Source organism: Peribacillus sp. GL_122 (assembly GCF_057835005.1).
The window spans coordinates 868872-926542 of the sequence record NZ_CM174415.1 but is presented as its reverse complement, the minus strand read 5'-3'; the positions used below and the strand labels follow the sequence as shown (position 1 = coordinate 926542).

The 57671-nt window shown below is 38.4% G+C and carries 44 protein-coding genes, 1 tRNA gene, 1 pseudogene and 1 riboswitch (1 of these 47 only partly in view); of the genes and pseudogenes, 11 read left to right on the top strand and 35 right to left on the bottom strand.

What is annotated here, in order from left to right:
* Window positions 1-10: 10 nt before the first annotated feature.
* The 13 genes and pseudogenes from AC3ISB_RS04445 to AC3ISB_RS04385 form a co-directional block, all read right to left on the bottom strand.
* Window positions 11-193, bottom strand: a pseudogene (locus tag AC3ISB_RS04445) (hypothetical protein); the annotation flags it as partial.
* 117 nt (window positions 194-310) lie between these two features.
* The gene (locus tag AC3ISB_RS04440; RefSeq protein ID WP_489275644.1) at window positions 311-1471 is read right to left on the bottom strand and encodes a DegT/DnrJ/EryC1/StrS family aminotransferase; all 1161 of its coding nucleotides are present in this window, start codon (window positions 1469-1471) and stop codon (window positions 311-313) included.
* Between the two features lie 12 nt (window positions 1472-1483).
* Window positions 1484-2107, bottom strand: a complete 624-nt coding sequence (locus tag AC3ISB_RS04435; protein WP_141993022.1) for an acetyltransferase — start codon at window positions 2105-2107, stop codon at window positions 1484-1486.
* Between the two features lie 140 nt (window positions 2108-2247).
* Entirely contained in the window at window positions 2248-2832 is a 585-nt protein-coding gene (locus AC3ISB_RS04430) for a sugar transferase (protein WP_098373388.1), read from the bottom strand.
* A gap of 135 nt (window positions 2833-2967) precedes the next feature.
* Window positions 2968-4779, bottom strand: a complete 1812-nt coding sequence (locus AC3ISB_RS04425) for a polysaccharide biosynthesis protein (RefSeq protein ID WP_489275642.1) — start codon at window positions 4777-4779, stop codon at window positions 2968-2970.
* Window positions 4780-4805: 26 nt separating this feature from the next.
* Entirely contained in the window at window positions 4806-5537 is a 732-nt protein-coding gene (locus AC3ISB_RS04420) for a tyrosine-protein phosphatase (RefSeq protein WP_489275640.1), read from the bottom strand.
* A gap of 62 nt (window positions 5538-5599) precedes the next feature.
* Window positions 5600-6307, bottom strand: a complete 708-nt coding sequence (locus AC3ISB_RS04415; RefSeq protein ID WP_098373391.1) for a CpsD/CapB family tyrosine-protein kinase — start codon at window positions 6305-6307, stop codon at window positions 5600-5602.
* Between the two features lie 23 nt (window positions 6308-6330).
* Window positions 6331-7026 carry a YveK family protein gene (locus tag AC3ISB_RS04410; RefSeq protein ID WP_489275637.1) on the bottom strand — a complete coding sequence of 232 codons (696 nt, stop codon included), beginning with the start codon at window positions 7024-7026 and terminating at the stop codon, window positions 6331-6333.
* Between the two features lie 59 nt (window positions 7027-7085).
* Entirely contained in the window at window positions 7086-8423 is a 1338-nt protein-coding gene (locus tag AC3ISB_RS04405) for a nucleotide sugar dehydrogenase (RefSeq protein WP_377413063.1), read from the bottom strand.
* 602 nt (window positions 8424-9025) lie between these two features.
* Entirely contained in the window at window positions 9026-9562 is a 537-nt protein-coding gene (locus tag AC3ISB_RS04400; protein WP_098373394.1) for a hypothetical protein, read from the bottom strand.
* A 181-nt stretch (window positions 9563-9743) separates the two neighbouring features.
* Window positions 9744-12953 carry a toxin Cry1Ac domain D-VI-related protein gene (locus AC3ISB_RS04395; protein ID WP_489275634.1) on the bottom strand — a complete coding sequence of 1070 codons (3210 nt, stop codon included), beginning with the start codon at window positions 12951-12953 and terminating at the stop codon, window positions 9744-9746.
* A 1652-nt stretch (window positions 12954-14605) separates the two neighbouring features.
* Window positions 14606-15775: a sporulation protein YhbH gene (yhbH, locus tag AC3ISB_RS04390; protein ID WP_430097516.1), complete on the bottom strand. Its 1170-nt coding sequence runs from the start codon at window positions 15773-15775 to the stop codon at window positions 14606-14608.
* 513 nt (window positions 15776-16288) lie between these two features.
* Window positions 16289-16468, bottom strand: a complete 180-nt coding sequence (locus AC3ISB_RS04385) for a hypothetical protein (RefSeq protein ID WP_480340033.1) — start codon at window positions 16466-16468, stop codon at window positions 16289-16291.
* Between the two features lie 118 nt (window positions 16469-16586).
* On the opposite strand from AC3ISB_RS04385, the gene AC3ISB_RS04380 reads away from it, so the two are divergent.
* Window positions 16587-16796: a hypothetical protein gene (locus tag AC3ISB_RS04380; RefSeq protein WP_063235974.1), complete on the top strand. Its 210-nt coding sequence runs from the start codon at window positions 16587-16589 to the stop codon at window positions 16794-16796.
* 238 nt (window positions 16797-17034) lie between these two features.
* On the opposite strand, the gene AC3ISB_RS04375 is transcribed toward AC3ISB_RS04380, so the two are convergent.
* From AC3ISB_RS04375 to AC3ISB_RS04365, 3 genes are all read right to left on the bottom strand, one after another.
* Window positions 17035-18930: a PrkA family serine protein kinase gene (locus AC3ISB_RS04375; protein WP_141993806.1), complete on the bottom strand. Its 1896-nt coding sequence runs from the start codon at window positions 18928-18930 to the stop codon at window positions 17035-17037.
* Window positions 18931-19441: 511 nt separating this feature from the next.
* Entirely contained in the window at window positions 19442-21076 is a 1635-nt protein-coding gene (gene aimA / locus AC3ISB_RS04370) for a glutamate/serine transporter AimA (protein WP_144528565.1), read from the bottom strand.
* Between the two features lie 166 nt (window positions 21077-21242).
* A complete protein-coding gene (locus AC3ISB_RS04365) occupies window positions 21243-22232 on the bottom strand; it encodes a glutaminase (RefSeq protein ID WP_489276857.1) in 990 nt (329 codons plus the stop codon).
* A 432-nt stretch (window positions 22233-22664) separates the two neighbouring features.
* Between AC3ISB_RS04365 and AC3ISB_RS04360 the strand changes: the two genes are divergently transcribed.
* Together AC3ISB_RS04360 and AC3ISB_RS04355 are read left to right on the top strand one after the other, a co-directional pair.
* Complete coding sequence (locus AC3ISB_RS04360) at window positions 22665-23927, top strand: ATP-binding protein (protein ID WP_489276856.1); 1263 nt, start codon at window positions 22665-22667, stop codon at window positions 23925-23927.
* Between the two features lie 4 nt (window positions 23928-23931).
* Window positions 23932-24879, top strand: coding sequence for a response regulator (locus tag AC3ISB_RS04355; RefSeq protein ID WP_144551819.1), 948 nt, complete (start codon window positions 23932-23934; stop codon window positions 24877-24879).
* 78 nt (window positions 24880-24957) lie between these two features.
* On the opposite strand, the gene AC3ISB_RS04350 is transcribed toward AC3ISB_RS04355, so the two are convergent.
* From AC3ISB_RS04350 to AC3ISB_RS04320, 7 genes are all read right to left on the bottom strand, one after another.
* Window positions 24958-25965, bottom strand: coding sequence for a FecCD family ABC transporter permease (locus AC3ISB_RS04350; protein ID WP_489275632.1), 1008 nt, complete (start codon window positions 25963-25965; stop codon window positions 24958-24960).
* Window positions 25962-26972, bottom strand: a complete 1011-nt coding sequence (locus AC3ISB_RS04345; RefSeq protein ID WP_480340035.1) for a FecCD family ABC transporter permease — start codon at window positions 26970-26972, stop codon at window positions 25962-25964. The genes AC3ISB_RS04350 and AC3ISB_RS04345 overlap by 4 nt, the downstream gene beginning before the upstream one ends.
* Before the next feature lie 66 nt (window positions 26973-27038).
* Entirely contained in the window at window positions 27039-27959 is a 921-nt protein-coding gene (locus AC3ISB_RS04340; RefSeq protein WP_141993802.1) for an iron-hydroxamate ABC transporter substrate-binding protein, read from the bottom strand.
* A complete protein-coding gene (locus AC3ISB_RS04335; RefSeq protein ID WP_141993801.1) occupies window positions 27910-28758 on the bottom strand; it encodes an ABC transporter ATP-binding protein in 849 nt (282 codons plus the stop codon). The genes AC3ISB_RS04340 and AC3ISB_RS04335 overlap by 50 nt, the downstream gene beginning before the upstream one ends.
* Window positions 28759-29049: 291 nt before the next feature.
* Window positions 29050-29799 (bottom strand): oxygen-insensitive NADPH nitroreductase, encoded by a 750-nt coding sequence (gene nfsA, locus AC3ISB_RS04330; RefSeq protein ID WP_141993800.1) that lies wholly within the window; start codon window positions 29797-29799, stop codon window positions 29050-29052.
* Between the two features lie 86 nt (window positions 29800-29885).
* A complete protein-coding gene (gene trmL / locus AC3ISB_RS04325; RefSeq protein ID WP_489275629.1) occupies window positions 29886-30374 on the bottom strand; it encodes a tRNA (uridine(34)/cytosine(34)/5-carboxymethylaminomethyluridine(34)-2'-O)-methyltransferase TrmL in 489 nt (162 codons plus the stop codon).
* A 67-nt stretch (window positions 30375-30441) separates the two neighbouring features.
* On the bottom strand, window positions 30442-31299 hold the full coding sequence (locus tag AC3ISB_RS04320; protein WP_098370922.1) for an amidase domain-containing protein: 858 nt from the start codon (window positions 31297-31299) through the stop codon (window positions 30442-30444).
* Between the two features lie 273 nt (window positions 31300-31572).
* Between AC3ISB_RS04320 and AC3ISB_RS04315 the strand changes: the two genes are divergently transcribed.
* Complete coding sequence (locus tag AC3ISB_RS04315) at window positions 31573-32265, top strand: DUF421 domain-containing protein (RefSeq protein WP_260398107.1); 693 nt, start codon at window positions 31573-31575, stop codon at window positions 32263-32265.
* 476 nt (window positions 32266-32741) lie between these two features.
* Here the strand turns inward: AC3ISB_RS04315 and queG are convergent, their stop codons facing one another.
* Window positions 32742-33881 (bottom strand): tRNA epoxyqueuosine(34) reductase QueG, encoded by a 1140-nt coding sequence (queG, locus tag AC3ISB_RS04310; protein ID WP_141993798.1) that lies wholly within the window; start codon window positions 33879-33881, stop codon window positions 32742-32744.
* 104 nt (window positions 33882-33985) lie between these two features.
* On the opposite strand from queG, the gene AC3ISB_RS04305 reads away from it, so the two are divergent.
* On the top strand, window positions 33986-34654 hold the full coding sequence (locus AC3ISB_RS04305) for a B3/B4 domain-containing protein (protein ID WP_144528561.1): 669 nt from the start codon (window positions 33986-33988) through the stop codon (window positions 34652-34654).
* A gap of 438 nt (window positions 34655-35092) precedes the next feature.
* Here the strand turns inward: AC3ISB_RS04305 and AC3ISB_RS04300 are convergent.
* From AC3ISB_RS04300 to mgtE, 5 genes are all read right to left on the bottom strand, one after another.
* A tRNA-Gly gene (locus AC3ISB_RS04300) sits at window positions 35093-35166 on the bottom strand.
* Window positions 35167-35352: 186 nt separating this feature from the next.
* Window positions 35353-35766 carry a YbjN domain-containing protein gene (locus tag AC3ISB_RS04295; protein WP_063235961.1) on the bottom strand — a complete coding sequence of 138 codons (414 nt, stop codon included), beginning with the start codon at window positions 35764-35766 and terminating at the stop codon, window positions 35353-35355.
* A gap of 139 nt (window positions 35767-35905) precedes the next feature.
* On the bottom strand, window positions 35906-37867 hold the full coding sequence (locus AC3ISB_RS04290; RefSeq protein WP_489275627.1) for an FUSC family protein: 1962 nt from the start codon (window positions 37865-37867) through the stop codon (window positions 35906-35908).
* A gap of 634 nt (window positions 37868-38501) precedes the next feature.
* A complete protein-coding gene (locus AC3ISB_RS04285) occupies window positions 38502-39530 on the bottom strand; it encodes an NADP-dependent oxidoreductase (protein ID WP_489276854.1) in 1029 nt (342 codons plus the stop codon).
* Between the two features lie 498 nt (window positions 39531-40028).
* A complete protein-coding gene (mgtE, locus tag AC3ISB_RS04280; protein ID WP_489275625.1) occupies window positions 40029-41387 on the bottom strand; it encodes a magnesium transporter in 1359 nt (452 codons plus the stop codon).
* A gap of 282 nt (window positions 41388-41669) precedes the next feature.
* Window positions 41670-41835, bottom strand: a riboswitch (M-box (ykoK) riboswitch).
* Window positions 41836-42203: 368 nt separating this feature from the next.
* Here mgtE and AC3ISB_RS04275 point away from each other — a divergent pair.
* Both AC3ISB_RS04275 and AC3ISB_RS04270 read left to right on the top strand, forming a co-directional pair.
* A complete protein-coding gene (locus tag AC3ISB_RS04275; protein ID WP_480340041.1) occupies window positions 42204-43547 on the top strand; it encodes an alpha/beta hydrolase family protein in 1344 nt (447 codons plus the stop codon).
* A 1488-nt stretch (window positions 43548-45035) separates the two neighbouring features.
* A complete protein-coding gene (locus AC3ISB_RS04270; RefSeq protein ID WP_255256698.1) occupies window positions 45036-45164 on the top strand; it encodes a hypothetical protein in 129 nt (42 codons plus the stop codon).
* Between the two features lie 161 nt (window positions 45165-45325).
* Here the strand turns inward: AC3ISB_RS04270 and AC3ISB_RS04265 are convergent, their stop codons facing one another.
* The 4 genes from AC3ISB_RS04265 to AC3ISB_RS04250 all read right to left on the bottom strand — a co-directional run bounded on the left by AC3ISB_RS04265 (window position 45326) and on the right by AC3ISB_RS04250 (window position 50019).
* Complete coding sequence (locus AC3ISB_RS04265) at window positions 45326-46849, bottom strand: sodium:solute symporter family protein (RefSeq protein WP_489275623.1); 1524 nt, start codon at window positions 46847-46849, stop codon at window positions 45326-45328.
* Entirely contained in the window at window positions 46846-47046 is a 201-nt protein-coding gene (locus tag AC3ISB_RS04260; RefSeq protein ID WP_098370916.1) for a DUF3311 domain-containing protein, read from the bottom strand. The genes AC3ISB_RS04265 and AC3ISB_RS04260 overlap by 4 nt, the downstream gene beginning before the upstream one ends.
* A gap of 12 nt (window positions 47047-47058) precedes the next feature.
* On the bottom strand, window positions 47059-48231 hold the full coding sequence (locus AC3ISB_RS04255) for a M20 family metallopeptidase (RefSeq protein WP_480340085.1): 1173 nt from the start codon (window positions 48229-48231) through the stop codon (window positions 47059-47061).
* Between the two features lie 489 nt (window positions 48232-48720).
* Window positions 48721-50019, bottom strand: a complete 1299-nt coding sequence (locus tag AC3ISB_RS04250) for a helix-turn-helix domain-containing protein (protein ID WP_480340043.1) — start codon at window positions 50017-50019, stop codon at window positions 48721-48723.
* Between the two features lie 829 nt (window positions 50020-50848).
* Between AC3ISB_RS04250 and AC3ISB_RS04245 the strand changes: the two genes are divergently transcribed.
* The 3 genes from AC3ISB_RS04245 to AC3ISB_RS04235 all read left to right on the top strand — a co-directional run bounded on the left by AC3ISB_RS04245 (window position 50849) and on the right by AC3ISB_RS04235 (window position 54606).
* Window positions 50849-52036: a DUF2515 domain-containing protein gene (locus tag AC3ISB_RS04245; RefSeq protein WP_480340044.1), complete on the top strand. Its 1188-nt coding sequence runs from the start codon at window positions 50849-50851 to the stop codon at window positions 52034-52036.
* Window positions 52029-52409, top strand: a complete 381-nt coding sequence (locus tag AC3ISB_RS04240; protein WP_260398105.1) for a CBO0543 family protein — start codon at window positions 52029-52031, stop codon at window positions 52407-52409. The genes AC3ISB_RS04245 and AC3ISB_RS04240 overlap by 8 nt, the downstream gene beginning before the upstream one ends.
* A gap of 406 nt (window positions 52410-52815) precedes the next feature.
* Window positions 52816-54606: a S9 family peptidase gene (locus AC3ISB_RS04235; protein ID WP_480340045.1), complete on the top strand. Its 1791-nt coding sequence runs from the start codon at window positions 52816-52818 to the stop codon at window positions 54604-54606.
* Between the two features lie 260 nt (window positions 54607-54866).
* Here AC3ISB_RS04235 and AC3ISB_RS04230 read toward each other — a convergent pair whose 3' ends face one another.
* Window positions 54867-55403 carry a LysE family translocator gene (locus AC3ISB_RS04230; RefSeq protein ID WP_489276852.1) on the bottom strand — a complete coding sequence of 179 codons (537 nt, stop codon included), beginning with the start codon at window positions 55401-55403 and terminating at the stop codon, window positions 54867-54869.
* Window positions 55404-55793: 390 nt separating this feature from the next.
* A complete protein-coding gene (locus AC3ISB_RS04225) occupies window positions 55794-57098 on the bottom strand; it encodes a helix-turn-helix domain-containing protein (RefSeq protein WP_098370911.1) in 1305 nt (434 codons plus the stop codon).
* Between the two features lie 473 nt (window positions 57099-57571).
* Here AC3ISB_RS04225 and AC3ISB_RS04220 point away from each other — a divergent pair, with 473 nt between their 5' ends.
* A protein-coding gene (locus tag AC3ISB_RS04220) for an AbgT family transporter (RefSeq protein ID WP_141993788.1) crosses the window boundary here: on the top strand, window positions 57572-57671 show its 5' portion. Its footprint extends 1445 nt past the window's final position; 100 of the gene's 1545 nt are visible here — the first part of the coding sequence; the start codon lies at window positions 57572-57574; its stop codon lies beyond the right edge, outside the window.

The window sequence follows — 57671 nt, the reverse complement described above, 5'->3', positions numbered from 1 at the left end:
CAAGAGTTTTTTACCCAGGATCTTCCTTATCATAAATGATGGTATGCAGCTCTATCGCTTTTATATTTTCAACTAGTCTTTTTCTTGTAAGCTCAATCTCTCTGAAATTCAAACCATTTCGTTTATTGGATAAACATACTAGATTGTCGATATCTTGATAAATCTGTTTAAATGTAATTCTCATATTTTGGTTTGCCTCCTTTTCATTGTAAGGAAGGTTTCTTTTAAAGCGTGCTTTATTTCATCTGCTCAATGTAACAGCATTGAACAGTTCCTTTAATGAATTAACTCGTATCACACGGCGAAAGGATCATCGGGCTATTTTAGACGGTTCAAGTACTTCCTTAACAATTGCCACGACCCGCTCTTGATCTTCAAATGTCATGCCCGAACCGGACGGCAAACATAAACCTTGTTCGAATAACATACTTGAAATGCTTTTATCCCCGCTTTCTGTAAAAAATGCTGCATTTTTAAAGACAGGCTGTAAATGTAATGGTTTCCATACTGGTCTGGACTCAATATTTCCTGCTTCTAACGCATTAATCACGTCAATGTATCGCACTCCATTGATTTTGTCGTCTATTGTTAATGCGGTAAGCCAGCGATTCCCCATCGTATCTTTTAACTCAGGCATGAAGGTAATGCCAGGTATGTTTCCCAATGATTTTTTATACCGATCAAAAATTTCTCTCCGAACTTTTACACGGTCATCCAATACTTCTAGTTGGGCACGACCGATTCCAGCTAGAATATTGCTTAAACGATAGTTATATCCAATCGAGCTATGCTGATAGTGAAGCGCTGAATCACGTGCTTGTGTAGATAGAAAGAGAGCCCTATGTAAAAATTCCTCGTTATTTGAAACCAGCATGCCCCCACCGGAAGTTGTTATGATTTTATTTCCATTAAACGAATAAATCCCTATATCTCCAAACGCTCCTGTTTGCTTCCCCTTGTAAGTGCCACCAAGGGATTCTGCCGCATCCTCTATTAAAGCAACCTTATATTTCCCGCAAATGCTCTTGATCTCATCCACCTTTGCACTCTGTCCAAATAGATGGACCAAAATGACGGCTTTTGGAATTTCCCCCTTTTTCCTAGCGTATTCCAAAGCCAGTTCCAATGCCTTAGGTGACATATTCCATGTATCAGATTCGGAATCAATAAAGACAGGCTTCGCCCCTTGATAGATGATAGGATTTGCACTGGCTATAAAAGTTAATGAAGAACAGAATACGGTATCACCACTAGTGACTCCCAATACTTGCAATGCCAAATGAATGGCCGCAGTTCCTGAACTTACTGCCAATGCCCCCTTAGTGCCTGCATATTTGGCAAATTCCACTTCCAAAGCTTTTACGTTCGGTCCCAGTGGCGCTATCCAATTTGTCTCGAACGCTTGGCTAATGTACATTTGTTCATTCCCACTCATATGAGGAGGCGAAAGATACAATCTTTTATTCTCCATCCCACACACTCCTTATTTTATTATCCTAGCTGGGGACCCCACAGCTGTAGATGCATCAGAAATGTCTTTAATGACGGTTGACCCGGCTCCAACCGTACACCATTCCCCTATCGTTATGCTTGGTATGACCGTAGAACCAGCTCCCATCAAGGTACCAGTTCCAACCTTGACAGCTCCTGTCAGTGTTGCACTTGGTGCTATATGGATAAAGTCATCAAGATGGGTATCATGCTCAATAACTGAAGACGTATTAACAATGACGTGATTCCCCACCCTCGCGCCTGCGTTCAAGACGACATTAGGCATAATGACCGTTCCTTTACCTATCGAGACATTTTTGCCCACTACAGCAGTGGGGTGAATGACTGTCTCATAATCCATTACATCTAAATTCAGCTCGTTTACGATTTTAAATCTTAAATCGTTCCTGCCTATCGCAATAATTACCTTACATTCAAAATGAATAAACAACCTTCTATAGCTTAAGATGGGGCCAAAATATACATTTCCCTTTCTTTTCAGCACTTCGTATTGATCATCTAAAATAGCCATGAGCCGATATTCACCCATTGCTTCAACAATATCTTGAACAACTTTTGAGTGCCCGCCTGCACCGATTATTACGATTTTCTTCAATTCACATCACTTCTAACATCATCAAATTTGGAGTTTCCTTAAGATAAATATCCTCAGAACCTGGAGATTCTCTAACTGTTTCCTCCAGATTCGATTTCATTTGAGTTTTGGTAAATCATCAATCAATATCATTCATCCTATTATCCAACAAATTTTCGGGTTGTTACATGCCCTTCTTGGGTAATGGCTTCCTGTTTACATACCTTAATCAAGGTAAGGTATATGATCTTCATATCCAATAAAAAGGATTGATTTTCTACGTACCAGACATCAAGCTCAAATTTTTTCTCCCAAGAGATTGCATTGCGTCCATTCACTTGTGCCCAACCTGTCATTCCTGGACGGACATCATGCCTCCTAGCTTGTTCGGAAGTATATAATGGGAGATATTCCATTAATAATGGCCGTGGGCCTACAAAACTCACATCCCCTTTCATGACATTGAATAATTGAGGTAATTCATCTAAACTTAATTTTCTAAGTAATTTCCCAAAATCGGTTAATCTCTTCTCATCAGGAACCAAATCCCCATTTTCATCTTTTTCATCCGTCATCGTTCTAAACTTATACAAAAAAAATGGTTTACCATTAAGGCCTGGGCGCTCCTGCTTAAAAATGACAGGTGAACCTAATTTCAAACGGATGAGGATGACGATAAGCAGCATAAGAAGTGAACTGGATATGAGCGCCAGACAAGATATCAATAATTCAAAAGCCCGTTTCATTTTTCCCTCCCAAATCATCATTGTGTATCGTTATCAAGTAAACGAAGGAATTCTTCAGATAGCTTTACGGAATTCGAGTAATCAATTGCAAATGTTTTCTGGTGATTGCTATCATCACCTGGATATGAGCCATTGTCACGGTATGGGAACTTTGTTATTCTTCCTATAATTTGCTAAATTCAACATTCTACCTTTTAACGTTTCTTCGCTCAAGACATCATATGTTGTGATAATATCTTTTATTGCATTCCAATTTACCTCTCTTGGTTTTCCAATATGGATTTTCGGATAGATCTGATTTAAGTAAACTTCATCTTCCCCAAGCAATTCTTCGTATAATTTTTCTCCTGGCCGAATTCCAGTATAGGTTATCCCAATGTCTTCAACGTTGTAACCTGACAGTTGGATAAGCTTTTTAGCGAAATCGACAATTTTGACAGGTTCGCCCATATCAAGTACGAATACCTCTCCTCCTTTGGCCAGAACTCCTGCCTGAATGACTAATCTCGAAGCTTCCGGAATCGTCATGAAATAGCGAATCATATCCGGATGAGTGACTGTCAAAGGTCCTCCTTTTTTTATTTGTTTTTTAAAGAGTGGGATGACGCTGCCATTACTGCCAAGGACATTTCCAAATCGGACCGTTACAAATTTAGTATGACTCGACAAACTCTTATACTGGATCATCATCTCTGCTAAACATTTAGAGGCACCCATTATACTTGTCGGATTTACGGCTTTATCTGACGAAACCATGACAAAAATATTCACCATGCCGGCCTCCGATGCCTCCGCAACGTTCATCGTGCCTATCATGTTATTTTTCACCGCTTCTTTAGGGTTGGACTCCATAAGCGGTACATGTTTATGGGCGGCCGCATGATAGACTATATTTGGATGATGATGGTCGATTATCTGAAACATCCTCCTGCGATCCTGAATGTCTGCAATTTCGGTCACGATTTCAATAGTATTTGCATAAGCCTCGCGCAATTCCAACTCGATCGCATAAATGCTGTTTTCACCATGTCCAAGCAATACAATTTTAGCTGGATTATACTTCATGATCTGACGACAGATTTCTGATCCAATCGAACCGCCTGCACCTGTTACTAAAATAGTGCCATCAACGATCTTTTCTGAAATCCCTTTATCATCAAGTTGAACGGGTAAGCGACCCAATAAGTCTTCCATCTGGATATCCTGCAATTCATTAATTGGAACCTTACCTTGAACAATCGCTTCCAGGCTAGGGACAATTTGAGTTTTTACGCACGTTTTAGTGCATTCCGAAAAAATGTCATTTATTTCCTCTCTTTTCAAAGAAGGAATCGCAATCACGATATGTTCTATCTTGTATTGCTCGACCACTTGAGAAATATGTTTTGTTGCTGCTACTACTGGTATATTGAAGATTTCTAATCTTAGTTTCGTTTTATCATCATCAACGAATGCAACTGGGACTAACTCTATATTGCTGGATTTTAACAACTGACTCGTTATCATCGTCCCGGCAGATCCGGCTCCTACGATCAACGTTCTTTTTTTATTTGGTGATTGCTTAATGTATCGTTCAAAATAGATTCTCCATGCCAAACGTGAGCACCCAATCATGGCCATATACAGAATCCAGGTAATGAAAAGTTCTCTAATATAAAGAAAATCGGTAAAGTATAGCTGAAAGACGGTTGTAATGGTAATAGAAAAGGCCGTCACTTTGAATATATTGAACATTTCCCTGATACTTGCGTATTCCCATGCCTTTTTATATTGTTTCAAATAAGCAGTAAAGAAATAATGACACAAGAGCAAAATAAGCGTACCCGTCAGTGTAAATGCCGGAAGTTCATCATATGGATGTAATAACCAATAACTTAAAAATACAGCTGTCACAACAATCATGGCGTCCAGTAAGACTAATGTGAAAAGCCGGTTATAATATGTCAAATCTACTTCTCCCCATATTAATATTTTTAGTCAAACAAGAGTTCCTTAACTTTCAATCCGTACAATACATTCTCGGCATTTTCATTAAAGGCGTCGACCATTTCTTGTCCGAAATTCTTTTCAATCAACTTATGTGCTTCCCTGATCTGAAAACCTCTTTTTCCAACATTATGAGCATCTGATGCAATAAAATGAGTAAGACCTGAGTGAACTAAATATTTGGAAAACCTTTTTGTTCTCCATCCGAATTTACCCGTGATGCTCCCTGCTGTTATTTGTGAATACGCACCCTTCCAAATTAATTCTTTTAAAAGTTGCGGATTTTTTATTATTTCCAAATTCCTCTCTGGATGAGCGATGATCGGTGTCATCCTTTTCATTTGCAAATCATAAATTAATCGTTCCGTATACCTTGGCACATGATTAGAAGGTAGTTCGAGAAGGATGTACTGCGAACCATTCAAGCCCATGATTTCATTATTATCATAATCATCTGAAAGTTCATCGGATATCCTTATTTCCTGCCCTGGCCATACTTTTAGCGGGATTTCGAGATCAGCTAGCACTAGGTTTAATTTTGCAGTTTCTTTCACGACTTTTTCCTTTTCATTTTCATATATCCCCTTATTATAATGAGGGGTTGCTATTATGTTAGAAATTCCATGATCTACAGCTTTTCTCGCCATTTCTATACTTTCCTGGATATTTCCAGCACCGTCATCCATCTTCGGTAAAATATGACTATGAATATCAATCATTGTTATCCCCTCTTTGGCTAACCGCGAATGCTAAATTCATAAAACTTCCAAACTACATTTTTTTATCTACCATAGTAGTAATATTCGTCTGGATGCTTTTGTTTTTTCTTATTTAAGATTGCGCCCAGAAGCTTTGCATTTGCATTTTCAAGTAATTCCTTCGCTTTTTTTGCTTGCTGTATTTCAGTCCTTCCGCTGCTGACCACTAAAACAACGCCGTCTGTCATATTCGCTAGTACTTGAGCATCTGTAACTGCATTAACAGGCGGTGTGTCCAGTATTACTAAATCATAATTCAGCTTTGCTTCATCCAACACTGTCACCATTCCGTTTGACCCAAGCAACTCTGATGGGTTTGGCGGGATGGGCCCACTTGTCAACACATCCAAATTGGGATAAATGGAAGGTTGTACAGCATCAAGTAATTGATTTTGCTTTGATATGATATTCGTTAACCCCAAGTAGTTCTCCATGTTAAAGTTAGTATGAACACTCGGCTTTCTCAAATCTGCATCTATGATGAGAATGCGTTTCCCTTGCTGAGCAAATACTGCTGCGACATTGATTGAAGTGGTCGATTTTCCTTCACCAGCATTTGCAGAAGTGAAGATCATCGACCGTATGTCTTTTTCCACAGCGGAAAATTGAAGGTTCGTTCGAATCGTCCTATATTGCTCCACAACCGGTGACTTCGATTTCAACATGGAAATACTGCTTCTTTTTTTAATCTCTGTCATTTTATATCGTTTATTGCGTGCCAAGCTTTTCACCTCTTGAGGTTGTGATTACAGATTTATAATTTCCGTTTTTTTTTATCTTCCATTAAATTAACGATGCCTAGCATCGGGATCTTTAAATGTTCTTCAATATCAGACTCAACTTTGATTGTTTTGTCGAAAAATTCGATCATGAATGTAAGAAATAAACTTATGATCACCCCTGCAAAACATGCAATGATCGTATTCGAGATCGGATTCGGTTTTATGGGTGATGAATTATCTCCTATAGTTGCTTTGGATAAGACATTGACATTGTCCACATTCATAAGCGCTTTTATTTCAGATTGGAATATGTCTGTTATTGTACTGGCGACACTAACGGCAAATTTAGGGTCAGCACCCTCAACTTTAATGGTAAATATTTGTGAATTCCCATTACTGACGATTTTGATTTGTTCCGACAATGCTGAATTTGAAATATCTAGATTCAGTCGTTCTTTGACTTTTTCTAACATCATCGGACTTTTTATGATTTCGCTGTACGTTTCGATCAATTGAATATTGGTTTGAATCTCACCTACATTGTAAAGTTCTGACTTTTCTTTGGATTGATTGACTAAGATTTGTGTAGAAGCTTGGTAAACAGGTGAAAGAATGAAAAAGCTAACGATTCCCGTCATTGCCGTTATAAGGGTTGTGATGATAATAATGAGCACGATGCGTTTTTTTACCATTTGAAAAAGATCTTTTATATTGAGTGTCTCCCTCATTCAATCAACTCCAATCCAACTAAAATACTTTCCGTTTATCCTTTTCTATTTTCTGTTTCCTATAATTTTGCGACCTTATCAGAAAGCAGTCCATTTTCCTCCATCACATTCTTGGAATCGAATATTAATGAAGCATTATCATGGACACTTTTCCAGTCAAAACAATTGTGTGGTGTTCCAATGACAACTAAATCGGCTTTTTGAAGAATGTCAGCATCATATTTTTCCACCGGTATAATCTGTTCGTTGATTTGGATTTCTTTTGCATAAGGTTCGATGACGGTTAGATTCTGGACCTTGTTTTGTAATCGTTCAAGCAAGCGGATGACCGGGCTTTCCCTTAAATCGCCAATATCACTTTTGTAAGTTGCACCCAAAACCACAATATGTGAGTGTTTCATGAGCTTGTCATTGGCTGCAAGCAGTTCAAGTATGCGCGTATAAGAATAGTGAACCATTCCGTCATTAATATCCCCAGCCAATTCAATCATTTTTGTCCGGTGACCGTGTTCTTTTGCTTTATAGAGCAAATAGTATGGATCGACCGGTATGCAATGCCCGCCGACACCAATGCCTGGGGTGAATTTCATGAACCCGTATGGTTTTGAGGAAGCCGCATTGATCGTTTCCCATATATCAATTTCCAGTTCATTGCATAGAACCGTAAATTCATTGACCAAAGCCATGTTAATCCATCGGAAAGTGTTCTCAAAGATTTTGCTTAATTCTGCAACACGGATCCCATTAACACGATGGGCTGTCGGTCCGATAAACATACACGCTAGATCTGTACAGGTTTCCGTCATCCCCCCGACGATCTTTGGTGTGTTGCTTAAATTAAACTTTTTATTTCCTGGATCTATTCTTTCCGGGGAATAGGCTACAAAAAGGTTTTCCCCAATCACATAACCCATTTCTGTTAATGGTGTACAGATATATTCTTCTGTCGTTCCCGGATATGTTGTACTTTCCAAAATAACCATTGTACCTTCATTCACATGTTCAGCCACAATCTTCCCTACATCCCTCACATACGAGATATCAGGTTCCTTCAACTTATTAACTGGGGTGGGAACACAAATCAAAAGGACATGCATATTTCCAAGCTGCTTCATATCCGTCGTCGCCGTAAATCGCTTTTTGTTAATCAATTCGGTAAGCTCGTCATTATCTACATCATTGATATAATTGATTCCGCACTTTAAACTTTCCACCTTTGTCACTGAAACATCGAATCCGGTCACCTTATAACCTTTAGATGCATAATGACAAGCTGTCGGGAGTCCAACATACCCCAATCCAATCACTCCGACTTTAGCCGTCTTGTTCTTTAATTCTCTTTGCAGAGCAGATTGCAGCGAGTATTGAGCTCTTTCTTGAGTTATCGCTGTTATCATGATTCAACTCCTCCATTCCACTTATAAAAAACATAACGGTATTTAAGACTAACAAGCCATAATGTAAATTCACCGGACATGCCAATACATAAGATAAACCAGCAATCTTTCAATACTATTGAGCTAAGTCATCAAAACCCAGAAATTCATATTTATGGTCGATTCACTTACTGGAATTTGAACATCCGCTTTGTTTGTTCCATTATTTTTCGTTAGCATTAATAAATTATCATAATTACTTTTGATGCCAGTTCCAGATTTCGAATGAATCGTTCTGTTTTTGGTTCATCTACCCTGTATATCCTGAATTTCATGTTTTTTCACCCTGATGAACACCCCAGCACCAACAGCATTGTTATTCCTTTCTTTTGCGCATTTTAGCGCATTCATATAGTTAAATTTTTGGTCAGTACTTACTCAGTATATTTGGATATTCCAGTTCAAAAAATATTGCAAGCAGCTAGCAAAATACCATTAAAAAAACTTTCCACAACCTATTCTTCTTTTAGTTTTAAAAAAAATACAAAAATCCCCCGATCGAATTGGCCTTTATCAAGGTGCCATTACTCGGGGGAATTTAACCAAGTTTTCAAGAACACATCCTACTTTTTAGGAGCGTCCGCTGTCATGTCTGTCACTTTGTCAATTATCCATTCCTGCTTTTCTTTAGTGTCGGTATTTTCATACTGCACCTTGAACGGTCCCTTTCCTTCTATTACGTAGTATCCATTTCCTTTAACACTTTTGCCAGGTGACAGTTGTGTCCCCAAATTATCTCCCGGATAGATTCTAAGTTTTTTATTTTCTTGATTCCATACCGACATTTCAAAAACGTCTACAAATCGTTCTTCTGCCGTTTTATTAGTTGCCATAAGCTGTAACTGTAAAACCTGTTTCCCTTTTTGCTCTGGATGTTCAAGCTTTAAAGCCTTTTCAATCCGAATGCTCACGCCAGATACGGTTTTATCTTGTCCTGTTTCTTTTTTATCCGTTTCGTCCTTAGAGGAAGTATTCGTTTGCTTTTGCATATTTTTCTGTTCATCCTGGACTTCCTTTTCTCCTGAAATGCAGCCTGTCAAAAATATGGTTAAAGTTAATATACAGATCCCAATACTTCTGAACCTTCTCTTCAATATCATGATTCCACCCCTTTAAAAAATATAACTCCTTCTTAAAGAGAGATTCTTCAGTACCTTTTATCCAATTCGAAAATTGGAATTAATTTCTCGAAACGAAAAAATGCCCAAACAGCATTTTCAAACATGTAAGAAGGACCCACTTCCTATAGAAGCGGCCTTCTTACCATCCTTACCACATTGATTATTTGACTATTGTTTTTGCTATATCTCCTCCAACTACTAGAGGTCCATTGTCAACTTCAATGACATCTCCTGCTTGCAATCTTCGGGTAACCCCATTTTCATCCACAATAAACCGGCTGTAAATTAGGTAACTTCCATCCGGATTAATGACTCCTGATCCCGTTTGATTAAGGGAAACCGTTCTCTGTGCTAATCCATTCACTAGCAAACGAAGACTCTTAGTTCCTTCGGGTGCTTTACCCGTAACATAATCCGCATTAGGTGCCACAGGATTCACCTGCAGTTTCTCCGCTTCCTTGATTACTGTAGTATGAGCTTGTATGTTCGCTGGAGTCCGCATTCCGTAGTCAACCGTTACGATATCGCCTGGTTGTAAGGTTAAATTATTTCCATGATCGTCCACCCCTACGTACCTGCTGTATATACTGAATCTTCCATCTTCATTGACAGGTGCCGTACGCAGTGCTACGCCATTTACCAGTAACCGTACGATCGTTGTCCCTTCAGGTGCAGTTCCCGTTATAGTTTGTGCATCTTGGTACACAGTGTCAATCTTTACAGGTTCACTAGGCATAAACTGTACTACCCTAACAGATGAACTCTCGCTGACATTCCCTGCCGTGTCTGTAAGGGTGACCGTAATTATCGTATTGACAGGTTGGTTTGGAATCGCAATCTTGAATTGCCCGTCTTGACCTACAACTCCAGTATATTTCTTGGAATTAATGGTGACAGTCACATTTGCTTCAGGTTCACCGCTTCCTGTTACTTCTTTACTGTTTGTAGTAACTTCATTTAGTTTCGGTGCATTTGGAGCTGTTATATCTTTATCCAATAGATCTTTCGCTTTGTTCAATAAGTCTTGCAGTCGGTCCTTTTCTGTACCTTCAGGAAGCTTATTGACCGCTTCTTGGGCTTCATCAATCGCCCCTTGATCCGTCGTTCCTTTCAATGTATCGAACTTATCGTCCGTGAACAGATCTTCCACTTTGTTCTTCGCATCGGCTAGATCTTTTTCTGCTTGTTCTTTTTTGTTCAACAAATCTTTCGCATTATTCAGCAAATCTTTTAGTCGGTCCTTTTCTGCACCTTCAGGAAGCTTATTGATTGCTTCTTGGGCTTCATCAATCGCCCCTTGATCCGTCGTTCCTTTCAATGTATCGAACTTATCGTCCGTGAACAGATCTTCCACTTTGTTCTTCGCATCGGCTAGATCTTTTTCTGCTTGTTCTTTTTTGTTCAACAAATCTTTCGCATTATTCAGTAAATCTTGCAGTCGGTCCTTTTCTGCATCTTCAGGAAGCTTATTGACCGCTTTTTGGGCTTCATCAATCGCCCCTTGATCCGTCGTTCCTTTCAATGTATCGAACTTATTGTCAGTGAACAAATCTTCCACTTTCTTCTTCGCATCGGCTAGATCTTTTTCTGCTTGTTCTTTTTTGTTCAATAAATCTTTCGCATTATTCAGTAAATCTTGCAGTCGGTCCTTTTCTGCACCTTCAGGAAGCTTATTGACCGCTTCTTGGGCTTCATCAATCGCCCCTTGATCCGTCGTTCCTTTCAATGTATCGAACTTATCGTCCGTGAACAGATCTTCCACTTTCTTCTTCGCATCGGTTAGATCTTTTTCTGCCTGCTCTTTTTTGTTCAATAAATCTTTCGCATTATTCAGTAAATCTTGCAGTCGGTCCTTTTCTGCACCTTCAGGAAGCTTATTGACCGCTTCTTGGGCTTCATCAATCGCCCCTTGATCCGTCGTTCCTTTCAATGTATCGAACTTATCGTCCGTATACAGATCTTCCACTTTCTTCTTCGCATCGGTTAGATCTTTTTCTGCTTGCCCATCTTCATCTTTTCCTAATTCAATCTTTTTTGTTTTACCAAATTCAATATTGAAATTCTCTGGATTACCACCAATTGATTGAGCTACGTTATACTTATACATAGCTTTCCAAGTAATATTGCCACCTGATTTGCCAATATAACTATTTGTAGGATCGCCTGTCACACTCGTCCAGAGCTTGACCATGCCCGTATCCATACTCATCGCAAGCGAGGTACTTAAATTATTTAATGCTTGTTTTTTCATTGATGACAATACAACATTCTCAGGATTATTAAAATCAATGGTGGTTTGTTTATTTTCCACTTCCAAAGCATGACCTTCTTCTGTAGTTACATAGAGTTTCGCTTGATTATTGATCTGTGCTGGTCCATAAAGCGAGATCATTGGATATGAATCAGTACCAGATCTATTCATTTGTACATCTGCACCAGCATCCACGTTAAATGACTTAAACATTCCAGTGGACGTAACTCCTTTTGCCCCATCAAACTTTACCTTTGCGTTATTTCCAACTGAAAAATCCACATCGCCACCTGTTGCATAAAATATTCCATAACCACTCTGAAGTGTCTTAATTTCCACATCCGCATTTGGTGCGATCTTAAATTGAGGTTCTTTTGAAATCGACCAAATAAGGGCTTTGGCACTATTATGGCTTATTGTAGTTTCACCATCGATTTCCACACTTCCAGTTTGCGCCATCTCATGGGTTGGTGATGAGCCTGACACTGTACTATTATTAATATAAATGTCGTTTGTTCCTTTGAAAATTGCCTTCCCGTAACGGTTAAATATTAGTTGAGGTCCGCTGTAATTTACATTTTCGAATATTTGATCTACATTTTTTGTTCCATCATGTATTGTAATGGGACCATAATAGTTCTTTCCATTAATACTTAAGTTCTTTACATGGACACTGCTTAATATATTACCATTGGCATAAATACCGGCTGTTGACCCTGTTGATCCTGTTTCCGTTATTGTATGGTTATTACCTTCAATTACGATTTCCGTTTTTGCCGGGTGAATTTTAATCGATCCGCTTATATCAATGCTTTGCCCAAGATGGATCGTTGTAATTCCATTATCAGCCTCTAATGCACCCTTCAACCCTTGAAAATTATTGACTACTGCTTCATTTACCATCATTTTTGAGACTGCTTTTCCTGGTAATTGAGTTTCAGTCGTTTGTGTACGGGCTTCTTGAGTTTTCACCTCTGACTCTTGTGAATTAGAACTCTCCTCATTCTTTGGTGTGGATAGTTCTTCTGCAAATCCTGTACTTGGCATTAATAGAGAACTTGCTAAAAGAAATGATGTTGTCATAACGTTAATAGGTTTTAACATTTTACTTTTCTTCATAAATGAAACGCTCCTCTAAATATTGATTTTACTTACAAGATTAATATTACTTTTTTTCGACATGTACCTCGTTCCAATAATGATTCATAAAAAATCATTTTAGGAACCATATTAGGGCATTAAACATCAATTTTAATGTGATAATTTTCATTTATGGTGGTGGATTTAAACGACCCTGCATTTTATAAAAGCATATCTTCCTATCAAAACCACCGTTTAAACACAATAAAACTCAATGTTACTTTTTACTGGCTGCAATCATTATGATCACATAACTAAAAAATGTGATAAGAGAAACCATTGGTTCCCGCTTATCACATTTTCCCTTGAAAGGATTTATCCTATTTGGTTTTTATTTTCATTCCCTGAAGCGTTTCTTCTATTTATCTTGTAACTCATTTTCATAACGTTCCGCCTGCATTATGTGGACATATCATCCAACGTATAAGCGGAGACTTGGTACGCGCCCATAGACCTTTCCCCCGTGATCCTCTACATACCACTTTTACTTTTATTCACCCTTTTTTTCTATGGGCACTTTTAAGAAAGGTTAGTGACGTTATTAAAATAAGGGTGATTTTCAGCGTATTTATCTCTTGTTTATTCAATAAAAGATACATCAAAAATAAGACTAAAAAGGCTTGAATGAAATAGATCCTGTATTTCAATAGGGTGGACCAAGTTTGTGACACCCATAGTAAAAATAAGTTAAATTGCTTCGACATCATCTTTCTCCTTTATCATGATGTTGATATTATCTAGATTCATATTCTGGCATCATTATATACAAATAGGTGAGTGTAGGTTATTTCATAAAATAAAATCATTCGTTCAGAAAAGAAATGCAGTTCATTTTTCATAAATGGAACTTTGTTCAATTTGATTTTTCATTAGATTTTGAAAATGTTGGTGCAGATCAGAGAGCGGCTGATTTTTCTATAGAGGAACTAATTTGGATAAAATTGTATAATGGTAAAAAGGAAGATTGGGCATCGCAGATAAAATCGAATGGCTTCCGGGGGAACAGACATCCTTCTAATAAAAAACAGCCTGCCCCCTAGGAACATAGAGAACAGGCCGCCTGAGTGGTTATCCAAGACACAATGTTTTGGAACCGCTCAGAGAATTGGGTCTTCTTTTACAATGGGGTTTTAGGGAAGTGTCCTCACTGCTACATAATTTTATGATATATACAAAATCATATCGTTCCAAAAATGAAATGAGACAAACCATTTTTTATATTGTGCTCCCGTAAGATATCATCAAGCCGGTGTCATGAACGAAAACAATAATTTATATCTTGAATTTATGGACAAATGCTTTTCATCACGTCATTAAATCGTTCGATTAGCTTTGCAAACTAATATTGTCGGAGAAACCACACAAAAAAACGATTGGGAATAAAAAGAATTCACATGCCAAACGATAATAAGGACTAAACGAATAAATGGATCGAGCAGTAAACAAATGATCAATGAAAGATATTCCTTACATATTGGCGGGAAGGTGAAAAAAGAGTGAACAAGTGTTACTTTCAGCAGCCATCACACTCTGTGGAACTGAATATTTTATAATTTGATTGATCGATAAATAAAAAAGATTGTAGAGAAAATGACGTTTCCCTACAACCCTGAACAAGCTAACGCGTTTCTTTATGCATACTTCTGACTTTCCTCATCTTTAAAAAAGCTCTTCATTGCGTGGAAAACGTCAGCCTTTTGCTTAAGAATATAGTACCTGAATTTTTCATTATCGATATTCTTATAAGCTGTCATCAATGTCGAATGACGATTGTATTGATTGACTTCCCCATACCCGAACATATTGGAAACCTTCATGAGTTCTTCAACAAGTTTAACGCATCGGACGTTATCTGATGTTAGGTTATCACCATCAGAAAAGTGAAACGGATAGATATTAAACTTCGCGGGGTCATATTTATGATCAATAAGTTCTAATGCTTTTCGGTATACGGACGAACAAATCGTACCGCCGCTTTCCCCTTTTGAAAAGAAATCCTCTTCCGGAACAACTTTCGCTTCTGTATGATGGGCAATGAACTCGATTTCCACCGTTTCATATTTTGTCCGCAAGAAACGGTTCATCCAAAAGAAAAAGCTTCGAGCCATATATTTTTCCCATAACCCCATACTTCCGGAAGTATCCATCATTGCCAGTACAACTGCTTTGGAATCAGGTTTCTGAATCTCATTCCAGGTTTTGAATTTAAAGTCTTCCTTATAAATAGGATGAAAACCTGGTTTCCCCGTTAAGGCGTTCCGTTTGAAAGCCGATATCATCGTTTTCTTTTTATCGATATTTCCCATTAGGCCTGTCTTGCGGATATCGTTGAATTCGATGTGTTCAAGTGTGTGCTCCGCATGTTCTTTCTTCTGAAGATTAGGGAGTTCCAATTGACTGAACAGGGCTTCCTCCAATTCCATCATCGACACTTCGGCTTCATAATAATCCTCACCTGCCTTGTCACCCGCACCTTGGCCCTTACCGGCTCCGGCATCGGACGGTGAGCCATCCCTTGCGACCACATCCCCCACTTTACTGTCTCCATCGCCTTGCCCTACATGTTTGTTTTTATCATAGTTATAACGAATTTTGTATTCATCCAAGGAGCGAATAGGAATCTTGATAACATCCCGGCCATTGGACATTACGATGCTTTCTTCTGAAATTAGATCAGGCAAATTATTCTTGATCGCTTCCTGCACCTTTTCCTGATGACGTTGTTGATCATCATAACCTTTCCGATGGAGGGACCAATTTTCCTGTGAGATAACATACTGTTGATTACTCTCTTCCGACATTCTCTTCCCCCCTTAAAAATGTTTGCACGCTTTTCATCATTCCTTCATATAATAAGTTAGTGTGGGAATGCCCACATCATTCCGGTTTTCCAATGAAAAATACAGTGCGAAAAAACGGATTAAAAGAAAAGTATTACTCTATCTTATGCAGCGATGCAGGATAATTTACAACAAAATTCAATAATGGATGTTTGCCTATGAACTAGACAAGTCCTGACAAGGGCGTTATGGGCCATTTAAGGTTTTTTTCTAAATTTCACTTCAAAATAAGTATTTCAAGAAAAAGAACAGACTTGATGATTATCAGGTCTGTCCTTTTTTAAAGCAGGTTTTATTTGTCGAATTATAGGATAACTTAAAATATCTTTTTGAACTTAGCCACGTAATTGATCTCAAAACAGAGACTTCCAAGGACATCATTAAAAAGCAAAGAAATACAACAAAAAGGGTGTCCCAGTAGTTTTTCTGGACACCCCTTTTACACAGATAGAATGATTCTCGTTGTGATTTTCGTCAATCTTTATCTTCCTCTATTTCATGTTGAACTGTACCTGGGCGTTTATCCCACTCTTTCAATTCTTCATTCGTCCTTTGATTTTCCATCTGCTTTCCAAGTTCTTTCATCTCTTCATAGTCCTTAGCCATGGAGCTATTTTCCGGAACATGTTCTTTTTTCAATTCCTCTTTACCCATTTGCCATCACCTCTACTTATTGATACCCAATATTTCCAAATCCAAAACGTAACATATCTAAGGGAAATGTGGGGTATAGATAAAACATTATGAGCAAATGTAAGGAGGTGCAGGAAATATGCAAACAACTACCCTTTATGTAAAGGAAGCAACGTCAGAGGGCCCGATTTTAAATCTGGAGTCCATACTTTTGAAAACGGAAGGTGTGGAACGTGCGATCATCGATGTTGATGATGGGGAAATTAAAATCGACCATAGCGAAGACAAGCTATCACCGAATCAACTTATTACACTTATTGAGCAGTATGGCTTGAATGTAACTAAATAGAAATAAAAGCACCGGGCTCCCTTCCATTACGTAGGGCCCGGTGCTTTGTTTAATTCATTATTTCTCATTCCTTGTCAAAGCACCCTTTAACACCTTCAAAAGGTGCATGATTTCAATGGATATTCAGAATTTGAAAGGAATCGATTGGATTTCCTCTAATCCAATTTTCAAGCATCCCGCCTTCCGCAAAAGGAGATAAACCCCTGCCCGATATGGGGCAGGGGCAAAAAATTATGGATTACCGATTTAACAAGCTTCCCACATAGCGTAGCAAATCATTGGCTGAAGTCGAATTATACCCGTGCTCGTCGATAAGTCTCGTGATAACCTCGTTCACTTTCTTCAGTTGCCTTTCGTCTGGTGTTTTCGTTGAAGTAGTGATCTTAACGACATCCTTCAAATCCGCGAATAGTTTTTTCTGGATCGCTTCCCGTAAACGATCATGGGAATTATAATCGAATCGCTTCCCTTTACGCGCATATGCAGAAATGCGAATCAGTATTTCTTCACGGAATGCTTTTTTTGCATTTTCGGATATTCCAATTTGCTCTTCTATCGAGCGCATCAATTTTTCATCAGGGTTGATTTCCTCCCCAGTCAATGGATCGCGCAGCCTTGATTTATTGCAGTATGCTTCGACATTATCAAGATAGTTATCCATGAGGATCTTCGCCGACTCTTCATACGAATAAACAAATGCCTTTTGCACTTCATTTTTTGCAATGGCATCGTATTCTTTACGTGCCAGTGAAATGAAATTCAAATACCTCTCCCGAAGTTCGTTCGTGATGGACGGATGCTGGTCAAGACCTGCCTTTAATGACATAAGTACATCCAATGCATTAATGGACGGATTTTCCTTACGAATGATCGTAGAGGAAATTCGGTTAATCACGTAACGCGGATCGATTCCGCTCATGCCTTCGTCCTGGTATTCTTTTTTCAATTCATTGATGTCTGCGGAATTAAATCCTTCGACATTTTCCCCATCATAAAGCCTCATCTTTTTCACTAAATCGATATCGCCCTTTTTGGGATCCTTCAGGCGGGTCATGATGCTGAAGATTGCCGCCACCCTTAATGTATGCGGGGCTATATGAACATCCGAGACATCACTTTCACGGATCATTTTTTCATAAATCTTTTCTTCCTCGGTAACCTTAAGATTATATGGAATAGGCATGACAATGATACGGGAATGCAATGCTTCATTTTTCTTGTTGGAAATGAACGCTTTATACTCCGTTTCATTCGTATGAGCCACAATGAGTTCATCTGCACTGATCAATGCAAAACGGCCTGCTTTAAAATTCCCCTCTTGTGTCAATGATAGCAAATGCCATAAGAACTTCTCATCACATTTCAGCATCTCCTGGAACTCCATCATCCCGCGGTTCGCCTTGTTCAGCTCGCCATCAAAGCGATAGGCACGCGGATCTGATTCCGATCCGTATTCGGCAATGGTCGAAAAATCGATGCTGCCCGTCAAATCAGCAATATCCTGTGACTTAGGGTCTGAAGGACTGAATGTTCCAATTCCAACACGCTTATCCTCTGAAAGGAAAATACGCTCGACCATCACATCTTCAATTCTGCTTCCATACTCCTGTTCTAACCTCATTACATTCAGCGGTGATAGGTTTCCTTCAATCCGGATGCCATATTCTTCATAAAAATCATTCCGTAAATACTGCGGAATGAGATGCAGTGGATCTTCATGCATCGGGCATCCTTTTATTGCATAAATCGCACCAGAGTCTTTTAATGAATAACTTTCAAGTCCACGCTTCAGTAAAGAAACGAGTGTGGACTTCCCACCTGACACAGGACCCATGAGAAGCAATATCCGCTTACGGACATCGAGCCGCTTTGCCGCCGGATGGAAATATTCTTCGATGAGCCTTTCCAGTGAATCCTCTAGGCCAAATAACTGACCGCTGAAAAAATTGTATTTCTTTGTCCCATTTACTTCCTCTATCCCTGCATCTCTGATCATGTTGTATACACGTGAATGAGCAGATTGAGCAACTAAAGGCGTTTCTTTCAATATTTCTAAGTACTCTGCGAAGGTGCCTTCCCACTTCAGCTTCTGTTCATCTTCTCTAAATTTTTCGATTTTCTTTAAAATATCCATTAAGGAACCTCCCCCTGTCACTTTCAGAGAATACTTAAATCTATGCTCCAAGTCTGACAAACATGTCAGACTTTAAAAAGTGGCCGGGCATTGTTTCGAATCCCCTTGACTCTCCATGCATCGAAAAAGGCTTAATCATTGAGAATTTATGATAAATATGCTGACAAGAAAATTTGTGTGCACTCCTGCTAAAAATTAGGGTATACTAAGCCTATACTTAAGTGGGACAATATGGGTAAAGGGAGGTCATAACATGGGCACAGTTATTATCGTTGGAGTTGCTATTACATTTTTAGCCGCTATCTTCACTGCCGGATATGAAGATAAACCAGGTGTGAAATAAAAAAATAACAGCCTTTTCTTAAATTCCAAAAAGGGGGACAGCAAATTAAATTTGCCGTCCCCCCTTTTTGTGTCCTCATCAATATAAATAGAAAGAAGCACTTTCGAAGTCATTCAACGAATGTAATAGCTTATTGGAGCATGCTAACCAATGTAGTGGATTCATCATTTATACAGCGTTCTTTTTATCAGTTTGAGATGCAATGTTGTTCTCCATCGACCTCAAGTCTTCATTTACTTTTTGTCCTTGTTCCAAATATTCTGTTTGGAATCCACTCTTTATTGCCCAAGTATAAAACCCTAGAGACAAACATGTAATGATGACCATATCCCAACCAAATGGGATTATGTTTAGTCCACCAAACTTTTCACTGCCTAAGTATGAAATGGTCATCATACAGAGTAAGTAAACAACCATCCAAAGCCCAGCTGAAAAGTTTTGACGGAATCCCTTCCATTTTATTTTTGATTGATAATAGAAATAAATAGGAAGACCAATCATAATGATAAATAATACTTGTCCTGTCAGTGGCCATCTTGCCCAATATAGAACCAAAGAGGCAAAAACAAAGCCAAGTGGTGCAATGATGCTTAATCCTTTTAGACGTAATGGTCTGTACAAATTCTGACCTGTGCGCCTTAATGTCATAACTGTAACTGGACCTGTAATATAAGAGACTAATGTCGCAACCGATATAACCTCTGCCAAAACGCCCCAGCCTCTAAACATGAATAAAAATAAGAAAGATACACCTAGATTCAAAAACATGGCTTGACGAGGGATACCATAAAGTGGATGCAGTTTTCCAAAAACGCTTGGCAAATATTTATTCTTTTCCATTCCATAAAGCATTCGTGACGTTGTCGCCGTGTAAGTTATTCCTGTCCCGGACGGAGAAATAAACGCATCCACATATAGTAAAATAACTAACCAGTTTATACCTAGAACAATTGCTAAGTCAGCAAACGGTGAATTGAAATTCAAATGTTGCCATCCGTTCACGATCATGGACGGATCCACGGCTCCTATAAACGCAACCTGTAATAAAACGTAGATGACCGTTGCAATTAAAATGGAGCCAATTACGGCAATTGGGATCGAACGTCCAGGATTCTTTGCCTCACCTGCCATATTAATTGGACTTTGAAAACCGTTAAATGCAAAGATGATACCAGAAGTTGCTACAGCTGTAAGTACACTTGCCCAACCATTGGGAGCAATACTTCCTGCAGAGGTAAAATTGGATCCATGAAACCCGGCAAATAAAAGTGACCCAATCGTAAGTCCAGGTATAATAACCTTAAAGACTGTAATAAATGAATTAGCTTTCGAAAACAAACTAACCGTCCAGTAATTTAATAAAAAGTAGACGATCAGTAAGGCAGAGGCAATTGCCAAGCCTCCCCCAGTAAGACTTCCGTTTTCCACTAAACCATGTGTCCACCGTGCCCATTCCCATGGCCATGAGCTCATATATTGAACAGAAGCGATCGCTTCAACTGGAATTACGGAAACGATTGCAATCCAGTTTGCCCAACCTGCAAGAAACCCTAAAAAAGAACCATGAGAGTATTGCGTGTATTTTACCATTCCCCCAGCTTCAGGAAACATAGACCCTAATTCACTGTAAGAAAGTGCTATAAATAAAATAACGACCATCCCGATAATCCAAGAGATAATGGCAGCGGGTCCTGCGATTTGTGCCGCTCTCCAAGCTCCGAATAACCAACCTGAGCCAATAATGGACCCGAGTCCTACCATCGTTAACGAAAATGTTCCCATCTTTCGCTGCAAATTATTCATATGTTCATCACCATGCTTTCCAAAATTATTCCTTTATAATAAGGTTCTTAAAGTAATTGGATTTATGATTTGTGTCAAATACATCCAACTGAATCTTAAAATAATTGCTGCATTACATCACCTCTTGTTAAATATCGCTTTTTTATAAGAACAGATTATCTTGCTTTTAGAAAATACTTAGATCCCATTCCTGTGCCATTTGTTTCAATAACATACTACCTGTTACGCTATTCCCATATTCATCAATGGCTGGTCCGTATATGCCAATGCCACATCCATCTTGAAAAGGCATTCCGCTTCTGGCACTTGGAGGAACTAGTGCCATAATCCCGCCAGATACTCCACTTTTGGCTGGCACCCCAACAAAAGCCGCAAATTTCCCCGAAGCATTGTACATACCACAAGTAAGCATTAATGCTTTGGCCAGCTTAGCCACTTTTTTAGGGATTACTTGTTCTTTACGAAGAGGATGGTAACCATCTTGTGCAAGAATCAGTCCAAGCAAGGCTATGTCTTCTGTGGTTACTTCTATGGAACATTGCTTGAGGTAAACCTCTAAAGCTTCCTCTACATCCGATTCTAAATAATTCGTCTCTTTTAAATAGTGAGCTAAAGCTCTATTTCTATGGGAAGTTTGCCACTCAGATTGATACACTTCCTCATTGATGGTTGGGCGCTTCCCTAACAAATTTTCAAATAATGCATAGAGAAATTCCAATTTTTTTTGTGAAGAATCCCCTGGGAGAAGCGATGCTATTGTAATCGCCCCTGCATTTATCATAGGATTAAACGGTTTTCCCGGCTTATGCATTTCTAAACGAATAATTGAATTGAAAGCATCCCCAGTTGGTTCCACATCGACCCTCTCTAACACATAAGAAATGCCGCATCCCAAGCATGCGGCTATAAAGCTGAGCACTTTTGAAATACTTTGCAGCGTGAAGGGGACTTCCCAATCCCCTGTCTTGATCATTGTTCCACCAGGCTCCAGTATGCAAATGCCCAATTGCGATAAATGTGCATTTCTCAATGCCGGTATATAATTGGCGGTTTGCCCTTCAGCAGCAAAGGATCTGAAATGTGCTACCCATTCATCTAAGTCGGCTTTTCTTTGACTATTAACATGAATGTCATACTCTTTTGACAATTCTTCAATCACATTCTTCCACCTCTTCAGTTGTTGTATCATTATTTTTTCAATATGAGCGTCTTTCCGAATGCATCAAGTTTACTTGTAATAGATTCGATGAAAACATAATGAATATTCTAAATATTGTTAAGCGCTTTCAAAAATTTCTATCTACGTTAATTTTAAATTGGGAACTACATAATCATACGAAAACCTACAAAATCAAAAAAAAAAATCCACAAAAAAAACGTGTTTATTTCACATATTCCGTTACCATTTATTGTGGATAGAAAAAAAGATTGGGTTTGCCATAATTGGTTATAAGCCGTTCTATTCAGAAACAAAGTAAGCGTTGTATTGAGGCCGATGAAATTGTATACTGATTTTTTAAACAAATTGGGAGGTGACGACTTGAATCTCAGTACGTTAATGAAAAAAGAGGTCAATATCCTTGCTTTGATGTTGTTAACAGTGCCGTTAGCAGGCGAATTGAGTTTTTATCCTTTAAATGAAACGTTTCGGGTAAGTTTTGGTCCGCCTGTACTTTTCTTCTTTTTACTATTATTGCAGAAAACACCTGCCATTTTTTCAGGCTTCCTGACAGGAACAATGGTTGTGGTATTTCGTATCCTAAAAGATTTTTTCATACTTGATAGTTTTTCCTGGTCTTCCGCTTTTCAAGTCCATTTTCCAAGTTTCTTTTTTTATTTCACCTACTCCTTTCTTTTTTATTTAGTGAAAATCAATCGCTTTCAAAACCGATCGTTGATTATTGGATTTATTGGTCTTGTTATCGAAATATTGTCTGACTCAATAGAATTAATCTTTCAATATATTGTATTAGAAACAACAATTACGTTAGGTTCACTAAACGAGATGATCATGATCGCATTCGCCCACAGTTTTATCGTTTTAAGCTTTTTTAATATGATGAAACTATATGAAGCACAATCAAGGGAACGGCAAATCAGAAAACAAAATGAACATATGCTGATGCTCATTTCCAATTTATATGAGGAAACGATCCACTTAAAAAAAACGTTAAATAATGCAGAGAATATTACAAAGAAATCGTATGATTTGTATCGAGAATTAAAAGCACTGGAAAATCGGGAAAAGCAACTTCATGTTCCTACAGAACCATTTAGTCAAAAAGCATTGCGCATCGCGGGTGAAATGCATGAAGTCAAGAAAGATAATCAACGAATTTTTGCTGGTCTCTCCAAACTGATTTCCAATGAGAGTTTTAGGGATTATATGAATGCTGCTGAACTTTTTCATTTAATCATCCGAATTAATGAAAAGTATGCCTTATCATTAGGAAAGGATATTCAATTTGAATACTCATTAGATGGAAAAAACGATTCACATTATCATGTATACACCGTATTATCGCTTTTCAATAATTTAGTCGCTAATGCAGTGGAAGCAATTAAAGAAAAGGGAATCGTACGTTTAAGTTTGAGTGAAATTCGCGACAATGTAGAATTCAAGGTTGCTGATACCGGACCTGGAATTCCTCAAAAATATCAGACTGTCATATTCAAACCTGGATTCACTTCAAAATATGATCATTTAGGGACACCTTCAACAGGGATTGGTCTCTCATATGTTAAAGAAGTCGTAAAAGAACTGGGAGGCGATATCCTGTTTGAGAATAGTTTTAACGGTGCCGTTTTTTCAATAAAATTACCCATTCATAAGTTGATCCAGAAAGGATGATTCCATGCGTTTTTTTATAACAGATGATGATTGTGCAATACGTTCAAACTTGAGCCAAATTATTGAGAACGAAGATTTAGGAGAAGTGGTGGAGGAAGCCGAGGATGGAAGTCTATTAGAAGGACATATTTTGAATTTAAAACAAATTGATATACTATTTATTGATTTATTAATGCCCATCCGGGATGGCATTGAGACACTTCGTCATATAAAAAATACATTTAACGGAAAAATAATAATGATTTCGCAGGTTGAATCAAAGGAGCTGATTGGTGAGGCATACTCACTTGGAATCGATTATTATATTACTAAACCAATCAATCGTATTGAAATATTAACAGTCATCCGAAAAGTCATGGAACGCATTCATTTAGAAAGATCGATCACAAATATCCAAGCCTCATTAAACAGTGTATTGAATTTTGAACAGCCAAAAGTTGATAAATCCAATAGTTATAATGAAAAAAGTATAAGAGAGGTGGGTGAATTCCTTTTATCGGAATTAGGGATCGTTGGAGAAAATGGTGCAAAAGATTTAATGGAAATGCTTCAATATTTATTTATGTATGAACGTAATTTTACTTTTGGAAAGCATTTCCCGACCCTTAAAGATATCTTTGTAGAAATCACCAAAAAAAAGCTCGGCACATCAGCTTTGCAGGTTGATATCAATCGGGAAATAAAAGCTGCCGAACAGCGAATACGCAGAACGATTAACCATTCGTTAAATCATTTTGCTTCGCTCGGTTTAACGGATTTTTCAAATCCGAAGTTTGAAAATTACGCTTCTAAATTTTTTGATTTCACAGTCGTTCGCCAAAAGATGAAAGAACTGCAAAATGATTCAACAATAGTTCTTACACCTACCCGGGTAAATACAAAAAAGTTTATTCAAGTATTTTATTTCGAAGCGAAACGATTGAGTCCTGATGAAATAATTAGATATAAATAATCCTGATTTTTAAAAACTACGGAAGCTCTGAAAAAACATAAAATCCCCTGAAAAATTTCAGGGGATTTTTGCAATATTTTATTTTTTCAACAATAAATACATGAAATAAGGAGCACCAATTAATGCAACCATGATACCTGCAGGGATCCCCTCGGGTTCAATTATATTACGGCCTATTGTATCGGCAAGCAACAATAGCCATCCACCGATTAAAATGGCAACCGGAATGAATAGTTGATTTCGAGGTCCTACCAAAGATTTTGCTATATGCGGGGACATGAGTCCAATGAATGCAATTCCGCCTGTAACAGAAACGGCAGCCGCGGCCAGTGCTACAGCCGTGATTAGCAATACGATCCGCTCCTTTTCAATCGATACTCCGACCCCAATTGCTACCGGTTCACTTAAACCAAGCAGATTCAAACGATTTGCTTTATATAAAGTGAATGGAATGAGGATGATTAACCATGGGAGAACTGCCCAAATGAAAGGCCAATCCGTTCCCCATATATTTCCCGCCAACCATTTTGCGATGAAATCGACTTTGGCTCGTTCCGCTGATGAAATGAGGACAATCATCAGGCCTGAAAGCGCCATTGAAAAACCAACCCCGATCAACACTAACCGAACGGGTTCAAGGCCGCTCCTTCTCTTAAATGAGAGGATATATATTATGCAGGCCGTCAATAACGCGCCGATAAAACCGACAAGCGGAACCATATAAACAAACGATCCAGCGTCAAGCGGGAAAAACAGAAAGAAAGCGGCTATGGCAACACCGGCTCCTGAGTTGATCCCGATGATTCCGGGGTCGGCTAAATCATTACGTGTGATTCCTTGAAGGATGGCTCCCGACAGTGCAAGGGCCATGCCTGCTAAAATGGTAATGATGATTCGTGGTAATCGGACGGAAAATAATATGAATTCCTCTTTAAATGTCCCTTGCCCGAAAAGCGTTGGAATCAGTCGCCCTAAAGAAAGATTCGAATATCCTGAACACGTCCCTATAATAATCGTAATGATAATGAGTGCGGATAGTGCACCTACTATCCATCGCTGTTTTTTGACTAAAGCTGACTGGATCATGAAAATGCTTTACCTCCTTTACGCACGATTAGGAGGAAGAAAGGTAAACCTATCATCGCAACAATCGCTACCACAGGTGTTTCATATGGAGAATTGATTGTACGGCCGATCGTATCGGCAAGTAGCATGAAAGTGGCTCCTAAAATCGCGGACATAGGCAGGATGAATCGATAATCCGTACCCACGAAAGCCCGAACCATATGGGGGACCATTAACCCGATGAATACCATATTTCCAACAAGTGCAACGGCAGCGCCAGCCAGGAGAATGATGACTACGAAGAGAACCGCCTTTATTTGTGTTGTCTTTTGACCTAATCCTACCGCCACTTCTTCACTTAAGCTCAGTATGGTGAGCTGTCTGGAAAAGATAAGGGAGATCAGGATTCCTATTAAAATGAACGGGACGATTACACGAAGCTGGTCCCATGATGTTCCGATATTCCCGCCTGCAGTCCACATCGATACATCTTTTGATACTTTGAAATAAAGGCCGACCCCTTGCGAAACGGCAAAAAGGAATGCAGAGACTGCAGCACCAGCCAATACGATCCGTAAAGGAGAAAATCCTCCCTTTTTCATCGCGCTGATCCCGAAAACCATGGTTGCCCCCACAGCGGAACCTATAAAACACGCAATCATGATTCCTAAATTATTGGCATTTGGAATAAATGCCAAAGTAATGGCGAGACCTGCATTGGCTCCTGCCGTCAATCCAAGCAACCCCGGATCAGCAAGTGGATTCCTAGTCATTCCCTGCATGATGGCACCGGAAACGGCAAGTGCTGCACCCACAAAGATTGCCCCCACTTCACGAGGGAAACGGATTTCCCGAATGATTGAAAGCTTTTCACCAGCAGCATTTGAAGTCAGTGCTTGCCAGACATCCTTTACGGTAACATCCGCAGCACCAAATGCCATTGAAATAATGAACATGCCTATGAATAGAGCGATCCCTATGATCAGTTTATATATAAATGGGATGAAACGTTGATTTTCATTAGTCATCTGTCTCTCTCATCTCTTTTTTATAGAATAAAAGGAGAGGAATTGGAATCCCTCTCCCTCGCTGTATTATTTTCCAAGAAAACTTTTGGAAAAGAAGTCTAATTGGTATTCTAATGTTATTGGATCATTGAAGTAGAATTTTTTTGCATCAGCTTCATATAGCTGATTGTTTTTAACGGCAGGTATGTTTTTAAACGTATCTGTTTGCTGGAATGAATTGTCCTGATCTTTGTTATTGCTCAAAATCACATAATCACCGGCATAGTCTTTCAGGACTTCTAATGATAAGGCAAAGTAACCATCTTTCAATGCCGTTTCTTTTACCTTTTCAGGCATGCCCAATTTCATTTCTTGATAAAGGATTTCCGTTCCACGGCCCCAATTATCGCCGTATACATAGAACTGTTTGTCAAACTTTTCGAAAACGGAAACGGTAGCATCTTCTCCAATTTTAGCCTTAATTTCATCACCGGTTGTTTTTGCCCGTTTTTTGAAATCATCCACCCATGCTTGAGCTTCTTTTTCTTTATTCAAAAGTTTACCAATTTCTACATGTTGTGTTAAATAGTCCACTTTTCCGTATGTATACGTTACAGTTGGAGCAATTTCCTTTAATTTATCGACATTTTTAATCGTTGATAAACCAATGATTAAATCCGGATTCAACTCGATGATTTTTTCCAGGTTTTCGTCCGTTACTTCCTCGACATTTTTTAACTCTTTAAAGTTCGGATTCATTTTAGACCACGAATCAACCCCTACAAGGTTAACATCCAATGCCATTACGTTACCTGCGAAAGAAGATAGTACTAAAACACGCTGAGGATCTGCCGGAACTTCAACAGGACCATTTTCAGATTGATATGTGATGGTACCTGATTTTTCCTTTTTTGAAGCGGTGCTTTTTTCTTTTTCGGTTGACTCGTTACCACAAGCACTAATAATTAACACTAAGAGCAGTATAAACGGGAACATTACCTTTTTCATTTGTTGTCAAATCTCCTTTTAATAAATTGTATGTGCTGCACATTGGTTTGTTCGTTCGTTGATCTCGGCCGATTACCGCATCAATATGGAATACTTCCTTAAGCACTTCATGAGTGATGACTTCTTCGCAATCACCCGCTTTGACTATTTCCCCGTCCTTTAAGGCAATGATATAGTCGGCAAAGCGAGCAGCTTGGTTTAAATCATGAAGAACCATGACGATTGTACGCCCCTGTTCTACATTCAGCTTCTGTAATAATTCTAGAACCTCCAGTTGATGCGCCATATCCAAATAAGTGGTCGGCTCATCTAGGAAAATGATTTCCGTTTCCTGGGCAAGGGCCATCGCAATCCAAACACGCTGGCGCTGACCTCCTGAAAGAGCATCCACCGGACGGAACTTGAAGTCTTTCGTACCGGTCACTTCAAGTGCCCAATCGATCACATCATAGTCTTTTTGGGTCAGGCGCCCAAAGCCTTTTTGATAGGGAAAGCGCCCATATGATACGAGCTCCCCAACCGTCAATCCGCTTGCACTCTCGGGTGTCTGCGGAAGTATGGCCATTTTTCTTGCAAGGATCTTAGTGCTTTCTTTTGAAATATTCACTCCATCTAAAACAACCGAACCTGATTGATTTGGAATGATCCTGGTGATCGCTTTCAAAAGTGTGGATTTTCCACATCCATTCGAACCGATGATCGTTGTGATTTTTTTATCTGGAATTTCCACACTGAGATCTTTTACAATTAAACGTTCACCATAACCAATATTTAAATTCTCTGTATATAGGCGAACCATTTTTCAACCTCCATTTACTGAAAAATAGATAAGTAAAAACTCAAATGAAAATGATTATCATTATCCATTACCTAATTACTATAATTCTATCTATATATATTGTCAATGGTAATTTCATGGGTATATATGAAGAAATTCTGCCGGGATTTTTTGAGCCGAACCGTATATAAATGAAAACGGTAAAGATCCCGGAAACATTTCCGGGATCTTTACCGCTTGGCCCATACTCAGGACTTTGAAAGATGTCATTTATGGGAAGGCAAGAATATTCCTAATAAGCAATTTCATCTATCAATGTTTCTTAAAACCTTGTTTTTCAACATAATCTTTCATGTATAACCTGCTTTTCTTTCCAAGCATTCCAGCCATTTGCTCGGTCCAGGTGTCTTTTCGTTTACCTTTAGTCCGTTGCTCGTAATAGCTGGAAATCGTTTCATTATACTCTTCAAGTTGTCCGATGAACTCTTGTTTATCCTCCTGATATCCATTTTCATGATAGATATTGGCCAGCGGCAAACGCGGCTTTTTATCCGAACGGTTTTTCGGATATCCGACCACTAGACCGAATAATGGCATAACGCGATGCGGTATATTCAAAATCGCTGACACTTCCGGGAGATTATTGCGGATCCCGCCTATATAGCAAATGCCAAGATCCATTGATTCTGCTGCCAATGCTGCATTTTGAGCCGCAAGAGCAGCATCGATACAAGCAACCATGAATTTCTCTGTACTTTCAATCGATTCGGACAGGTCCGTGTTTTCCATTTCGGAAACCATATCCTGACGATATAAATCGGCACAAAAGACGAATAGGTGTCCATTCTTCTCTACATATGATTGTGGTCCGGCAAGTTCAGCAAGCTTGGCTTTCTTTTCCGGATCGGTTACCCCTATGATTGAATACGCTTGGATATAGCTTGAAGTCGATGCCGCTTGGGCACATTCCACAATCGTATTGATTTGCTCCTCAGACAATAACTTGTCCTCAAAAGAACGAATGGAACGGTGATCTAAAATCTTCTCAATAATGTTATTCAATGCTCCCACCCCTTAAGAATATGTAAAGTAAAGAATCCATCATCGGGGCTCAAATGCCCCCGATGACAGTATGACATTGATGAAACTCAACCTTTTGTTTTTAAATCCAATTCACGGTAATTTTGCTGTCTCAGTGCCTCATAAACCAAGATGGCAGCCGTGTTCGACAGATTAAGGGAACGTACTTTATCCGTCATCGGAATCCGAAGGCACCGATCCATATTCTCTTGGATCAGTTCTTTCGGGAGACCCGTCGTTTCACGGCCAAAAATGAAGTATATTTCACTGTCTTGATCACTGTAATCGAAGCTGGAATGCGGCTGCTCTCCGAATTTCGTTAAGTAATAAAATTCACCGCCGGCATTTCTTTCATAAAACTCTTCTAACGAATCATAATAATGGATCTTTACATTCTCCCAATAATCGAGCCCGGCCCGTTTAAGCTGTTTGTCATCCGTCGAGAAACCGAGCGGGCGGATGAGATGTAAAGACGTATTCGTCCCTGCACATGTTCTTGCGATATTTCCTGTATTTGCTGGAATCTGTGGTTGATATAAAACTACATGTATTGACACTTCATTTTCACCTCTAGTTTGAACTTCACCTTAATTATAGCATTAAACAAAAAAGACTAAAAACCAATCACCCTCCATCCAAAATCACAAAGAATTTATAAACGATGTTCGGTGTATACCTGGTCGAATCCTCATACGTCCAATATCGGTGACGGCTGTTCATCGTATGTGCATTCACAAGCGGCATCCCGTCCTGATCCTTCGCCGTAACAATCAAGTTATGATCAAACCGTCCGTCCCCTTCGAAATCTATGCAGAGGATATCACCCAAATTCAATTCCTGGGCCGACTCCACCTGCTTTGTTCTGATAGCATTCCCGGCTTTTAGCAGATGATATAAGGAATGGGCCGTCGTCCATGTATAACTCCAGCTTTTCCCTCTTATCCACCAGCCTTTATTTTTGTTTGGCGCCCCCCACATCGGTATTCCTCCCGCATGTAAACATTGTGAAATGAAATTCGTACAATCATCAGTGAATTTATGATAAGCCGGATTGAATTCATTCCACCAACGCTCGGCATATTGGACGGCCTTCATCCGATCATATTTATATGCGAGACGGCCTGCGCCTGGATCACATTTTGGCGGTGCCTCTTCGGTTTCAAAGCTGGGAAAAAGCTCACGTTCATCCACTATATACCCATTTCGAAACCGGGCCTCCCTTTCTTCCATTTCTTCTTCTATATAAAATGAATCCTCCTGTTTCAATAAATATTGCAGATGCACATGATATGTCAGGACTGTATCATTGTCTTCCTTTTTCTTCGAACTTACCTTGCCTGCCGCATTCACCCGAACAATTTCCGCAGCACGGTTCCTCATCATTTCCTTCTTCAAATGTAACTTCCTCTCACTCCGTTCCAGATCATCGGAAGTATAAAACTCCACTCTTTCTTGTAAAAGGCGTTGCAATTGTTCCCTCAAGTTCATGCCCTCCTTCTTACCATCTATGCTAATGTGTATGTGCGAAGGGGATTAAAATGCACCTGACGATTTCCTCCCGCCTTTTTACGATTTTAAAGGGCAATCCAAACAACCCTCACATTCATAAATTTTAAAGTCACGTGTGAAGCCTTTCCGTATGGGTCGATTACAGTATGGCTTTTTTTATAATTATAATCAAAGTAATATTGGGGAAAATATAAGAATGAATACACAATTTTCTAACCTGATTAGACCAGATTGGAGACGGAAATTTTGAGCTTTATTGAAGTGTTAAGTAGGGTAGTCGCTGCTTTTGTGGTTTTACTATTGATGACTCGAATTATGGGAAAAAAGCAAGTAAGTCAGTTGACTTACTTTAACTATATTACAGGTATCACTATCGGCGCGGTGGCTGCTTCCATCACAATTGATACAAGTATTGATATGGTTGACGCCTTCGTTAGTTTAATCGGTTGGTCCGTACTCACTATTCTTGTAAGCTTTATTAATTTAAAATCTCCAAAAGCTCGTATAATACTTGACGGCGAACCTACAATTGTAATCAAAGATGGAAAAATCCTAGAAAAAGCGTTGAAAGGGGAAAGATTAAACATGGATGACCTTAGCATGCTATTGCGAGAACAAAGCATATTCTCCATGCAAGAGGTAAACTATGCCGTTTTAGAACCAAATGGTCAATTGTCTGTCTTAAAAAAAGTGGATAGCCAGAGTGTTTCCAAAAAGGATATTACTTATGTGAAACCATTATACATACCTACAGAAATTATTGTGGATGGAAAAATCGTTCCTCATAATTTAAGTAAACTGAGTTTAAACCAAAGCTGGTTGGAAACGCAATTACAGCAGTTTGGTGTATGCCTACAAGATGTATTTTATGCTGAAATACAAAGTGATGGCACTTTGTATATAGATAAAAGACAAGATAACCAGTCTCCTCCACGTTAAGAGGAAAAGGGGGAACTCAAGTCATTTAAATTTGGACAGTCATGCTTCTAGAGCTAACGATTTGCTGATTATTAACAGCCCAATAATCTCTCTTTTTAGGTACCCGCAGGTATATATATTTATATATAAACAAATATTTCCACCATAAGGAATAGCGTAGCAACTAGCTATTCAGAATGGCAAGTGTCCGAAAGAAGTGGTGCTGCAGCTCACCTTAAGTATGAATTGGTAGATGTCGTAACAAATATACCCGTATAACAACAATCTTATTACGGGGATGTAAGTTCTGCTGATAATCGATACTGGTTTTATCTTCTGTTCAAAAATGTATTTACTACAAAAGGCTACTACTTAGTGGTTATAAATTGGGAGCTATCCGGTTAACTTTAGTGGTAATGTCCATAACTAGAAAAAAGAGAAAGAAGCTGTCCCAAAAGTCATTTACGACTTTTGGGACAGCCTCTACATCTTAAATATCATTTTGTTTCCAAGGTAAACTGCAGTCCTTTCTCAATTTCCGCCAGTACCTCTTCATCCGTTTCCTTCATTCTTGCTTCTTCCAGAATGGAAACGGCCTGCTCCCGGCCAATTTTCCCAACTGCCCAAGCCGCCGTTCCCCGGATTACGGGCCTTGGATCTTCCTTCATGACCTGTATCAATTGGGGCAATGCCGTTTCATCTTTGAAGTGGGCCAATGCTAAAATGGCATTTCGTTGGATTGGCTTTTTACCACGCCAAGAGCCAGATACATGGCCGTATTTCTCTTTAAAGTCCCGATTTGAAATCGTAAGCAGTGGTTTCAACAGCGGTTTCGCCAGCTCGGGGTCGGGTTCCATCTCTTCATGGAAATGAAAATCCATTCCTTTGTTTTTCGGACAAACTGTCTGGCATGTATCACACCCATACAAACGATTGCCTATTTTCGTCCTGAACTCATCCGGAAGGAAACCTTTTGTCTGCGTTAAGAATGCAATGCAACGCTTGGAATTTAGCTGCCCGCCCTGAACGAGCGCACCAGTCGGGCAAACATCGACACATTTATTGCATGTCCCGCATTGATCTTCCATCGGTTGATCAGGTTCAAATGGCAGGTTGGTAATCATGTCCCCCAAATATACATAAGACCCGAATTCCGGAGTGATGATCATACTGTTTTTTCCACTCCAGCCAATTCCCGCACGCTCAGCCACTGCCCTATCTGATAATTCACCCGTATCAACCATGGATTTCGTCAATGCCCCTGGCACTTTATCTTTAATGAAATTCTCAAGTAACTGCAATCTATTTCGAAGAACGGTATGATAATCCGTTCCCCAAGAAGCCCTGCAAAAGATCCCGCGTCGCTCACTTTTTGTACTTTGCGGAGCATCCTTCAATTTCGAAGGATAAGCAAGCGCAATCGAAATGATGGATTGCGGTTTATCGAATATCAATTCAGGCCTTACCCTCTTTTCTATATCGGTTTCTTCAAACCCTGACTGATAATCCAGCTCCTGTTGGCGTATCAGCCGACCTTTCAATTCGGTAAAAGCCGTGGCCGATGTAAAACCGATTTTATCAATGCCGATTTCCTTACTATATAAAATCACTTCTTGCTTGAATGAGTTCATATCCATATTAATCACCTACTTCATTCAGTATTCCCATTGAAGCTTGAATCCATTTCAAACCATTGCTATCTATGATAAACTAATTGCAATCATTTTTGGAGGTGAAACGGTTGGAAATTACCATATCAGCTAATCTAAGCAGTAAAATCCCTGAATTCAAAGTTGGGATCATTACATATGAAAACATCGAAGTAGGTCCCTCCCCGCAAATGGTGAAAGGAAGACTTCAACTATTTCAGGAAGCACTTTTCTTCGACCTTGAAGAAAAGGAATTGACCGACTTTTCCGGCATTAAAGCGTGGCGGGAGATTTTCAAGGCTACAGGAACAAACCCGTCACGGTATCGCCCCTCCGTGGAAGCCCTTTACCGCCGCGTAAAAAAACAGAATTACTTGGCACCCATCCATTCAGCCATCGATTTGAATAACTTCTTCTCACTGTTATATGAAGTTCCGATCGGCATTTATGATGCGGACAAATTATCAGGAGACATCTCGATAAAGATTGGCGAAGGGTCAGATGGTTATGATGGTTTGAACGGCCGCTTGAATTCCATGGAAAATATGATTACATCAGCCGACCATGATGGCGCATTCGGAAGTCCTTACGTTGATTCAGAACGCACGAAAGTCACCGAAGGAACGAAAAAGGCCATCCAAATCATATATTTACAACCCAATACTCCAATCACCGAAGCAAATCAGCTAACGAAATCCTTGATGGACATGTTCCTTGAAATCCACGGTGGTGTAGGGACTTACTCGATTGTAGAAGGATAATTAAAATTGAACAGAAATAAGCCCTTTCCACAATCGGAAGGGGTCTTTTCATGATTTTTCCTAACTTATATGGATAATTAATAAAACCAGTGCGCGAATATCCTTTTATTCAACCGTTCGGTCATACCTAATTACACAACTTTTTCAGTTTTGACAATAAAAGCACAAACTTATTCAAACTGATTCTACTAACGTAGTTAATCTCTTTGAACAAGTTTGTGCTGCATCGAAATCCCCACTCTCCCAGATGAAGGATCATCAATAAATAGAAAACTACGATTTTCGTTACGGTATGACATCCGGTATTACCGCTTCCAAAGAATGTAGTTAATTGGGACAATAAAAAAATCCCACTGTAAACAGTAGAATTCTTGTAATAATATTTAAACGCAAAGCTTCGTTCTCCAGGTAACGAAACCCTACGTTATGAGTATGTATTGGAGCGGGTGAAGGGAATCGAACCCTCATCATCAGCTTGGAAGGCTGAGGTTTTACCACTAAACTACACCCGCATATCCTTGTAGAACTTTGTCGAATCACTAACAAAATTAATTATATAGTTTAATGTGAAAAAATGCAATAGTTCTTTTAATAAAAAATTAATAATTAATGTATTGTAACGTTAATATATTCATTCACTCTAGTAAAGATGTTAAAAGTCCCCTGATTCAGAGAACTTTTTCATCCTATATGATGATTTAAGACCAAATGACTTCCATTAACCGCGGATAAACCTGCTGTGCCGTTTCAAGCAGCATGATTAACTTCCTGAACGCCAGATCCGGTACGATGTCCCCCTCAATGGAGTATGAATACCGAATGGAAATGGTCCCATTTTCTTCATACAGCTTGGAATACCTAAAATTAGCATTATATTCATTCAGCAGTGTATGTACATCCTGTTTCTTTTCAGGATTCTTCAACTCGGCGACATTAAAGCAAAATAAGTCCGCCACATTTTCATCTTGATTGAAAGCAAATACTAAAAGGACCTTCCACCCGTCCTTTAACTTTTGCTCAGCTCTAAAAAAGGTGGTGCCATCTTCATTCAACTCATTCATATAGATTTTCTCACTAGTTAAAAAATCACGAAATTTAGCAACGTTTGACATGGTTCATCACCTTTCTGTTTGTAAGTACATTTTATAATGAAAACAGGCATTTTTACAGACTTTTCTATAATCCTGCCAATTTCATCCTATTAACAGTAGGGCGAATGAGATTCTAATAAGAACTCCCTTATTAGAATCACTAGATTGATTTGCTCGTTGCTTCACCGCTAAACCGAAGTGCTTTTTGAAGATCCAAAATTTCGTGGCGGATTTTTGAGTACCCTTCAATTTCCGGAACCTCTTTATTAGTAAGTGACCGCCCCTTATCTGCAGCGATTGCCATTGTTTCAAAAACATACAGTAATTGAGCAAGTTCACGCTCTGAAAGTACCGACCGATCAGAGAATTTCAAGCTTGCATTTAAATAATATCCCAACTGTTCTATCGAAAATATTACGGGCCAAAGAGATTCCAGTCTAGCCTTGTTTTTGAATATCTCCCCAAGAGCCGCATTGTAGACCGTTAATAGATTCACCATATTGGTTTGCATTTTGTTCCTTTCACTGCTTTCATCGATTGCAAGTTCATTATCATGTCCAGAGAACGCCACCAACAGAAATTGCCCCTGGCTTCGAATTGTTTTGGCTATCAAATGATTGAGAAGGCTTGAGGCCGATTGACTGCCGATTAACAGCGATCCAAGAAGACCTATCATGCTCCCAACGACGATATCTGTTATTCTTACGGTCGCAAAAAAACTAAAATCATAGCTTCGAGTTGAATATTCCGCCATGATTAAAGCTGAAGGGGTAAAAAACATCGCCGCCAATCCATAATTCCGTACGATGAAAAGCTCTGTAATGATTGTCAAACACAAAATGATCAGAACGATAAAGAACTCGTTATGAACGGATGCAAGAATTAAGCTTGCTAATAGGAGTCCGATGATTGTCCCGAAGGTCCTTTGTACCGCACGATGAAATGTGGCAACGATGGTCGCACCTGACATAACGGCTGCACAGGATAAGGGAATCCAGTACGAACGGTTAAAATCAGCGGAATAGGCGATGATGGCGGCAATGGTAAGGATTGTTCCATATCGAATGGAAGAGAGAAAGACAATCGAGTTCTTATCGAACGCCCCAAGAAAAATCGTTTTTAAAGAAGGCTTTGAGATTGAAGCTTCTTGGTGGATTTTACTAACCGGTTCATTCATGATGGCATCTGCATTGTAAATTTCAACGAATAGCTTTTCAACCTCTAGTTCCATTTGGTCCGGCTGAAGAATCTTTGATTCATTTTTAATTTTAGATGCAATGGAGTCGGCCAAGGCACGTACCGATTGTCCTAATTCTGGCGGTAGCACAACCTTTTTGTGCAAGGATAGTTCCAATGCTTCCAGGAAAATGACATTCGCCTGGTCATTCAATAGAAACAACCGCTTTAACATGTCTGAGCTTCGCCTGTTTGAAAACCCGGCTAACAATGTATCTTCGGCTTGTTTCATCGCCAATACCGTTCTTTGTCTTGCTGCATTGAATCTCCCGGTGCCTAGCGAATCAAAGAATGCACCCAATTCTCTGTACACCTTTTCCACCGCAAGCTTTTCTGGTCCATGAGGATTGAAAAACCAGCCTAACATACAAATTATCCAAGACAGTGCCCCACCCAATAAAACAAGACCTCCACGCAACGGCGCAAGCGTCTGATCAATGGGCATACCTGTCGCTAGCGCAAAACTCAAGACAAAGAAAACCGCCGAAGGACCGGTAATCTTTAATGCACCAAAAATAAAAAAAACACTTGCCCCGATGATCCCCATCATTATGGCTGTTCCCAATTGGTATGGAGCCAAAAGTGTCCCTAATACAACAGATAAAGCAAGACCCACCATCACAAAGAAGATCTTTTTAGCTCTTTGGTGATACGGTTGGTTAAATACGTATAAATAAGTGAACCCGCCTATTCCTGCCAGTAAACCGTACGCTAAATTGCCGAATAATAAGCCAATGAAAACAGGTAAGGCAGCCGCTACCCCCGCACTTAAAGCTTTTATCCAAGGAAATGGATTCTTTTTTAATTCAAAAGCCTGTTTAAATGTCGTATGTATTACATCCAACTTCAGAGGTTTTGAAGATGTCCCTTGCTTATTTTTACTCATTTCAATTTTCCCTTTCATTAAATGATTACCTAGGTAACTATTCTTTTAACTTTATCATAACATTATGCTGAGAGTTATGTTTATAGAGACCCTTTTTTAATATCCTTCATATGGAACAAAAGATACGGTAAAGGGTAAGTAATTTCTTGAATGCCTTTGTTTTTCACCTACTTTTCGTATGCTTTCCACACGTATCGAAGTCCTTGACTTTCAAGAAGGAACATCACTGTCATGACTTCAACAGATATGTAGACAAACACGGCCTTTCATGTGTGGTGACTAGTATCGAAATTATTGATGATATATATAACTATCTTATCTCGGATGTTTTTCATAGCGACAAATTGTCCGAAAACGACATTGATCCCAACATATGAAAATCCAGAGAATTCTTTGTATATTTTATTCCTAAGGTTGATTATCTTTCATGAAGGACATGATTTGTAAATGATCAGGAATGGACACCCACCCCTATATCCAAACAAAAAAAGGTCGAAGCACATCAATTTAGCTGAAAGATGTGCTTCGACCTCTATTATTGGTTTGACGGGATTTTTTTGAAATAACAGCTCTTTTAATACACCCTCATTTTCAAAGGTCAAACAAGATTCCGCCTCCACTTTGTTCCCTAATCTTATAGTTGAGCGAATTCAGGTTCCGCAACTTTTACAAGCTGTTTACCGAGGTTCGTTCCTTTAAACAAACCTAAAAAGGCATCAGGTGTGTTTTCGAACCCTTCAATAATCGTTTCTTCATACTTCAGCTTTCCTTCTTGAAGCCACTTACCTAAATCCGTAGCCCCCTCTTGGAATCTAGCGGCATAATTTCCAACTGTGAAACCTTTCATAAGTGCACTCGTTTTGATCATCGCCGATTGCAGACGCGGCCCTAGATCTTTCCCTTCTGCATTATACGAGGAAATCGCTCCGCATAATGGAATTCGGACATTCGCATTCAAAAGTGTGAAAACAGCATCGGACACCTCGCCGCCCACATTATCGAAATAAACATCGACTCCATCGGGAACAGAATTAGCTAAATCTGTCTTAAAACTATCTCTTTTATAATTTACGGCTCCATCAAATCCGAGCTCTTTCGTTAAGTACTCAAGTTTTTCATCTGAACCGGCGATGCCAACAACCTTCGCACCTTTAATCTTAGCAATTTGTCCGACTACTGAACCAACTGCTCCAGCCGCTCCTGAAACCACTACAGTTTCACCTTCTTGAGGTTTACCAATATCAAGCAAGCCAAAGTATGCAGTTAAACCGGTCATTCCAAGAATCCCTAAATGAGTTGTGACCGGAGCCACCTTGGGATCAATCACGCGGATTTCCTTTTCGGTGACAACTGTGTATTCTGCCCAGTCGATATTCCCAACAACGACATCCCCTTGTTTGAAGGAATTCGATTTGGACTCAACAACTTCAGCAACCACTCCACCTGTTATAACCTTATTCAATTCAAATGGAGCAATATATGATTTGGTATCTTGCATTCTGCCACGCATGTATGGATCGACAGATAAATATAGTGTACGTACTAAAATTTCATTATCCTTTGGTGTGGGAACTTCACTCTCAACAAAGTTAAAATCCCCTTTTGAAGGCATACCTTTTGGACGATTTGCCAAGGTGATCATTTGTTGTTTGGTTTGTGTCATCATTGTTCCTCCTTGGTTTTGAATACGTAATTTCGAAAAGAAGCGTATCACCGATGAATTTCTTAGGTCAAAGAATATGATTGGCTATTGCTTCCATAACACTCTTTATGTAGCCTTTCCTGAAAATCCTGAACTTGCTACGACCTATTATGTCCCATGTTTTTCATTCATATAAAGGTCATCAGGAATGGCTTTGTTACCTTCAATATTCATTTTAAGAATAAATAATGTACGTGGACTTCTACCATATACGGCTCGCTTCCCCAAAAAAATTTAACGGCCTTTCCCCGTTTGGATACCGTGAAAAGGCCGCAGCTTGAAATACACTATTTTTTCTGTCTGCTTGGGAAATGTTCAGTCTTAGCAGCTACTTTTTTCATCTTATCTATATCCCCGATTCAAAACGTCGGCCTGGACAGTTTGTACTGAAATCATCGAGACTATGTTCGCCCTTGAAAAATCTTTGCAAGCATATATGAACTTGGTTTTATGGATAGTCTACATCAATTTTGAAATAAACATCGTTGCAATTCCAAAGTAAATAAGTAACGAAAGTATATCATTCAGTGTTGTAATTAGCGGACCAGAGGCAACGGCAGGATCGATGTTGAATTTATATAATATTAAAGGAATAATGGTCCCAGCTAATGTCCCGATAATTAGGGTCATCACTAACGAACTTCCAACCACTAATCCCAGAATGGGATTTCCCTGCCAAACATAAGCTTTGATGGAAATTAATATTCCACAGGTAATTCCTATTATCAATCCAACTTTCAGTTCCCGTATAATAAGTCTGGTTACAACACCTTTATCCGTATCACTAGTGATTAGGCCTCTTACAACAACAGCTAAAGATTGAGTACCTGTATTTCCAGTCATCCCTGCGATCATCGGCATAAAGAAAGCAAGTGCAACAACTTTTGACAATGTTTCTTCAAAACCGCTTATAATGGTTCCGGACACTAAGCCGATAAATAAAAGTAAAATAAGCCAGGGTAGCCGACGATATGCGGCCACGTGCGCCTTCGTGTCAAAGTCTATAGCTTTACCGGAAGCCGATAATTTTTCAATATCCTCATTCGCTTCCTTAATGACAACATCAATAATATCATCGACGGTTACAATTCCTAATAACTCATTATTTTTTTCAACTACAGGAATTGCTAAAAAATCATATCGCTCAATAACACGAGCTACCTCTTCTTGGTCTTCATAAGCAGATACGGAGATAACCCGGCTATACATAATATCTTGAATTTTTTCAGATTCATCATTTATTATTAAATCCCGATATGAGACGACGCCTACTAATTTTTTATCATTATCTATTACATAAAGATAGTTGATCGTTTCCGAAAACTCCGCAAAGATTTTCAGTTTTTCAACTGATTCTCGAACCGTATAATGTTGGGGGATCCATACAAAACGGTTTGTCATTATTCGCCCGGCCGTTTCAGGGGGATAATTCATGATGTTTTGAACGATTTTTGATTCTTCTTGTTTCATGCCTGAAAGAAGTTCTTCGATTTTTCCAGGGGATAGATCCTCTAACAATGAAGCTAGATCATCATTATCCATTAGATCCATTACATGGCCGGATTTCTCTATCCCTAATTTACTAAGAATTTTTAATTGATGCACTTTCTCAACTTCTTGAATCAGTTCAGCGATTTGTTCAGAATCAAGTAACAACAAGAAACGTGTATGGTGTTTTTCTGGCAGCCCCTCAAAAATTCGCGCAATGTCATATGGTTGGAGTTCTTCTAATATTGCTTGAAATTCTTTCTTTTTTCCTTCTTTTAAAACTTTTATGATTTGTAAAGTTATTTGATCTTCCGTCAGGATTCTTATCATTTCGTCACTCACTCCTTTTTAGGGGAGCCAAAAAATATTTCCCTTAAATATTAAGAGTAAAAAATATTATTATTCCCCTTCCAAAATCTTTGTGTTCATTCAATTTTCATTAAGCTTCGAATATATCGTCGTGAATAGTTTCCCACTATCCTCACCTCCAGGAAAAAAATAAAAACACCTCCATTACAAATGAAGGTGTTAAATACGGTTTATATGCGTACATTGTCTGGATGACAAATACAAACAGCCGTATATGACTGAATGACAAATACAAGCATAAATCCAGTTCCTCCATTCGTAGAGCTTTAGCACTGTGTGGCATAGGACAAAGCCAGCTACATTAAAAACCACCTTATGTCGATGGTTTCTGTTGACCCATTGGCGTCTTTCGACATTTTTGGGCAGTAGCGTATCTCCTACACAGGAGCCTCACCTAACGAGGATATTTAATTTACAAATCCACTCTAAAAGAGTTTCTTTTAGATGTCAATGTTTGATTCAAATAATTCTAATTTTGACCTAATATCCTACCTTTAAAAGAGGACCATGAGAACCACACCGACTTAAGCACTCCCGATTAAGACGGTCTGATTGAATGTCTCTTCGATATTTTTTTAAAACGTCCCACATTGCCACCATATTTAAAAGGATACACCGGAAAAATAAACACCATACCAAGGGAAAATATTGGAATTATATATTAAAACTTACTTATAATGAAGACGGATATGAATGACTGAAACAAAAAAACACGATACATGTTCTAATAAAAAATATCTTTTTATTTCTAATTATTAAAGAAAGGAAATGGCTCAAATGAAAAGACCTTTGGCGATTATATGTATTATCGTAAGTGCTTTTGTATTAATGGTAGGTTGCAGAACCGAGGACGAGGTACAGGTGGAAGAGAAATCGAAGGAAGTGAGCTCATTGAAAGCTATTGAAGGCAGGTGGGAGGGAGATATTAAGATTCCAAATCAACCGCTTCCAATCATTGTTCATTTTACGAACAAAGATGGAACGATAAGCATTCCTGTACAAGGGTTGAACGAATTCCCCTTAACAAGTGTAAAGTTAAGTAAATCAGACTTGTTTTTTGATATGGAAATCCAAAATCAGAAAATAACGTTTGATGGGAAAGTAGATCAGGAAAGGATTTCAGGAACATTTGTTCAAAATGGGCAAGCGTTCCCCTTTGAATTGCTTAAGAAATCCAATCAGGCAGTTGAAGAGAAAGAATCGGGTGAAATCGTGCAGGCCGACTTAAAGAACGGAACCATTAAAGGCCTTTTGGAAACACCAAAAAATGAAGGGCCTTTTCCTGTGATGATTATAATTGCGGGTTCTGGTCCGACCGATAAAGATGGTAACACCATTGCAAATCCCGGAAAAAATAATAGTTTAAAAATGTTAGCCGAGAGTCTTGCAGAAAAAGGTATCGCAAGCATTAGGTATGATAAACGCGGAATTGGTGAAAATATGCAATTAGCAGGAAAAGAAAAGGACCTGAGATTTGAACAATATATTGATGATGCAGCTGCTTGGGCTCAATTTGCCAAAAAGGACGGCCGTTTTTCCAAAGTTGGCATCATCGGCCATAGTGAAGGCTCTTTAATCGGGATGGCAGCCGCAAAGAAAACAGAAACAGACATATTCATTTCATTAGCGGGTGCAGGCGAGCCCATTGACCAAGTACTCATTAAACAGCTTGAAGAGCAACTGACACCGACATTATTAACGGAATCCAAAGATATACTGGCAAAGCTAAAACAAGGAAAACAAGTCGGGACTGTCAGTGCTGATTTGCAAAGTGTATTCCGACCTTCTGTTCAACCTTACATGATTTCATGGATTCAATATAACCCGATAGAATTAGTAAAGGAACTGAATATCCCTGTTCTAATCGTAAACGGTAATAGAGATATTCAAGTGCCGGCAACTAACGCAAAAACGTTACATAAAGAAAAAAGCGATTCTGAATTACTTATCCTTGAAAAGATGAATCATGTATTGAAAGAAGCCCCTACAGATCGAAAGGGAAATTTAGCAACCTATACAAATCCTGAACTACCATTATCCCCTGGATTGGTGAATGGAATCATTGAATTTTTAAACAAAAATGACATCACAAGTAATGACGGTCATAAAAATAACTATTGAGAATTGTGTCTCCCCCAGGTTCAGGTGACTGGGTTGTTGTTGGCATTCATAATGATCCCATAGGCGTTGATATAGAAGAAGTCAAAAATGTTAACATCTATGAAATTAACAAAAGTACTTTTAGCAGTAAAGAATTTAGGTATTTAATTACATCACCCAAACTAAAGAAATTGAAATTTGTGGACGCTGAACGAAAGCTGGTTATAGTGTATAGGCTCAGTTTTTTTGGTTTCCCCAAATACTTTTTAAATCATGAATAGGAGTAATCAATATAGTTTAGAAAGACCAACAAAGGAATTCTTAAAACTAAAAACAAAAGGCAGAATCAATCTGCCTTTTGTTTTTTATATTTTCACCGAGATATTCTGTCCCACTTTTAAATCATATGCTAATAATCTTTTTTGAAAGAGCATGAAAAATAAAAAGGCGCTTATTAAGGAAGAAAAAAGCAGCAACCAAAAGCTCCCTCATGTCGAATTAATGTACAAGTGCTAGTACCTGTGGAGCAAATATTCGACTGGCCCTTCATATAAAGTACATACCAAAATCAGTTTTTGTCATTCCAAAAATAGCACGTAAAATATATTCTATCGAGGTAATTCCCGGAAATATTATCCACTTAAAATGGCCCTCCTGACGATATTCACCAGTTTGGAATTGGTGAACGACTCTTTTTCAACAAAATCTTACTTTCAGAAAAACAATGGTAGGTAATCTAACAAAGAGGAAGATTTTGTATAAAATCATTAGTATAATTGATGAAATTACAATAAGAAAGGAAAGATCTCTATGAAGATGTTTATACATGCTTTTAAAAGAAACACCACATGTATCCTTGAAATCATTTATCTGTATATACTGTTCTTTTTTTCAGAGCTACAATCTACTACTGCAAGTATATTAAAAATAAAGTAGCGATTTATGTAATTTAAACCTCTTGAATGAACTTATGATAAAAGATCCTCTAGTTCCAACATTCCCAAACGATTATCTCCATAATCAGAACTTTCAATAGTCAAAACGACTTTTTTAAACGTTTTGTCTGTGTAAGATCCCTCAAGGGCGAAATGATAATTCCCTTTGCTCGTTCCAGATCGATAGCATGGAGGTCTGACAGCGTTTGAAGAATTTGACTCAGCCTTCTGTGACTCTATTCTAACCAACCTGACTTCAAATGCAGCTCAGGCCCTTTTTTCAATGGGTAGTAATAATTTTTTATCATCCTTACTGATGAGCTATCACTTACTGGCCTTGAGATGCAGTGTGGAAGAAGTGCGTTTCCTCACTGGATCTCAAGGTTCATGTTTTTTTCTTGTTGTACGTCAAAATATTTTTATCACATGCCTATATCCTGAAAGGCAATTTTCGGTTTTTATCTTTGAAACAATGGTTTGAATATCACTTGAATTAGATGTTCTTTTCAAGTGAAAACATAAGTTCACCAAAAAGGGACAAACTGTATTTGAAAAAAGAAAGGAGATGTGAGACATGACAAAAAAATTCAATAAAGGCAGCCGTAATCAAAATTCACCGCAATTACACGGGCAAGCTCCTGTTAGTGGGGACAACAGTAAAGGAAATAAAAGAAATAAAGATCAAAGTTCCAAAACAGAGTAATAATGAAACAAACCGGCCATATTCAGACCGGTTTGTTCCTTTTGTAGCCAAAAAGTCCAATTCATTATCGACGATATCCCGACTGTAAATAGAGTCCTACAAAACTTTCCCCAGAAAAGAGGTCATTCGTTTTTCATTATCATATCGGAAGTGAAAATAAGTTAGCTATTTGATTCTTTTTGTATCTGAACCTTGTGCCCTTCCGTTGTCGTCTCCAAACTATCGGTACCTTGATGAGTATAATTAATGTTTTTTGTCATAAGGCTTACCACCACCAAGACTACAATATTGATAAATAGGGCAATAATTCCTACATTCAAGTCTTTAATTGCTTGAGGAAGATAAGGAAATAGTTGACTGATTTTTATGTTCCCCAGTTCCATAATAGAGACTAGCACTCCTCCTGTTATTATCCCGGCAAATGCTCCATGTTTGGTTACAAAATTTTTTCTCATCAAACTTGCGAAAAAGGCAGGAGCAAGTTGTGTGATGAAATTATAGGCGATTAATGCGAGACTAAAGAGGGTGTTTCCACCTTTAAAGGTCAAGTAAATCCCTACGAGAGAAATAATGGGAACCAAGTATTTTACCAGTTTTGCTATTTGATTTTCCGTTGCTGATGGAGTGAATACGCTATATACATTTTTTGCAAGCAATGTTGATATTGACATTAACAGCATGGAACTTGGGACTAGAGCGGCTAACACGCCTGTACCACCGATTAAGCCCACAAACCATGGATCAAAATCCTGTTTAGAAAGCTGCAGCAAGATAAGATCGGCGTCGCCGCCTTTTAATCCAGGCATCTGTAAGATCGCTGCAAACCCGACAAAAAAGGCAAACAATAAAATCAATTGATACATTGGCATTAGGATGGCATTTTTCCGTAAGGCTTTTTCGCTAGATGCAGCATAAATAGGTGAAAACCCGTGCGGCCACATATAAAATCCAATAGAGCTTAATACAACAGTGGATATATACCACGAAACGCTCATTCCCTGATTTGGAAGTATGGTATAGTTCGGCTTTGTCTGTTCAATGGCCTCAAACATAGGTTGGAGCCCGCCATAATAATGAAGTGGGAAATAAACTCCTAAAAATACGACAATGCCAAGAATCAGAATATCCTTCAAAATAGCTGTCCTGGCAGAACCGTGAATACCGGAAACCATTACAAAAATGGTAACGCCAATTGCTCCGACCCAAATGGCTGCTGTAGAAGAGATTGCCCCATATGATGTTGCTGAAACGATATATCCTAACCCCTTCAATTGCAGGACTAAGTAGCAAGTACAAGCTATAACACCTATTACAGCAACAAGCACACCTAGATAAGGACTTTGATATTTTTTCACAAAAAAATCTGATTGGGAAACTAATTGGTGTTTCTTTGCATACTTCCAGATAGCAGGAAATGTCCAATAGGAGATCACTGTAGCCAGACAGCCATATGTCACGATGCTAAATATGGAGCCTCCTTCCCCATAAGCCGAACCACTTGCACCTAAAAAGGTAAAGGTAGTATACATTTCACCTGCGGACAAGAGGAAAATCAATAGGGCTCCCATCCCGCGTCCTCCAACCGACCATTGTTCCAAGTTCATTTCTTTCCCTTTTTTAGCTTGGATACCGATCAAAACAGAAATGACGAAAAAAAACAGGATAAAAAAAACGGCAATATTCATCTTGAATCTCCCTTCTGATTAGCAGGATCCAGTAGATAAATAATCCCCATTATACCTGTGGTCAGCACAGACCAGAGTACAATCCAAAAATGAAAAAATGGCATTCCCAGAACATAGGGAGTTACTTTATTTGTAAACAAAGCGCCTACAATAAAGCCAAGAAACGGGACAATTCCGAGCCAATATATTTTTTTCAAACTCTTAACCCCCTAGTATGTTAGATTCAACATTTTCAAAGTCCCATGAACAAATAACTTCACCCCATATTGTAAAGCCTGTTCATCGACTGTGAATTTGGGATGATGGTGAGGATAAATAATCCCTTTTTCTTCATTACGAGCTCCTATTACAATATAAGATCCCGGAACTACTTTTTGAAAAGCAGAGAAGTCTTCACTTCCCATAATTGGCTTTAAAATCTCCCGGCTTCCTTCACCAAATACTCCACAGATCGTTTCGTCCATCAATCGGGTAACTTCTTCATCATTAATGGTAGGGGCATAACCAAACTGATAATCGAATTCATAAGTAGCTCCATGTGCTTCCGTAATCCCTTTTACTATGCGTTCGATAAAGGTTGGAACGATTTCCCTCAGTTCCGGATTGAAGCTTCGAACTGATCCACCAATGCTTACCTTACTTGGAATGACATTAATCGCACTTCCCGCATGGAACTGGGTCACTGAAATCACAAGGGCTTCCTGGGCATCTCGATACCTCGAAACAATGTGCTGGAGATTCGATACAACCTGAGTTCCAATCGCTATGGGATCGACGGTAAGTTCAGGCTGCGAGGCGTGCCCCCCTTTACCGACCACGGTAATGTTAAAAGTATCAGCTCCAGCCATCACCGGACCGTAACCCAAACCAATTTTCCCTAAAGGAAGAGTCGACAAGAGATGGGCGCCAATGATCATATCCACCCCATCCAGCACACCGGCTCTCACCATTTCTTGAGCCCCACCGGGCGGCAGTTCCTCAGCATGTTGAAATAAAAAGCGCACCTCCCCTTTAATTTGATCCTTTAACTTTGTAAGAATTTTTGCTGTGCCAAGCAGCATCGCCGTATGCCCATCATGTCCGCAAGCATGCATAACTCCTGAATTCTGTGACACAAAGTCAAAATCATTCTCTTCTTCAATTGGAAGCGCATCCATATCTGCCCGCAGTGCAATAACCTTCCCAGGCTGCTGACCGATCAAACGAGCCATAATACTCGTCTTTGTCGGACGTGAAATTTCCAATTCACCAAAAGTTTGCAGCTTTTCATAAACAAATTGTGCTGTTTTTTCCTCCTGAAAAGAAAGCTCCGGATACTTATGTAAATATCTTCTCCAAGCAACCACTTCATCTTTAACAGCCTCGATCAAATCATGAATCATTATCGTTTGAGACACCAACTACAACCCCTTTTTCATTCAATTTACATAACAGCCCTTAATTTAGGATAGTTTAAGGAAAAAATTCCTTAAATAGAGTATAATCTCCCTCGGTCTTTATTTCAATATTTTTTGAAAATTCTAAACCGTTCCCAAACCTCATCTAGTTGCCAAGTTTTACAAAAATTTGAAACGCAGCATAAAGCAGAAAGGCACCCCAATTATGGATCCCTCAGTTTGTAGGTTCTATCTAACTGTTAAAACAAAGTTGATTGAAAACGGAAGGTGCTTGACTCCTGCATAGAAAAGCGTGTCCATAGGAGAACCCACAGGCGCGAAGGCGCCGAGGACGGACCGCCCGCGGAAAGCGAGTTCCCTACGTTCCAATCAACGTTCGCATTTTCACGAACCCTCAAAAAAAACTGTAGACAAACTCAATTTTCATCGAGTTTGTCTACAGTCTAAAGCACCCCAAATATGGGTGCCTGTATTTTATAATAATCGATAAATTTTACTCGGCCTTCCACGAGTGGCGTTAGCCTCTTCCCCAATGCATTGTGCCAAATCAACTTCGCACATATCTGCAACAATTCGCCGTACATTGCGCTCTGTCATTTCAAGATGTGTCGCTAAATCCTTTGTAGTAAATTCACTCCAGCCCATTCTTTGAACGAGAGCCGATATTTTCTTATACGTTTTAACACTGATATTTCCGTTTTTCAACTTTTCTATAAGAGGTTTATTGTGGGAACGGGTATCATATTGCAATTCTTTCTTTTTGCCTGGTGATTCGATAATTTTGCCATCATCTTGAATAATTACAATTTCACGCTTTTTCATCTCTTTCGAGTGTTGAATAGCCCGAAAAGCATTGATTTCCGCTGAATAGGCAGTCTCGCCGAAGCCAATTCCAACGGTAACGGGTGTATCTGCTTCAAAGGCCAATTTTTGAATGGTATCTTCGAGCGTAAAGATTTCTCGTTCAATTGCGCCGCGAGAACTAAAAATCATGTACCTTCCATTCCCTTTCTCTGAAAAGGAACCATTTATTTTTTCTCCAAGCTGAATCAACATTTCTTTTAGGCGAAGCTCCAAGTACTGTAAATGATATGGAGTTTTCATTTCCTCTGCCACTTTGTTAAAATATTCGACTTCAATGATTTCAACTCCGATTTGTGTACCCTTAAAGTAGGATGTCTTTACTTTCTCAGAAAGAATTCGAAGCGTTTGCCGCACTTCCATCTTACTCATCGACATACGAAAGGCTGGAATGCCATATTCCCTTAAAGCTTCACACACGGATGGAAAACAGGAAAAAGCTCCTTCTGTCTTTCCCGTGTTCCATAAATCCAAGTGAAAATGTACCAATTCATCCGTATCAACATCTGTCTCAAACACTTTCGTATAAATCTTTTTGGTTTTTATATTCAACTGTGACAAAGCTTCTTCGCTAATATTATTTGAGGACATAGTATCAATACTTAGATGCTCAATGATTTTCCCTTGTTCGTAGATCATCTCTAAAAAGGATTTATAAAAACCTGATTCCGTGGCTGGAACATGGACCATTATTTTATCTGTGCCTAGTGTTTTGTTGGCGATTTCATAGGGAAGTGGACCAGAAAAAAGCCATGCATGTACGTTAGAATCATGTTCCTTTACAATTTCCTCTACCTCTTCGGTATTTACATAGGGAAAAGAGATGAATTCCAACTCATGTTTATATTCTTCTGCCAAGTCTAATATCTGTTCTATAGAAGTTTTTAGACCGACCAGTCCGATTTTATACATCCTGTATTCGACTTCCTTTATCATCTGTAATATATTCATTGTTCTTTATAGAATATCCTAGTTTAACATAATTCACATTATCGTAAGTTCTAATTCTTCTGTTGTTTTTCCATAATTCATTCATTTTATCTAACTTTTATTTAATTTGTATTAGAGTTCTGTTTATTAGTTTGGTTTGTTACTCTTGATCGTATAAATAAACCAAGAGAAATGAAAAATAACAGTAGCCAAAAGAAAAGAATGATAGAAATGGTATTTATAGCTGTAAAAACATACCTAACCACACCAACATTTACCTTTTACCATTTTATCATGCCATATGAAAGAAAAATACCTTGTATACGTTATTCATGTGAGGTTTACAAAACACCCTCGTTTATACACCATTGATAAATCAACGTTTACGCATCTCAAGCGCACCTAAATGGCTGCGTAAGGGGATATTTATGCAAATCTTATTCAATAAAATGGTTCAATTGTTGAACAAAGAGCAAACAGCACTCTTTAACTATCCTCCCTCAATATTGAAAGTAACTTTTCACTCAATTTATCTTCCTAGAATACTTTAAATACTCATGATTTTCTTAGTACAGATAACATTAAAATGTGCGCGCTACCTCTTGTACGAAAAAACTATCATCATTTGTTCCTCACGTTCGTAATAAACTGATGATAGCTACACTGTTAAAATACCTTTAAAAATCCTTACTAGAAGTTTAAAAGATTGATTTCTCATAAAAAGATTGAAAAATTTGATCACCTGTTGGTTATTACGATAACCTATTTGGCCTAAAAAAGAAGAACATTCATGTTAACGGGAGGAAGAAGGATGCATCACAACGATTGGAAAAGGAAATGGAACGGATTTTCCAAGACGTTTCCGTATTCTCTTTTAGATGTAAAAGATGAATTAAAGAAAAAAGGTAAAAAACAGACTTCTGTTAAAACGTGGGAGTTAACGGGAGAAGAGACAATGTTAATACATGAAATAAAAGAACGAACAAGACAACACAACAATAATAATGTGACACGAACTCATGCCTATTTTCAGTTTTACCTCCGTTACCCAGAAATACACTGGGCACTACTTGGACATATGGTATCGCGTAATGGCGGTTGGAATATGACGGATTTAAAAGGGGATTTATATACAAGACTATTGTCGGAAAAAGATCAACTTATCTTCTTTTCTTTTTTGGAACGAGGGAACTGGTTAATCTTCCAAGATGTGTACCCACAATTTTTGTTGTATGAACAAAGTGTCAAAAGATCAAAAAGACTGTTTCATCTTCTACCTTTTTTCAATGTATCAACGTTTATGGAAACGTTGTGGAACCATTTTTGGAGAACAGGCGACCAGTATATATTAGCCATTGCCACTGTTATTAATGAACAAAGCTATTTAGAAAAAAGGGTCATTCAAAATGCCCATTTTAAAAAGACCGTACTAAATAGTATTGGATTCAAACTTTATGATTTTTTTCGCTTTAATCACATTCTTTTTCCATACTATAAGGATGAGACCAAACAAGAAACATTACTAGTCGGGAATACAATGAAGCATTTCACTTCCCTTCATGAGCGAATATTGCTGGGCAAGCGATTATACTCACTGCTGTTTAGCCGTGAGAACATCTTATCAGGAGTAGTAGATTGGGCTCATGATCATCCACATACCGGTTCGCGAAAAGACTACTGGCCGCATTTGTTTAATGATGTAAACGAATCATTCTCCCGTGCATTTTATAAACGTCGAACAAAAAAATGCCAATTAAGAAAAGGTGCGGATCGTTTATACAGTCCTCGATTAATATACACATGGAAAGATCTTAATCATGAAGAGGAGGAAAGCAAAGACTGGTTTGAAGACTGGCACATCATGGACTACTTAATCGATAAGGGAGAAAATATAGATGGGGAGATTTATAATGAATACTGCACAACGCTTGAAAAAATTGAACTTGCCATTCTGGCAAAAAAAAACGTCCTACTCCGAGAAGAAGCAGAATATGAGTAACCATCGGGCTTTTGTAGCCACAATAATTTTCTCTTGTTTCATCGGAACGTATTTAGACTTACTGTTTGTAGGTAAACAGATGTATTCCTTTCCGGCAAGACCATTCCCAGATATATTTACAATCAATGTCGCTTTTACATTATTGATATTGCCAATCTTTACTACGCTCTTTTTATGGATCGCTAAAGCGTTGACTGAATTATCAAGAATACTGTTTATCGTTTTGATTGGACTTTGTATAAGTGTTTCCGAATCGTTTTCGGAGAATTTAGGATTGTTTACTCATAGCGAAGCATGGCAACATTCTTATTCCCTTTTCGGATACATGATCTTCATGCTCATTATTTGGAAATTTTATCGATGGTTTCAATAACAATCGACCGTGTTATAGGAATCTAACAAACAAACTTGCTAAATACGAAAAAGTACATGCCAATTTGGTGTTATGGATAAAAAAACAAAGGGGGTCACAAAAATTAAAATAAAATTTTTGTGACCCCCTTTGAAATATGCTAGGAGGGTTTCCCTTCTGGATTTGATGATTAAAGACTAAAATAGCTCACTACTTTTATAGATTTGCTTATGGAAAAACCTTATAAAAACATTCCCGAAAATCTAGTTCTCAACTATTTTCGGCACTCATAGCCAAGATATAAAGTACATGATATATAATGCATCTAAATATAATGGTTGTGAGACGTAATTAGACCTTTTTGAGCTTTTTATTATTTGGACTATCTCAATTCCTCTCTTTTTAGCACATTTTAAGGAGTGAATGTATGAAAGAAATTGGCATCAAATCATATTTGTCTGTTGGAACTGTCAGTAACCCTGTTTATGATCCTAAAAGTAATAAGTTATTCTTTATTGCTGATTATTCTGGTTTACCGCAGGTTTGGGCAAAGGATTTCGATATAAGTGAACCTACCCGAATTTCTTTTACTAATGAACGAATTACTTTTGTTAAATACTTAAACAGTTCATCACAACGCGGCCTATTCATCGGCATGGATGTCGGGGGTAATGAGAAGCAACAACTGTTTTTACTCAAGAGTGATGGTGTACTGATCCCGCTTACCAACTCACCTGACCATAAACATGAATATGGGGGTCTCTCACCTGATGGAAAATGGATAGCCTGGTCAAGCAATCGTCGACATTCTGCCTATTTCGATATCTATATTCAAAATGTCGAAACATTAGAAATACAAATGGTTTTGTCAAAGGATGGTCTCTATACCTCCATCATGTGGTCTCCTGATTGTAAATCGTTATTGATTCGGAAAACAAATTCCCAGTTGGATAACGATTTAGGTTTACTGAATCTTGGCACAGGAGAAATGACCTGGTTAACAGATCATCAGGGTGAAGCAAGCTATAAAAACCCTCATTTCAGCAAGGATGGAGATTATCTCTATTTATTAACAAATCAAGATAGAGAATTTTTTGGGCTCGCGATCATTGATCTTTCAACAAAACATATCACTTGGCTGGAGGTGGGACAGTGGGACTTTGAAGGCCTCGCTATGAGTAAAGATCATTCAAAGTTAGCTTTTTCAATTAATGAAGGAGGTATTTCAAGAGGCATTCTTTTAGATCTAAAATCAAGTGCCCTTTATACATGGAAGACACCAATGGGGGTGATAACTAGCTTAACATTTTCACCCGACAATCAAAAATTAGCCTATGTATTCAATGGGCCGACCTATCCGTCTGATATATGGCAGGTTGACTTAAGGAAAATGAAGACAGAACGGCTTACTCAATCTCTTCAGACAAAGTTTTTGGAAAATAAATTAATTGAACCTATTCTTATTTCCTTTAAATCTTTTGACAATCTCCAAATACCTGCCTTTTACTTCAAGCCAAATACCCAATCAGAAAAAATTCCTGTTATTCTATATGTTCATGGGGGTCCAGAAAGTCAAATCCGTGCTGTTTTCAATCCAGTTCTGCAGTATTTCCTAAGCCTTGGCTATGCAGTAATTACTCCTAACGTACGCGGGAGTACAGGATATGGAAAAACATATACTCATCTTGATGATGTTCGTAAACGAATGGACTCCGTTAGAGATCTTGTTTCTTTAGTAGATTGGTTAAAGAAAGAAGGATGCGCTGATCCTAATAGAGTTGCCATTATGGGAGGGAGCTACGGAGGATTTATGGTTCTTGCAGCCATCTCTCACTATCCGGAATTATGGTCTGCTGCAATTGATCTCGTTGGGATTTCAAGTTTCAGAACTTTTCTTAAAAAAACCAGTCCGTGGCGACGCAAACTTCGCGAAGTTGAATATGGAACTATTGAAAAGGACGGAAACTTTTATGATCTGATTGATCCATTGAAACTAACTGACCGGATTACCAGTCCGCTGATGGTACTTCACGGGTCTAATGACTCACGCGTCCCAATTGAAGAATCTGAACAAATCGTAAATAAATTAATAGCAAGAAATCACCCTGTAAAGTTTATCTGTTTTGAAAATGAAGGTCATTCCATCGTAAAACTAAATAATAAAATTACTGCCTATACGGCAATAGCACATTTCCTCAATCAATATATTGGTAAATAATATCCCAATGCGCCTTCTATACTTTGAAGGGTGATTAAAAGGAATTAGCGTACCGACTATAAGGAAATGTGGTTCTTAGTTTCTTTAAGAAAACAAAAGTCTCGTTTGATATGAGTAATAAAATTTATCCTATTTTATCATAATTTTTTTAAAAACTAACCTGTTCCATTTGTTGCATAAAAAAATGAGCTGATCATCATCACAGCTCTTTAAAGAACGATTGCACCTGTTAGTTGATTAACGAATAAAAATATATTTATCTATTCGTGTGTTTGAAGAGCTAACTTTATTCCCAAACCAATGTAGACTATACCTTCGACTTTCCCAAACCAATTTGAACTGTTGTTAGATTTAACTAATAACTTGTTGCCAATTGTACTTGTTACGAAAACTAAGAGAGTGGTATACATTATGCTCATCAGTACAAATGTTAACCCAAGCATTAAAAGCTGAATTGTCACTGGGGAACCATCACTTTTTACAAACTGTGGTAAGAAAGCTAAGAAAAATAATGAAGTCTTAGGGTTTAGTAATTCAATTAACAAAGCCTGACGAAATGATAGATTATTATTCACTTTCTTAGTAATAGGTTTTTCAATTTTTTTTGATTTTTCAAGCAAAGCTCTTATTCCTAAATAAACTAAGTATGCTGAACCTAAATATTTAACAACTCCAAAAGCAAGTGTAGATGTCATTAATATCGCGGAAAGTCCAACAACTGCCGCAAGAGTATGAATTAAGTCACCAACAGCAATACCCAAGCCTGTGATAATTCTATTCTTTTTTCCACCTTTAATAAATTGAATTCTTTATTGCACTATCCTGACACTTTAGTTGAACAAGGGTATTTTTTCTCTAATTAGAATGTAACGAACGTACATTCAAAAGTTCATATAATGGATCTTATAAGCTGGAGTTTAGAAGGATCTTTTTAATTGGAGGATTCTTTTATATGCTTATTGAGGTACCACCACATGCCCATCAAGCTAAGAAAATAGGACACCTCCAAAACGATAAAATGAGCTTCTTTGTTACAAGAAAGCCCCAAATTTTGTTCTGAGGGTATTCTAAATTGTTAACTTGATGGCAATGTTATGCTACCCCAAGGAGAGTTAATTAAGGGAAATACTCAAAACTTTCCTCGGTAATCAAATTGCATTTTCGTGTATATCAAGAATGTCGAGATATTACTTCTTTAACATATAAATTTTACGAGGTCTTCCCCGAGGTGATTGAAGTTCTTCTCCTTTGTACTCCACTAAACCGCTTTCACTCAAACTACTCATAATTCTCTGGGCATTTCGGACGGTCATGGATAAATGAGAAGCTAAGTCTGAGGAAGTGAAGCCGTCCCAGCCCATACGATCAACCAATGCTTCTATCTTTTTATACGTTTTTACACTAATGTTAGCCTGATTCAATTTATCAAGCAGTTCTTTATCATTAGAACGGAAGGTATATGCCAATTGTTCTTCTTGACCTACGGATTCAATCATTACACCATCTTCTTGGATAACAACAATTCCGGAACTGTCTTGCTTCTTCGAATGACGGATCGCCTTGCGGGCATTGATTTCTGCTGATGCAGCCGTCTCACCAAAACCAATACCAACTGCAACTGAGACATCCATATCAAGGGCCAGTAATTGAACAGTACTTTGCAAGCTGCCAATTTCCCGTTCAATTGCCTTGCGTGAACTAAATATTTGATAGCGGCCGTTTCCATTTTCTATGAGGGATCCATCTAATTTTTCGCAAAATGAAAGCAATGTTTGTTTAATTTTCAGCTCCAAATGCTGAAGATGATAACGAATATTAACCTCGTCCACAAATTGATCAAACTGATCAATTTCAATAATCTCTACACCTATCTGACTATCTTTAAAATAGGTGCTTTTTGCTTTTTCAATCAAAATCTTGACCGCTTGTCGAATTTCCATCTTTGTCATATTTATTTTGTAGACAGCAACATTTTCTTTCTTCAAGGCCTCATATACAGATTGTAAAACGGTTAGGACAGCATGTATCTCCCCTTCCCTCCACAACTGAAGATGAAATTGAACAATTTCTTGATAATCATATTGTTCATCAAATGTTTTTACATAAATATGTTCGGTGGAAATCCCTAGCTCTTGCAGCGACTCATGCAAAAAAAAGTCTTCCAATCGAATCATATCGATGGATAACTTATCGAAAAAATGTTTTTGATCTGCAGACATTTGTAATAAACATCTATATAAACTAGATCCTACAGGAGGACAATATGTAAAATTGGCCTCTGAATCCAACATTCCTTTTGCTATTCTATAAGGAACTGGTCCAGAGAAAAACCAACCATTTACAGTACTTTGGTGATTTTTTATAATGTCAGTTACCTCACGTGCATCTTCATATGGAAAATCAATAAAATCTATTTCATGTTCAAATTCATTAGTAACATCCCGAATTTTCTTTATAGATGAAAGTGGACCTACAACCCCAATTTTATACAAGTTTATTTCACCCCTACATCATACTATTAGTTTTATTATATCAAAATAACCAACCCTAACAGGGAATAAAAAATGAGATCCAAATATAAAAGCATGTAAAGCACCGTTTGACATAAATAAACGGTGCTGCTTAATATGGTTTCTTATCTTTCGTGAGTTCAAGAGTGGCAGGACTTATTGATTCAAAGGTTTCGAATCCTATTGTTAATTTAACAATAATTACCAGAAAATATTTTCCCTTTTTTCTGAAAATTTTATTGAAATAGATTATTCTTAATTATATAATACATTTAACGAAAATAGCGTTAAATATTCGTTAAATAAAAATCAGTATATTGGAAGGAATTAATGAAGTTCACAAAGGATGAAAGACGGTAATTTGAGTTTAAGGCATGTTTAGAGAAAAAGTTTATAAATGGAATGGTGCAAATCGCACAAACTACAAATGGAAGAAGGTTTAGGAGGAGAATGTAATGGAACAAAAAGTAATCAAAGATACAACTAATCTTCAAAATCATAAAACGGGTGGTTTTTTCAATCGAGTAGAGCGAATAGGAAACAAGATCCCCCACC

Coding starts and splice junctions, on each gene's coding strand:
- AC3ISB_RS04440 (WP_489275644.1), bottom strand. CDS start 1,471: ATGGAGAATAAAAGATTGTATCTTTCGCCTCCTCATATGAGTGGGAAT.
- AC3ISB_RS04430 (WP_098373388.1), bottom strand. CDS start 2,832: ATGAAACGGGCTTTTGAATTATTGATATCTTGTCTGGCGCTCATATCC.
- AC3ISB_RS04420 (WP_489275640.1), bottom strand. CDS start 5,537: ATGATTGATATTCATAGTCATATTTTACCGAAGATGGATGACGGTGCT.
- AC3ISB_RS04410 (WP_489275637.1), bottom strand. CDS start 7,026: ATGAGGGAGACACTCAATATAAAAGATCTTTTTCAAATGGTAAAAAAA.
- AC3ISB_RS04405 (WP_377413063.1), bottom strand. CDS start 8,423: ATGATAACAGCGATAACTCAAGAAAGAGCTCAATACTCGCTGCAATCT.
- AC3ISB_RS04400 (WP_098373394.1), bottom strand. CDS start 9,562: ATGATATTGAAGAGAAGGTTCAGAAGTATTGGGATCTGTATATTAACT.
- AC3ISB_RS04395 (WP_489275634.1), bottom strand. CDS start 12,953: ATGAAGAAAAGTAAAATGTTAAAACCTATTAACGTTATGACAACATCA.
- yhbH (WP_430097516.1), bottom strand. CDS start 15,775: ATGTCGGAAGAGAGTAATCAACAGTATGTTATCTCACAGGAAAATTGG.
- AC3ISB_RS04385 (WP_480340033.1), bottom strand. CDS start 16,468: ATGGGTAAAGAGGAATTGAAAAAAGAACATGTTCCGGAAAATAGCTCC.
- AC3ISB_RS04380 (WP_063235974.1), top strand. CDS start 16,587: ATGCAAACAACTACCCTTTATGTAAAGGAAGCAACGTCAGAGGGCCCG.
- AC3ISB_RS04375 (WP_141993806.1), bottom strand. CDS start 18,930: ATGGATATTTTAAAGAAAATCGAAAAATTTAGAGAAGATGAACAGAAG.
- aimA (WP_144528565.1), bottom strand. CDS start 21,076: ATGAATAATTTGCAGCGAAAGATGGGAACATTTTCGTTAACGATGGTA.
- AC3ISB_RS04360 (WP_489276856.1), top strand. CDS start 22,665: ATGTTGTTAACAGTGCCGTTAGCAGGCGAATTGAGTTTTTATCCTTTA.
- AC3ISB_RS04355 (WP_144551819.1), top strand. CDS start 23,932: ATGCGTTTTTTTATAACAGATGATGATTGTGCAATACGTTCAAACTTG.
- AC3ISB_RS04350 (WP_489275632.1), bottom strand. CDS start 25,965: ATGATCCAGTCAGCTTTAGTCAAAAAACAGCGATGGATAGTAGGTGCA.
- AC3ISB_RS04345 (WP_480340035.1), bottom strand. CDS start 26,972: ATGACTAATGAAAATCAACGTTTCATCCCATTTATATATAAACTGATC.
- AC3ISB_RS04340 (WP_141993802.1), bottom strand. CDS start 27,959: ATGAAAAAGGTAATGTTCCCGTTTATACTGCTCTTAGTGTTAATTATT.
- AC3ISB_RS04335 (WP_141993801.1), bottom strand. CDS start 28,758: ATGGTTCGCCTATATACAGAGAATTTAAATATTGGTTATGGTGAACGT.
- queG (WP_141993798.1), bottom strand. CDS start 33,881: ATGGATATGAACTCATTCAAGCAAGAAGTGATTTTATATAGTAAGGAA.
- AC3ISB_RS04295 (WP_063235961.1), bottom strand. CDS start 35,766: ATGTCAAACGTTGCTAAATTTCGTGATTTTTTAACTAGTGAGAAAATC.
- AC3ISB_RS04290 (WP_489275627.1), bottom strand. CDS start 37,867: ATGAGTAAAAATAAGCAAGGGACATCTTCAAAACCTCTGAAGTTGGAT.
- AC3ISB_RS04285 (WP_489276854.1), bottom strand. CDS start 39,530: ATGACACAAACCAAACAACAAATGATCACCTTGGCAAATCGTCCAAAA.
- mgtE (WP_489275625.1), bottom strand. CDS start 41,387: ATGATAAGAATCCTGACGGAAGATCAAATAACTTTACAAATCATAAAA.
- AC3ISB_RS04275 (WP_480340041.1), top strand. CDS start 42,204: ATGAAAAGACCTTTGGCGATTATATGTATTATCGTAAGTGCTTTTGTA.
- AC3ISB_RS04270 (WP_255256698.1), top strand. CDS start 45,036: ATGACAAAAAAATTCAATAAAGGCAGCCGTAATCAAAATTCACCGCAA.
- AC3ISB_RS04265 (WP_489275623.1), bottom strand. CDS start 46,849: ATGAATATTGCCGTTTTTTTTATCCTGTTTTTTTTCGTCATTTCTGTT.
- AC3ISB_RS04255 (WP_480340085.1), bottom strand. CDS start 48,231: ATGATTCATGATTTGATCGAGGCTGTTAAAGATGAAGTGGTTGCTTGG.
- AC3ISB_RS04250 (WP_480340043.1), bottom strand. CDS start 50,019: ATGTATAAAATCGGACTGGTCGGTCTAAAAACTTCTATAGAACAGATA.
- AC3ISB_RS04245 (WP_480340044.1), top strand. CDS start 50,849: ATGCATCACAACGATTGGAAAAGGAAATGGAACGGATTTTCCAAGACG.
- AC3ISB_RS04240 (WP_260398105.1), top strand. CDS start 52,029: ATGAGTAACCATCGGGCTTTTGTAGCCACAATAATTTTCTCTTGTTTC.
- AC3ISB_RS04235 (WP_480340045.1), top strand. CDS start 52,816: ATGAAAGAAATTGGCATCAAATCATATTTGTCTGTTGGAACTGTCAGT.